Consider the following 57,671-nt stretch of genomic DNA (forward strand, 5'->3'; position numbering starts at 1 on the left):
TATTTGATTCTGGTGCAAAAATCGTAATATAGCAACGCTATTTAGTTCCCTAATCACGACAGTAGCCATTTATTGGTAAGTAACGGTGTATTTGTCCTCAAAATGGGCTATTCTCACCTTGCAATGGCCCGTATTCTCAGCCCTAGGTTCGATTTTCATGTTTTAGGGCAGAGCAACCCCTCTGTAGGGTTCATTCAGCTTTTTAGCGGTTTGCAATAAATACGTGCACAACCTCCTGAAGTTTTGAGCAGTCACCTTTAGTCCGACTTCAACTTGAGACTTGGCTAATCCGCGAACCCTGAGTTTGCTCATTCCATGCCTTCGCTTTAGGGCTGAATTGGTACCCTCAATACCAGCCCTCATACTACAATTGCTTTTATAGTTTTCAGCTATCATTTTGCGCTGCTTGGATGCAGTAAGTACCTTCTGGCTGAAACGGACAACATAGCTCTTCTTTTGTTTTTTGACAGGGCACTGATCTAACAGCTCGCAGTTATCACAGGCTTCTAATCCAAAGTGGGCCACAATCTGACCATCCTTTTCTGCGCTGCGTATGGGGTTGATCCCATTGGGACAACTTTCGATGAATTTCTCATCATCAAGTTTAAATTCACAGGCTCCTATTTTATCTTTTGGTGTTTTTCCAGTCATATCARTGAAGTTGATCTTAACGCCATGCTCTTCATCGCTGCCTGCAGCTTCTTGAGAATAATAACCTCCGTCGACATAAAGCTCTTCACAGTCGGTGTTGTTTTTGAGTTCCGGAAGCCTTTTCTTAATAAGTTCGACGTCACTGGTGATGTTGGCGGCCACTTTGTAGTCGGTGATGAGCTGGAATGGATTTTCTTTTGAGCAGGTTTCCGAAAGGTTAGCTACGTACCCGCTTTGACTTTTCCCAGCTTTATTACGAAATGTTGCATCTTCATCATAGGCTGATTGCAAAGATGATGCTGAAATATTCTTCTTATCCTTTGCTGTCAGTCGGTCAGTTTCTTGGTCATATTCTGCTTGTTCGGAAAGAAATCGGTTGATAATTCTAAACGCGTCAATTTCTTTCTCTTGGTTTAGGCCTTTTAAGGTTTCACTGGCCTCGCGGCTTAGATTTAAGATGTTTTCGAATTTACTCTCTGTTTCATTTATTTTGACACGGTATAGAGTATTGGTTTTAAATTCAGACGTCAGAACTTCTTTTAAAGACGAAGAACAAAGTTCTTCTGGTATAGCCTTCACAGCATTTACAAGTACGTCATAGGCCAATGCCAAGCGCCCGCTCTTTTTAATGTTCGACATGAACATCGTTGAATCCATTCGCTGCAACTTGTCAGATATTCCGGCTACTGCAGCAAATTCATCTAATAATTTGAGAAACTGACCGAATATTAGATCGTCTTCTCCTAAGTGCTCTCGAGTGTATTTGTAAATTCGGCTTCTGAATTCATAGAGAGTTCTTTCCGCCAGGTTTGTTTCTCCGAGAGTTCTGATACCAACAGCGTAGTTTAGCAGGTAATTAAAATTGAAGTTTTCTACTAGCTCATCATCAGTGTAGTTTTGAAAATGCTTAATGTACTCGAGGGAGAGCAATATGTTGACGGGAAAATTCGGGCGACCGGTATCGCTGTACATCACAGCAAAAGGCTTTTCGTCTATTTTGCTGAAAATATGATCATAGAAAATGGGCGCCCATGATTTTTCCAACTTCTTCTTAACGCCTTCACTCATCAAGCCAGTCGAATTGAACAACGATGTCTGATTATGAACGATATTTTCCTTAAACAAGGTGCATACCCCCATCTAACGCAATTACAGCAACAATAATCTGAATATCTTCCTTATACTTCATATTATACCATATTTAGCGTCTGAAGGGGGGTATTCGGTTTTAGGCACTAATTATTAGGGGTTTTTGCACTAGAATCATATTTGCATATACTGTATTGAAGAATTCAGGCTATCTTAATTTGGCTGATCATAAAAGACCCCAGTTCGCTCGACCGGCGATACCATTGAATAATCGTCAGAACGTTAGCTCATCTTACTGCGGATTTTTCGCTATGATCGAGGAGTTATTTTTCAATTTTAATTATTAAATAAAAATAACCTAAACCCATATATTCCGTATGACTACTATCCCCCATAACATTTTATGCCAAATAAGTCCGTATATTTGCATCGGGATTGTCATAAATTTCATGGTTCACCTCGTTGTAGAATAAACTATCTCACTTAGGTTAATGCAAAATAGAAAACGCCGACAGTATCGGTCTAGCCGAAAAGGAGAGATTTTATGATATTAAATAATAATCGTGGAATCTTATTCCAACAACTACTCGAAGGGGTAGAGGAGCTCATTAGCGCAAATGGAATTGACATTAATGTTGATATTGAATCATTTGCCGCAGGGTTTCAAGGAGTAGTATCTTATACACTGGCCTTCATTAAATCCATGGAAGAAAATAATTTGAAACCGGAAGAGATAATTACTAAAATTAAAACCACGTTCGATGACGGTTCGTACTCAGTAATAAATTGATTTTAGCAACTGCCTCAGTTCCTCTTTACCAAGCCGCCGGTACACCCTTCCTCATGTCAATAAGTCCACAACTCTACCAAATACACCCCCTCCGCCAGCTTCCACATTTAATTCACCGCGACGGTCTTTGATAATCCAAACTGCCACCTTTTCTCCGGCAACACGCTGCAGCGCTTCTGCGGGAACGTGATGAAGTACGGCCATTTCCGTCCCGAATTCCTTCAATAATCTTTCATACATTTTAGGCCCAATACCGGGAAGTTGTCGGAGTGGAACCTGATGGACATACGTTGAATCGTTGTATATGCCCATCGGACGGTCCGCAATACTCACCAGACGATCCAAGACACCCATCACAACATGCTTACTCCCACAATCCAGGCACGTCAGTTGTGGCGCGGCGGCCTTTATGATTTGCTCACAACTTAGGCAATACGAACGATGATACTTTCCTATCTTTGGGGGCAAACCATAATTTCGAACAGCTTGTTTATTTTTATGTTCAATTAAATTCAACAGCCCTCCGAAAGAGGGGTCTACTTGTTCAAAGGTATTATACTCCCGGGCAATATTAGACAAAGAGTGGGCATCTGAATTGCTGAACATCACACAAGTCTCCAGTTCTCCGATACTCTCTGCCATACCTCGATCAGCACTGAGCCCAATTTCTATGGCTTTAGGCGCTACCGCTAATACGTCACTTAAACGACTGCAGCAATTCCCATAAATTCCCTTATGGGGGGTAAAAACATGCGCCGGAAACCAGATCCCCTCGGCTTTCCTTACCGCCTCAAGCCATAAGTCGAAAGGAAGAAACCCTTTCTGGGTACTCAGCTGCCAATTTCTAATTGTTGGTTTTAAGGCCTTAACGTACTTTTGAACCTGCTCTATGGATGGAAAATAAGCCAAAAAGTGGGCATTCCCCTCTCCGACCTGTAATTCTATTTCATGTCCGGGAATCAGAGTTAATCCGTGGGCAGCATACCCTCCTGCCGATAAAAGACGTAGATCACCAGTGGTGAGCAACGTCTTGAAGTCTTCTTGAACTCCGGTTGAATGCGAATCGATAACCCCGATGAGGGAAAGACCTTTCACATTCCTGGCAACTTTGAGGATATTAGGTAATGTTAATGTTTTTGCTCCGGTTATTTTAACGTATTTTCCATCTAAACTCTGCCCTATATGTACATGCAAATCTGCGAAAAGCATTTGAGTCCTCCCTGAACGAAGTTTTCTTTATCCTGTCGAGCCGAAACCACCGTCTGATCTATCTGATTCGGTTAAATCAGTAGCTTCTACTACCGAAACTTTTAATAATGGTTTGACCACCATTTGCGCTATTTTCATCTGTCTCTCAACTACAAACTCATTTTTGCCGTGATTTATGAGAATAATACGGATTTCACCCCTGTAACCTTGGTCAATGGTTCCAGGGGTATTTAACACAGTTATAGAATTTTTTAATGCCAAGCCGCTTCTCGGTCTAATTTGTGCTTCTGTATAAGGTGGTAATTCAACTTTAATTCCCGTTCGTATCAAAGCCGAATCACCTGGCATGATAACCTTTTCCTCTATAGAAAATAGGTCCATTCCAGCGTCTTCCTCATGGGCGAATTGTGGTAATTTTGCTGAGCTGTCCAATTTAACGACTTTAATGATTACATCTTGTGTTTGCATCTGCTCAATCCTTCCTTTATCACGTGTATCACGTGGCAATAATAGCTCGACTACCTGGTTATAAAAATCTGAACAAATCGCTACATACCAGAAAAAAGTAACTTCCGTGGAGACTCGCACTCCATTCCATCAGAGGAGCATGCTCAAAAGAACAAGCTCTGTCATTGACCTACAGAATTAAACAGCCCTATGTTAGCTATGTTAGAAGCATCATTGTAATTACCCATATTATTATGATAGCATTAAGATTATGAATCGCACAGCCTGAATACTGAGATTATGAATCGTACAGCCTAAATACTGATGTAATTTAATTATAGAATTTTAACCGGATCTAACTATCTTGCCGTAATGAAAGGATGTAAGCTATGGGATCAGATGTTGAACTTAAGCTTCGGATTAAGCAATTTTGCCTGGATGCGGGTGCAGATATTATTGGCTTTGCTCCGGTTGCACGCTGGAATGAATATAACGAGGTTCCTTCCTACTTTAGACCTCAGTCTTTATGGGAACCAGCTCATTCCGTAATTGTAATCGGGGTTTCGATGCCCTTGCCGATCGTGGAAACAACTCCATCTTTCTTGCATAAGGAGACCTACGTTGCCGCGAACCGAACACTGGATGACCTGGCCTTTAATCTGGTTCGTTTTCTGAATCGACAAGGTCAAGCAGCTTACTTCTTTACTCGAGATGGATTTGCCAGCCTGCGCTTATTGAAGGATAGACCCCAGGCGGCTTTTAGCCATGTTATGGCTGCCAAATACGCGGGACTGGGAACAATTGGTCTCAGTAATTGTCTCCTTACCCCTGAATTCGGACCCCGGGTACGTTTCGTGTCCGTATTCACTGCTGCCATCCTGGAACCTGACCCAGTAATAGAGGAGGATTTATGCATTAATTGTGAGGCCTGTGCCAAATGTTGCCCGGTAAATGCCCTGCCTTTACGCGAAGATCAAGTTATGCAGAACTATGATATAATGGCCTGCATAGACAGGCATATCGAACTAGATACCGATAAAGTGTCCCCCTGTGGGATTTGCACCAAGGTTTGTCCCGTAGGAAAAGATCGCCTCTTATACAAACAGAAGGGCATCCTGAAAAAGTACCTGCAAGAGGATGAAGCCTTATCCCGCAATCCTGATGATCCGGCATACAAAGCATGGACCCATGTTCGCAGCTACGGGAGTTGGAACAAGGATTACCCCCGCAACAGTAAACCTCCAACAGATAATAAGTAGCTATGGGAGAGGGCGTGATTTAAACTTGACTATTCATAATCCTGAACAATTTTGTCAGCAAAAGAAGTATTGATCACTGCCCTACACTCATCAGAACCAGATCATATTGTTATAAAAATTCTAAATCTTATATTGACAAGCAGTTCCATTAAAAGATATATTAAAAGTATATATTAGGTAAAACTATATAAAAAGGTAAAACTTATCACTAGGAGGAGGATGGAAGTATGTACAAAAAAATTTTAGTCCCTCTAGATGGATCAGCTCCCTCTTTAGATGCAGCCAAGCAAGCTGTGGGAATTGCCGCAGCCTTAGGCTCGCAGGTGACATTTATACATGTTCTCCCCACTCTGGGTAGCTATATTAACCTGCCTCGTTTATATGCCTCTGAAAGCTATAACCAGCTAATTAAAGAATTCAATGCTCAAGGTGAGGCTATCTTGGCTGAGGCAATGAAGAAAATTGATTTACAGGGTATAACCGTAGATACAAAACTGGAATCAGGCGATCCAGCCATGAAGATTATTGAAGTGAGCAGAGAAGAACAGTATGACCTAATTGTGATAGGCAACCGCGGGCTTAGTGGCGCTAAGGAAGTACTGCTGGGCAGCGTAAGCAGCCGGGTTGCCGATCATGCCCCGTGCCCGGTATTAATAACCAGGTAGCAAATACCAGCATCACCAAGCTCCAGTTTATTGTTTAAGTAATCTTCCAAGCAGGCAAAGCGAATGTTTTACAGCATGCGCTTTGTCTGCTTGTTTTTCTGGTTGATGCCGCCCAAGTAGGGGATTAACTAAACCTGAAAATAATCGGAAATATGAAGGCTACAATTGCTGTCCAGCTGAAATAAACATAGAGATAATCTGTCTGCCATTTTATTAGCTTAGTGAAATCAAATTTCCTCTTGAAATATCCGATATATAACCAGGCAAGACCGGCCAGGTTGCCCAGCAAAGCTAAATTCTCCCCCAGCGCGGCCAGTTTATTGGGGGTAATGCCAAAGGCGGACAAGCGGAAAAGTATGGCCGATAAAGCAATCCCGTCGATAACCAGTGCCGTTAGGATCAGGGTTAGATTCAAGTAATCAAACAGGTTGGCCGGCTGACGAATATCTCGCGCCGAAATAACGTACAATACCAACCCCAGCACTAAAGCCAGCATTAAATCGAATCCAATTAGGAAATCTCTTTCCATAAATGGACTATTACCGGTAATAATCATAACTATTAAGAAAGCAACCATAGTTATCAGGAAGAGCGGGCTGAATATTTTGGCCAAAATGGGTGCAAAGTTCTCCACCACACTTTTTTTGGCCTCTACTAAATAAACGGTAATCATGGCTGCCGCACAACCTCCATAAATCAGTAAATATTCTGAAAGAAAATTTTCGACGTCAATTTGGATGGCTTCGAAAATAACTGCAGTAAATGCGCATAACACCATTACACCTGCCATGACTAATACACCATAGATAAAGGCTTCACCTGTGAAGCGTATAAAATTCATTCTGCCCTGACTGCCTCGCCACTCCCTGCCTATATAAGCTGCTCCGACGACCAACCACAAAAACAAAGGAAGATGAAAGATGGTAAGATATTCTGTATGATGGGGATCAAATGATGGGTACGCGTTGATAATCAGCGCCGCCAGGATAAAAATCCCCAGTATCGTAGACCATGTTTTTAACTCCGCTTTCCTCTTGATCAAGAAAAATGCCGCTATAAAAGGTAAAATAAAGAAACTCAAGTTTTTAATGAAGAATATTTTAAGTTCACCGTCTTGATCGAGTAATCCGAAACCAAAAAGTTCAGGAATTTTGAATAGTGTTCCTGCAAGTAGTGCAAATATGACCACCAGGGCAATATCGCGCCGATTTTGCTGCTTAGCCGGTGAATCTATCGGCTCTACTAATAGATGTTTCCACAGATTCTCGGTATTTACTTTRGCAAACTCATGTGAGATCGCCTCCACATTTCCTAAACGTTTGACACTAATTAATAATGATTCATCCGGCGTGAGTCCGGCTGCAATTAAGTCCTCGATTTCATCCCGCAAATGATTTTCCAATTCATAAATATCGCTATCGCTCAAATTACCATAGGCTCTTAAATGATCGCTCCACGAATGAATCTGTGTCTCCAAATCAAACATCATAATCCTCCTTACGAATTATTTTCTTCATTCCAGGTCCTGGCAAGAACATTATGAACTATTTCCCACTGCTTTTTTTGCTGTTCCAGCTCGGTTAACCCAATCTCTTTAATCCGGTAATATTTACGCTGCCGTCCTGCTTCCGATTTATTCCAGTAAGATTCAATTAACTGCTGTTCTTCCAGACGATGTAATACTGGATACAGCATACCTTCCGTCCAAATGAGTTGATTTTCAGACATTTCTTTCACGCGCTTGATAATCGCATAGCCATAACTGTCGCAATCCTTAAGAATCGCCAGAATAAGAGGGGTCGCAGAGGCGGCTATTAAGTCTTTAGATACATTCATTCTATCCCCCCACCATACCTAATACTTCTATGTATATTTCCTATTATACCTAGATATTCTATGTATGTCAATTATTCACCTCATCTCCCCTCCCGCAAAAAAATAGAGCCTTATGATCGGCTCAAAGTGAATAAGAACTATATCCCGCCTATTTTTTGGATTCTTTCAAAACTAGTTTCACCCAACTCCTTTTATTACATTTAGGACATTTAATATATCTTATTCCCATTAATTGAAGAGAAAAAATTGATCCCCAAGCTCTCGGATTAAATATTCTATCGCATTTTCCACACTGGTAATCAAAATACCGCCTTTTCAAAAATTGTATTGCATAGGCAAAAACAAGTACTATAAAAGTTAAAGTAATAAGCTTCGGAACATATTCCTGCATAAAACCATCCTCTTTCTAAAGCTCTCATGAGAAAACTCACTGCATCTTAATATTGTTACTTACATTATACAGTCCTATCCATATCTTAACAACGAAAGGAGCCTCAACTGAGGCCCCTAATTCTATAACAGTTGCTGAGAGACGCATGACTACCTACATCATTAAACGAACCGTATGCAGCTGACCGTCATCCTTTAACAAAATTTCAGGTTCCGGCAATACTTCGTCATCCAAGGTGAGCTTTTCACATCCGGTCATTCTGCTCCTTGGATTCTCAACAATAATCTCATATTTTGTCGTTTGATACTGATATGTTAAGCGATAGCCCGGCCAGCGGCTGGGAATGCAAGGCTTCAAGACCAATTTATCTCCTTGACGTTTAAAGCCTAAGATTCCCTCTAACCCAGCCTGATACAGCCACCCGGCCGCTCCGGTGTACCACGTCCATCCGCCCCGGCCTATATGGGGATGCGAGGCATAAACATCAGCCGCAACAACATAAGGCTCAGCTTTGTAGCGATTCACCTCATGTTCCGTACGAGCATGATTAATGGGGCTTAACATCTGAAAGAGTTCCGCAGCCTTATCCCCTTCACCCAAACTTGTATATGCCAAAATTGCCCATGATGCTGCGTGCGTATACTGTCCGGCATTTTCCCGGACACCGGGAACATAACCTTTAATATAGCCAGGATCGGGCAGGAACTTGTCAAAGGGTGGAGTAAGCAATAAAAGAACCCCGTCTTCTTTGCGCCATAAATAGTGTTCTAAGGCTAACATAGCATCCTGGGCCCGAGTTGGCTTGGCTGCCCCAGAAATTACTGCCCAGGACTGGGCGAGAGCATCAATTTGACATTCCCTGTTTTGCGAAGATCCTAAGGGCGTACCATCATCAAAATAGGCACGCCGGTACCAACCGCCATCCCAGCCATGAAGCTCCATATTTTGTTGAAGTTCCTCCGCTATCCGGCGATAGCGCGCTCCCCTCTCCAAATCCTGGCGGCCATCACATATGCTYGCAAAACGAGTTAGCGTTWGATACAAAAACCACCCGAGCCAGACACTYTCTCCTTTTCCCCTRATGCCAATRCGACTAAAGCCATCRTTCCAGTCTCCGGAGCCRATYAGKGGYAARCCGTGWTCGCCAAAACTTAAMCCMCGCTCGATGGCTCGAATACARTGTTCRTACACMGTTCCCTGCTCCTCRGMAATCCTYGGAATCGAATAKCRTTCATCTTCATCTTCTTTCAAAGGTTGAGCCTCAAGAAAGACGTTCGTTTCATCCAATAGGGATGCGTCCCCCGTTCGTTCCAGATAATGGGCAGTTACGAAAGGCAGCCATAACAAATCGTCTGAGAATTTTGTGCGGATCCCTTTTCCCGTTTCAGCGTGCCACCAATGCTGCACATCCCCTTCGACAAACTGATGACCACAATGGAGAATGATTTGTTTGCGAGTGACCTCGGGGGTCGTGTAGACGAGGGCCATCACATCTTGCAGTTGATCCCTAAAACCATATGCTCCCCCTGACTGATAAAACCCCGATCGGGCCCAGACGCGGCAGACTACTGTCTGATAGAGTAACCAGCGATTGAGAAGCAAATTCATCGATGAGTCTGGTGTGTATACTTGAACGTTGCCCAGTAACTCATCCCAATATCTCTTGACTTCCTCAAACGCCGCAATAATTTTTTCAGGCTGTTCATAAGCGGATATTAGTCTCTCCGCCTCTTGACGGTTTTCTGTTTCACCAAGTAAGAAAGTGATGGTCTTGGTCTCACCGGGAGATACGGAAAATATGAGTTGCAGCGCAGCACAAGGATCAAGCCCGGCGCCAACTGTTTTGGAGAATTGATCCAGCTTTAACCCCCTGGGATCTTCCAATGTCCTGTTACGCCCGATAAATTCAGCACGATCCCCGGTATAACTTGACACGGGAGCTCCATAAGCGGTTATAAATCCTAGCCTTCCTGCGAATTCTTCTTGATACGTGTTTCGAGTATAAAAAATACCCCGTTCTCGATCATAGTCTGTCACCAGATAGGGAGCAGTTGACTGACGATCCACCCCCAGCACCCATTCCGCATAGTAGACCGCACTTAAGCGTGAATCATGATTTGTATTGTTCGTAATCTTTAGTTCAATGACCTTTACTGACTCGTCCAGCGGGACAAAGAAACGTAAAGATTGCTTCAGACCATGACTGCTATGCTCGAAAATTGAATACCCTTGACCATGGCGGATGGTATATGAACCCTTTTCACGTTTAGGGCTGGCTGTAACTGACCAGGATTCACCGCTTTGTTCATCACACAGGTACAGGGCTTCCCCGGCAGGATCCAGAATTGGATCATTTGACCAAGGAGTTAGCTTATACTCCCGACTATTGAGAGACCAGGTATATCCGGCGCCCACTTCTGATACCTGAAAACCAAACCTGGGATTGGCAATGACATTAATCCAGGGCAAAGGCGTGTTCATACCTTCCAGCAGGTCAATGATATACTCTTTGCCATCTTCGCTGAATCCACCGTATCCATTCGCAAACTGCAGATGAGTAATCGTTCGCTCCAGAGCTTCTTTACGAAGTGCGATCCTCGATGCAGGCTGCTCGCTWTTCGGGCTGCCGGTTCGTACCTCGCGCCTCATACTTCGCACTTCGTCTAACGCCTTTTCCGGGGTGTCTGCCTCGCAATGCTCAACATATCCAGTCTTCAACTTCTTTTTTTTGCGTACTTGAATAGAACACGATCCCCCATCTCCATTAAAAATTATTCGGGCCACGGTACAGAGGAGATGGATATCTTCCTGAAGAACATGACCTTTTTGCAAGAGAAAGACTCCGCCTGACTGATTTAAGAGATCCCGGGCATGCCCCATGGAAATCAAATCCCGTAGGTTATCCTGGAAGGTCTGAAAATAACCGCTCTCATCTTCATTAAGAATGACCAGATCAGCAAACAAGCCTTTGAGTCTCCAGTATTCATGGATTATTAAAAGTCTGCGTACTAAATCCAAACTTTCGGCATTATTTACTCGTACAAGAACGATGGGCAGGTCTCCGGAAATAGCATAAGGCCATAATGAAGACTGTCCTTTTCGATTATCCTTAATGCATTCCGACACCTCACTCCGGCTGGGACTCAGATATAGCAAATGACCACCGAGGCTTAACCCCTCGTTTGCCTGTGCTGCCGTCAAATTTAAATGACGAAGCTCCATTTTGCTATGAATCCAGGCCAGTTCAAAAGCCCTATTCACAGAAAGCGGATCTCTGTATTTTTCAGCAATACGAAGTATTTCCTCACGATTCTCCGCGTAGCCGACAGAGAAGGAGACCCGAACTGTTTGCCCAGGCGGAATCTTAACCCGTTGACGTAAACTCATCATCGGATCCAGGACCGCTCCAACGGTATTGGATAAGGGGTGATTGGCATCTATCGCTTGCGGCCTGGCCAGGCTTCTCCCCCGTCCAATGAAACGTGAACGGTCTGTTTCATATTGCAGCGAACCTACCTTTTCTCCCTCTGTCGCAACTGTGTGCATGAGCCATAACCGAGTCTGCTTATTACTGCGTGGTCTTCGGGAGGCCAATAAAGCCTCATGCTTAAATTCGGTTTGAATAAAGAGATTACCAAACGCCGGATGTGCTAAATCATCGCTAAACCTAGCCAAAACCACTTCAAAATAGCTTGTGACTTCCACTGTTCGGTAGTATTTGCTGGTATTAGTCAAGGAAATACGGCGTATTTCCGCTTGGTCTTCTGGGGATATGACGACTTCAGTACGGGTTGTTATGTTCCCATCTTTGCGAGAGAACTCTACCCTATCAGGAGCATAGGTCACCTTATAATCCTCGCCGGAATCACGACAAGGGTGGTGCGTTGCGGACCAGACGTCACCGGAATTCAGGTTTTGAATATAAAAGTACATCCCCCAGGCATCTTGGGTCACGTCTTCGCGCCAACGAGAGAGACTAATCTCCTGGAAACGGCTGAACCCTGACCCGGCATTTGTCAACATAACTGAATATTGCCCATTGGAAATACAGTGCGTGACAGGAATCGGACTCTTGGCCGTCTCCATAATAATCAACTGGTTTTTTTCCAAATCAGCGCTCTTAACTTGACGTTCTGTCACAACATGCTCCCCTTCTAATTGAGGGGTATCAGGGGTGGTTTCMGGTAAGCGTATTTGGAGAAGAAGCTCTGTGGTCTGAATCAAGGCATCGCTGTGGAAACGCTTGGGCATGATATTTTCATTTAACACATTGTCAAGTGCTAAGAAACTCATTCCTTGATGATGAGTCATAAAACTCTGGATCAGCATAAATGGGCGTCCACAAGGTATACGTTCAGGGGTAAAGTCCGCCGCTTCATAGAGGCCATACCGTCCCGCAAAACCCATTTGTTCCATTGCTAAAATATTTTCCAATGCTTCTCGCGGAGAAACCATTAAGGCCAAAAAACTCGCGTAAGGGGCAATCACAAGATCCTGAAGTAACCCYCTTTTAAGACCCAGTCCTGGAACACCAAAGGCTTTATACTGATAATTGAGCTGTGGATCAAAGGCGTAGAACCCGGACTCTGATACCCCCCAGGGTACTTTGTGTTCTTCTCCGTATTTCCTTTGCACCTCGACTACAGAACGATAAGTTTCATCGAGAAGAGTTCCCTCATAATTTCGCATGACCAGGAGCGGCATTAAAAATTCAAACATTGTGCCACTCCAGGAGACTAAACTCCGTTTTCCTTTCGCCAGGGTTAATGAACGTCCGAGCTTGAACCAATGATTATGGGGCACATCTCCTTTGGCAATGGCTATGAAACTTGCCTGACGCGCCTCTGAAGCCAACAAGTCATAATAGGACTTATCAAGCATGCATCCAGTAACACGATAGCCTATCGAAAAGAGCTGGCGTGTTTCATTAAACAGCGGGCGGAAATCTGTAGCCAAAGCCATCTTCTCAAGCTGTTGCTGTAGATCGGCGGACGTTTGCTGATAACTTTCGATCTTCAGGAGCGCTCGCTGAATCATCTCCCTCATTTCGTTCGAAAAAGCAATTTCCTCCAGTCCTTCCCGATAGCACTTGGAGAGTTCATCGAGACTTGATGTTTTAAAAATGCGCGCGTTAAAAAGCGCCTGGGCTTCCATCCGGGAGTGGCCGACGGTCCATGGGTAAATATCTTGTGTCTCCTGACGAAACATAAGAATCATCATTTCCAGACGACTTGCCCAATAAACCCCCTCTTGGGTCAATTTGTGTTCGCGGGAAAGTKTCGGCCAAAGGGACAATAGATTCGTCCAGTTCTCAAAATTCCAGGCCTCATCTGAAGCCAGCGCTTGATCCAGCGCTTGCCCAAAATGTTCAAGCTCCTCAAATGTATCCTTACCAACTGCCTCAATTAGTAAGTCAAACGTATCCTTAAGCCCACGTGCAAACTCCTGATCCAGCAGAGGTTTATTTAAGGTCTCATAAAGACCGGATTTTAACGTCAACAAATAAAGAACAAAATTTCCACTGTCCACAGTTGATACATAGCGGGGCGCTAAGGGCACAAGGTTCTTGGTATCGTACCAATTGTAAAGATGCCCCTTCCAATGTTCGAGCCCCTCTAAAATTTGGAGCGTATGCTTAATTCGTTCATGCATCTTTGCTAACGTAATGTACCCAAAATCGCGAGCCGCCAAATTTGCCAGTAAAGCGAGTCCTATATTTGTAGGGGAAGTTCGATGGGCTATCCCGCTAGGGGGATCAATTTGGACATTATCCGGAGGAAGCCAGTGATCCTCGCTACCGACAAACTCTTCAAAAAAGGCCCAGATTTTTCTTGCCCAACGTCGCACGGCCTGCTGTTCTGAAAATGAGAGTACGGCCTTCTTAGGTTGGATGGGCAAACTTACTTTATAGGCAGCCCAAGGCGACACTAACCAGACGATTGCCAAGGGAAAAAATCGCCCAAACTTCGTTGGTAACGAGTAACGAGTTGTTAATAACGCCACCAAGGCAAATAAAATAACTGACCACATCTTAATCGCCATTGTCTTGTAACTGACATCTAAGCGTTTCTCCGTATCTGCGGCAGTTTCCCATTCTAACAAGTAGCGGTGTGATAGAAACTGTCGATAAAGACTTCGGATAATAGCATCAAGCATGACAAAGGCTTGATACGGAAGAAACAGAAACTGAAGTGAGAACTGGATAAACATGGTCAACATATCTTCACCCAAGTTATCCTGCTCTGCTCCTTTACTAAAGAGTCTGCAGCTCATATTTAAAACCATAGGCCAGATTATACTTAGAGAAATTAACCCCACCCATATCCAGGGCTCWCCRGAAAGGACCGTGAAAGCTAAGATGAGTAACAATAAGAGAGCAGGTGCTTCTAAACTCCTCCTCAAGTTATCAAAAATCTTCCAGCGCGAAACAAACGGGATAGATTTRAAYARCCAAGGTAGAAGCTGCCAATCTCCCCTGACCCAGCGATGCTGCCGACGCATATATGCAAGATAATTAGCTGGATACCCATCGATCAGTTCGATATCCGTTACAAGTCCTGCTCTGGCATACAACCCTTCGATCAAATCATGACTTAGGATAGTGTTTTCCGGAAAAGCCTTACCAGTGACCTGATGAAAGACAGCAACATCATAGATTCCCTTACCTGTAAAAATCCCTTCGCCAAATAAGTCTTGATAAACATCCGATACTGCCACTGTATAAGGATCGACCCCGACTTTACCTGAAAAGATCCGTGCAAATTTAGACGCCCTTGCGCTTGGAACTGAAACACCAATACGCGGTTGAAGTATCCCATACCCTTGTACTACCCGCTCTCCATCCTTACTTAGCTTCGGAGCATGAAGAGGGTGGGCAAGAGTTCCTATTAGTTGTTTAGCCGTCCCCTGTGGTAATATGGTATCTGCATCAAGCGTAATTACATAACGAAAAGTTGACAGGATTGATAAGTCACCAATTTGAACGTCATAACTAGTTGCTCCCTCTTGAAGTAAAAGGGAGTTAAATTCCACCAGTTTGCCACGTTTTCTCTCCCACCCCATCCAGACTCCTTCGTGAGCATTAAAGAACCGTTTGCGATGAAATAAGTAAAACCTACTTTGACCATACTTGTTATTTAGGGTTTTGATTGCCTCAGTTGCCGCCGCAATGATCTCCTCATCKCCTTTAACTTTTTCAGACGAGGCATCAGCAAAATCTCCCAGGATGGCAAAATGCAAATTAACATCTTTGTTAGCCAGATAACAAACTTCAATTTGACCAATTAACTCATTTACTCTGCCAATACTCGTTAATAACGTTGGCACAGTAACCATGGTCCGCAATTCCTGAGGAATCCCTTCCCTTAAATCCAGTTTAGGTAAGAAAGCGGTGTGAAACAGGAGCGAAGAGACCCAATTCACTAAGGGAATGATCAAACTACTCGCCCAGAACAAAAGTCCTGCAACTATAAGAACATAATTCAGGGAGAGGGGAGCAAAGTGAAGGACGTACGATAACGCCCATACACATAGACCTCCTACGCCGATAAGCAAACTTCCAAAATAATATAAACTAGGTCTATGTTGAAGCGCTTGACAAATCTTACTTCCAAGGTCAATGGACTCGCCATAGTCATGTTTCAATTCCTGTTCAAGCTCAACCCGTCCTGGCCCAAGCAAATCATAACCCACATGCGACGCTACAGACTCCCCTTGCTGATACGCCTTTTCAGCTCTTGATAGCACTTTCCGAGCAACGACCAGTTCTGAAACTTTGAAGTGTCGAGCGATCTTCTCGACCTGATGGCGGTATGCGTCTCGTGACTGAAAGTCCATTTTGCAATAAACACCACTTGGATCCTTTCTGAATTCACTTTCCACCAAACTAACTTCTTCAAAAAAACGAGGCCAATCTTCAGCTGTGACAAAGCGAATGCTCGAAATCGCATAACCCATGGAAACTTGATACATAGACTGACGCTGGCGCTCGAGTTTTGCCAATTCTTCAATTGTTGTATCTTGTTTAGCGACAACTCGATCGACCCAGTGTAACAGCGGTGCAGAGTCGACGCCTAGATCTCTCAGCCTCTTGAGGATCTGTTCTGCATACGCCGATGAGTATTCCTCTTGGGCAGTGAGTGTTTTGATTATCTCCTCCCATTCGTCCGGTCCATGCTCAACTTCCAATAAGGGCATCACCCAATGATCCGCAGCTTCTCTTTCCGCTTGAGTATAAAGGATTTGTTCAGTTAACMTCCGAATATTTTCCAGAAGGACAATTCTCAACATAATGGGAATTGCCCATATTTCCCCGCTGGATAAGGGCACTTGAACCTGATAAACGTTAATAAACGCTTTGAGCGTTTCACTTAGCAATTGACTATCCGTATGTTCGATGAGTTCAACTAATAAGCCGTAAATTCTGGGATATCCTTGAAAATCCCCACTGGCGTTACGTGGCAATTGACGTTCAAATTTATCAGGAAAGCTTTTTAGGATGTCCTCTCTTAAGTCTTTCAAACTATAAAAATTGTCTAAAAACCATTCCGTAGCCGGCACAATATCCTGGGTTCTCGCTGAATATTCCGTAATTTCGCGGTAAGCATAGGTTAAGAACTCCATATTTTGCTTAACCCTAGGTAACAAGGATCGTTTTGGATGGCTTATTTCCAAGTGCACATGTAAACGAGCAATTTCTTCGGCATGACTAAGCAAATCTTCCAGGTTCAAGACAATATCTTTATATGGTTTATCTTTCGTAATTGACTGTGTAAATACCTTCATTCTTCGTCTCCATTAATTTTAACTCTATTTTTTTTACATTCATTAATGCATTATTCCCATTCTCCTCCACTTCATTCATCAAATCGAGGCACGAAACACGATGTTCGAGGCGCGAAGGTTATTGCGAGTCAAGAAGCACGATATTCGAGACGCAAAGGTCATTACGAGGCGCGAAGGACTGAATGTAAAAAAGCCCTAGCCTTATCGAGGTGCGAGGTTCGAGATTCGAGGTTCGAAAGGTAGAATATTAAATAAGAAAACACTCTAACCAATGGTTAGAGTGTTTTTGGGGCCCAAAGACAATGTTCGAAGGTTACTCACGAGGCTCGAAGTTCGAGGCGCGAGGTTCGAAAGTAACCTCATGCTTCGTACCTCGCACCTCGAGCTTCGCACCTTTCGCCTCGCACCTCGCGCTTCTCACCTCGCACTTATCCGAATCGTTCATTAAATTCTTCGATAGTTAAAAGTACCTGACGCGGCTTACTTCCTTCATAAGATCCGACTACACCTTGTTCCTGGAGCATATCCATTAACCGTGCTGCTCTGGTATATCCTAATTTCAACTTGCGTTGCAAAAAGGATACAGAAGCAATACCTGTCTTGATAAAAAGCTGTCCTGCGTCAATGAATAAAATATCATCCGGTCCGTTGCTTTCTTCATTTTTATCCGTTGTTTCTACGAAAAGGTGCTCGGGATCGAGATATTCCGGCCTACCTAATTGTTTCCAGTGTGCAATTACCCGTTGTACCTCGTCATCCGTGACCAAACAGCCTTGGACACGCAGCGCTTTATTCACACCCAGAGGAGAATAAAGCATGTCCCCTCGTCCAAGTAGTTTCTCCGCACCCGTTGCATCGAGAATGGTGCGGGAATCAATCTGAGACGAAACGGCAAAGGAAATTCGGCTGGGTATATTGGCCTTGATTACCCCGGTGATGACATCTACTGATGGGCGTTGGGTCGCAATCACCAAATGAATCCCCGCTGCCCGAGCCATTTGAGCTAAACGACAGATAGCTTCTTCGACTTCCCCAGCTGCAACCATCATCAGATCGGCCAACTCATCAATAATCACGACAATGAAGGGCAAGGCCGGTTTACAATTTGTCGTTTCCCCAGCTTTTCTTTTATTATAGCGTTCGATATCCCGAACCCCCGCAGCTGCAAAGAGCTCATACCGGTTTTCCATTTCTTGGACAATCCATTTTAAAGCACCGGCTGCTTTCTTCGGATCGACCACAACTGGAGCTAAAAGATGGGGAATGCCGTTATACTGACTGAGCTCCACCATTTTTGGATCCACAAGCAAAAACTTTACTTCTTCTGGGGTTGCATTGTAGAGTATGGAATTAATGATTGATGTAATACAGACACTCTTCCCTGAGCCTGTAGCTCCTGCTACAAGGAGGTGAGGCATTTTTATCAAATCACCTATGATAGGTTGATCTGCAATATCTTTCCCAAAGGCTACTTTTAGTATTGAAGAGTATTTTTCATAAGTTTTTGTTTCAAGGACTTCTCTAAACGGGACCGGGTGCGCTTCTTTATTCGGAACTTCAATCCCAATAGCCGCTTTTCCAGGGATCGGAGCTTCAATACGCACATCCCGAGCTGCCAGTCCTAATGCAATATCATCCGCTAAATTGACGATCTTACTAATTTTAACGCCTGGCGCCGGGGCTAACTCATAACGAGTAATCACTGGACCTCTTGTTGCTCGGATGACCTTAGCTTTAACTCCAAAATCGAGAAGCACTTTCTCCAGCTGTATTGAGGTTTCCGTATCCTGTAAAAATACACGTTTTAGGACTGGATCCAGTAAATCTAATTCAGGAAGCTTCCAATGATCTGTCTCTTCTACGGTACTCAAAACCTGAGCCTCTTCCACTCCCTCCAATTGATCTTGCATTTTATCAACTAATTGAATCACTTGCTCTGCAGAATTTGGTTTCAATTCTAAGACAGCCGCTACCTGAGCTTCATACTCTAACATTCCCGGGGATGTACTCGCGGTCTTTGAAACAGAATACTCAACGACTTGAGCAATTTTCTCCGCCTCATCGATCGTTATACTATCTTCCCTCAAATTTCCTGCAAAATCAAGTGTTTCCGCCTCAAGGGGATTTCCATCTGCTTTATATTGAGCTAAGAATTCTTCTTGATCCGCTCGGGACTTAAACACCGAAGAAAACAGCGCTGGTTTCTCTGAAGGTGTTTTAGGGATCTCTCTTGGTATATTACCTTGCCCAGGGATCTCTTTTATATATCTTTCTTCTTCGTCTACTTCCTCAATATATTCTTCAAGCCCTTTTAGAGTTGTCATTTTAACAAGCTTCCTGTGGTAAAACGCCTCCCCTAACCCAAAATAAGAAGGAAAATCTCTCCCCATTTCTTTCATCTCTTCTGCCTTTTGGACATCGGATTCCTTAATTTCCACCATATCAGGCGAAGAAAAATATTGATCAAATCCCTGCAAACTAACAAGTTTCCCCGCAGGAAGAGGGATACCCATAGAGAAAATGTTCTGTTGAGACTTTGATTTTTGCAATTGATTAGGAATCTGATTATCGGGCAATATTTTTTGGCGATTTCCCATCAAATTCGGAGAATAAATCCAGAGCAAGACAGCTGCTGATAAACATAAGAAGGGTCCAGCCCATGCCAGACTGCCCATAACCACAGTAAACACGCTATAAACCAGTTTTCCGATAGAAAGTCCTAAAGAACCCAATAGCCCTGCAAAAGCGAACAACATTAATAATACGCTTACTAATTTCAGCCAATAAGAACTTGCTTCTTTTTCCCTTTTCGACACACCTTCCACCTCCACACTTCCTATACATTATGGTAGTTGAGCTAGGAAAATGTCAATGCGTCCCACCCGGCTTCCTCTTTTTAATACCACCGTTATAATATAAATCGTGTTAAATGTTTGCCGCTATATCTTCTAAACGATGCAATTGATCTCTCAAGCCTAAAACAATTAAAAGATCACCCTGAAAATTTCTTCTTCAGCCCCTGGATTACTGATAACCTCTTTATTCCGTAAGATTGCAAGAACCATGGCGCCTGTTTGCTGTTTTATCCCGCTGGTTGACAATGTCTTCCCAACTAGGCAAGAGCCATGGTCAATCCTCAATTCCACCATTTCCATCTCAATATTATGATCATGAATCACGGTCTCGATGTAATCCACACTAATAGGTTTTAAGATAGACATTGCCATTCGCCAACCTCCTAAAATGGCTGGAGAAATCACTTTGTCCGCTCCGGCGCGTACTAATTTTTTTTCAGACTCTAATTGATCCATCCGAGCAACAACATGAATAGCTGGGTTTATCCCCTTGGCTGATAATGTTACATAGACATTTAAAGAGTCCTCCGGTAAGGCGGTGAAAAGTCCTCTAGCCTTATCAATACCAGCCTTTTTAAGGATTTCATCATGTGTCGCATCACTTTGGATCACTAAAAATCCTTCTTCGACTAACTGAATTGCAAGATCTTCTTGCAGTTCAATAGCTACACATAAGGCTCCTTCTTTGCGAAGGCGGTAAAGAACTTGCCTGCCCACACGTCCTGCTCCGCAGACAATGATATGATCTTGAAGTTGCCCGATCTTTTTGTTCATTTTACTTCTCCCATACACCCCAGCCAACTGACCTTCAACCAGAAAGGTCATCATCAGTCCCGCAAAATAGAGCATTACACCTACTCCAACAAGCATTAGGAGAATAACAAAAACATGCCCGGAAGTTGAATGTACTTCAATATCTCCATAGCCCACCGTCGTTACCGTTTGGACAGTTAAATAAATGGCTCGAGCCAAACTGAGGTGTTCCGTAAGTATTAATCCAACTGTACCAACAAATAGTGTTACAAGTAAGGCTAAAAATGCAAGCCTGATCCGCTTTTCCAAGAATTCTATCCTCTCTTTCAGGTTGCACGTCAAACCAGGAACAATATATGATTAATGAAAAGCCCCATGAATTGCCCTTATCTTTAATTCCTTAATTTCATCTTTTTATCGGATACTATCATTATGGCTTTAGATTCATCCAAGCCTTGGATTGTCGTGTCAAATAGTTAGATAGGACAGTAATTTCTGCACTCCTTCAAGCGGGACATCCATCTGACCCAGCTTAATCCGCCCAAAAGAGCCATGATAGTCACTGCCACCAGTTGCCAAGATTGCCAATCTCTCGGCGATTCCCGCATAGTACGGGATTAGTGTTTCTTGGTGTTCCCAATAACCGTAATACACTTCAAGCCCAATTCGCCGATAAGCCAAAAGCTCGAATATTAATTTTGGATTGTGCAATAGTCCTGGATGGGCTATTACTGGAAGTCCCCCACAAGCAAAAATAAGATCGACTGCATCTTCAAACGTATGCAGCAGATACGGTAAATAAGCGACTCCCCCTGGCCGGAAATATTCTGCAATTTCACGCCAGTCCTGAATACGTCCACACTCCCGATGATATATAGCCCTCATGATATGTCCCTTACTAATTGCTCCCTCTGCTCTAACTTCACGCTCAACATCCTGCCATTCCAACGCAAAACCGCTGTTTTTCAGGCGTTCAACCATATCATAGGCCAAAGCGGTTCGTTGTTGACGTATTTCTCTCAAACGAGCCTGTAAGACAGGATGATTGACATCCTTGAAATACCCCAAGAGATGAACCTCTTTGCCCTGATGATTGGTTAGTAATTCCACACCAGGAATAATTTTAATGTTAAAACGTTCTGCCAGACTTTGAGCTTTGGCGATTCCTTCAGTACTCTCATGATCAGTAATACCCAAGATATGAACATTATTAGCATGGGCGAGGTCAACGACCTCTTCAACCGATAATAAACCGTCTGACTCTTGAGTATGGACGTGCAGATCGACCTTCAAGCACACCCCTCCCTTCGATTTTCCTTTATTATGCCTATTCTTTCTTTTCATTAAAAATCCTGCATGCTTGTTCTTTTGCAATCAATTATTCTAGAACTCTTGATATTTAGGATTGACACTTTTTCATTTTTGCGATATAATTCGCCTCGTCGTTAAAAATTCTAGGGGATTAGTTTAATGGTAGAACAGCGGTCTCCAAAACCGTCGATGCGGGTTCAACTCCTGCATCCCCTGCCAAACAAAAAAATAGACACCGCATGGGTTTGCGGTGTTTTTGTTTTATGCATGTTGAATTTGAAATTAGCTATACTATTTTTAGGATAACTAGAAGTTCATTTTCTTTAGACACTTGACTGGACCTTAACATATTCCAACCAACTCACATATCGGCACCCCGAGCCCCGCAGCTAATCGTGCAAGCAAACATATTTGAGGGTATTTCCGGCCAACCTTAATGCATAGCCAAAAAGTTTGGGGACAAAATGGGGACAGTGGGGACAAGCTTTACCCAATTAAAACTGCTTCTAATCGTGCTTTGACTTATTCATCTGCTGGGAAAGCTATTTAATGTCACCATCTTAGAACTATACTTATGAATAACTTTAGAATTCGTTATACTTTTTTTGCTAGTTCCGAACGCTTTATCGATGGGATACTTTTCTCCATTCTTTTTTATCTTGTCAATAATTGCTTGTTCGGGATTAATATCTAATTCATTTGAAAGTAATAAAGCGTAAATTAGCACATCTGCCAATTCGTCTTCAATTCGTTGGAAATTAACTTTTATGCTATCCTCACTAGTTTTCCATTGGAAGTTTTCTAGTAACTCACTAGCCTCTAAGGTTAAGGATATTGCTAGATCCTTAGGATTGTGGAACTGCTTCCAATTTCGAGAATCCCTAAACTCAACAATTTTCTGAATCAACTGCTTCATTAACTGTCACCCCCATAGGATCATTTCCCCAAATAATTACAATTATTTAAACAGTGCTCTCAGCTTTTCTTGATCCTCTTTCGTTGCCCAATTACTAATTTCATGGCTTTCTATACACATTTAGACCGATTTTTATATTCTCTTTCTCAGGTATAGACACATTTCCTTCAGTCGAACTAATAATAATACTTTTTCCGGAAGATGATTTGCCAAATTCCTTTGAAATATCGACCGTTATTGTTAATATATTGCCGTCCAATTTCATTTCACAATTCTTCATTGCAATTCCTCCTTATTCTACTCCTTCATAACCAATAATCATGGCTCTGTCAAAACCAATACGCTTTTTAACTCAGCCATATAATCGTGAATTGGGAATATCGTTTAAGTCAGTGCCTTTAGGAGTGTTCGATGGCTTTTTAGGCTTTTTAGGTTTTTTGGCCTTATAGTACTGATTGAGTTGATACTTTAGTTCGCGACCACCCCTTGCTGGTCTGGCAACTGCAAGCTTTCGCAGTGGGAGAATGCGACTAATTGATTCTATTTCTCGTTCATCCATGCATTTCACCTCATGATATTTCGCACAACTTCAATCAACACTCCAAGGCTCACGGCTATTTGTGCATATCCCCTTTCATTTTCGGGATACCACCTGCCCCTGGGCATCATAAAGTGCGCCAGGATCGCCGTCATTATTCCATATATTCGACTGCGTCCATACCAGAGTACCTGCACTTGCCACCGCTTTCGAGCCACTCACAACTTTCAAGGTTCCTCCCGAGGGGATAGTTGTGCTGCCAGGAAAACTATACGTTTGATTTCCCTGTTCGCTGATTAGTTTCCACCCCGTCAAATTCACTTCCGAACTGCTATTATTCAGTAAAGTCGCTACTTCCCCAGCCAAATCAATACTGGAGATAGAAACGGAACCAGACGAAGTAGAAGGCTGCGTAGCTGGGACTTCTGTACTTGGAGTCGAAGCAGGCATTGACTTATCAAAAGTTACTGATTCTCTGTCACAGGTGGCCACAATAGTACCATCCTGGTCCGCCCTAAACACCGGAACCCCGTCCCCAGAAAGCCTGGATAAGGTAGATGCTGCAGGGTGACCATAGTCATTGCCTGTTCCTACGGAAATAATCGCATATTTTGGTGACACTGCCTTGAGAAAAGCACTGCTGGTCGACGTTGAACTGCCGTGATGACCAACTTTAAGTACATCTGCTTTTACGTTCTGCCCACTCTTGAGCATCTCGCTCTCTGAAAATTCCCCAGCATCGCCCGTGAATAAAAATGCTATTTTCCCAAATTTTAATCTTAGGACTGCACTATAGTTATTTAGGTCTTCGTACCCGCTCTCATTTGGGGCCAGGAATTGTCCAGTTAATCCAGGGACATCAAGGCTAACACCCGCTTTAGCCTGGATTCGTTTGGCCCCACTCGCGTTGACGGCAGAGATGAAGTCTTCAAATGTTTTTGTTGTAGTCCAGGCGTTCGGCATATACACTGCTTTGACGGAAAAACTCTTTATCACTGTATCCAGTCCACCAATATGATCCTCATGGGGGTGGGTGGCTATTACTGCGGTTAGTTCTTTTACCTGTTGAGACTTCAGATAGTTTACCACGTTAGACCCGTCTGGATTATTACCTCCATCGATAAGTACCGCCGTACCATCCGAAGTTTTGATCAGAATGCTATCTGCCTGACCGACATTGATATAATGCACTTGCAGGGTTCCGTTTACCTGGGTGGATGTGAGATTTGACTGGGTGGGCGAAGGTGTGGTCTTAGTTGTTGAGGTGTTTGCGCAACCAGCGGCTAATAAGGTTATACACACTAATAAGACGACCCAGAACAATTTGGCTTTCTGTAAGCTCAAAATGATACCTCCTACCTGTCAAAGAAGCCCTTCATCATTTCCTCGCCTTTTTGCCGACGCTCTTTTGTAATCGTTCGGTCAACTGAAATACTCATAAGAATAACATCGCCCTCTTTAACGTCCGGAATTAACAATGATCGCGGGAGATTAAAGGTAGTCCCCTCGTATTCAATGACTGCCCAATCTCCCTCAAAGCGGTCCACAATAAGCATAGAAAAAATCACCCCTACCTTGTTGACTTTAAACGACTGATTTTCTTCAGGTCCCCGATGACCTTAGCTAAGGTATCCACGACACGACTGATTTCTTCCATTGTATTATAACGGCCCAACGTAAAACGAAGGTGTGCTCTTTCGTGATCACCGCCTATAGCCATGATCACATGACTGGCTTCCATTGACCGGTTAAAGCAGACAGAACCAGTACTTACAACAATTCCGTGCATATTCAGGTGCAGGGTAAGCGATTCTCCTTCGATAAAATGAAAGGTAATGTTGGCATTTTGAGGCGTCCTCTTTTCCGGGTGTCCATTTAAAGTAACATGTGGGATCTTTTCCAATACCAAGTTGATGATCTGATCACGCATAACTTTCAGCCGGTTATTTTCTTCATTCGTAACTAACTCCACAGCTCTGGCAAAACCTACCGCTCCCGGAATATTTTCGATTCCTGCCCTGAGATTAAATTCCTGATAACCGCCATCCATAATTTTTACTATCGGAGTGCCTTTGCGTACAAAAAGCCCGCCAATACCCTTAGGCCCATGAATTGTATGAGCAGAGACGGTGATTAAATCAACATGGATTCTCTTAACATCAAGGGGGACCCTGGTAAATGTATGAGTAGCGTCTGTGTGGAAAAGAACATTCCTGGCTTTGCACAGAATGCCTATCTTAGCGATATCCTGGATTGTGCCTATTTCCTGATTTCCGTGCTGAATCGAAACCAAAATCGTGTTAGGGCGCATTAAGGCTTTCATCTGATCAATCTTCACGAAGCCATATTCATCAACATCGAGATAATCCACATCAAAGCCCTGTTTCTCTAAAGCTTGAGCACTTTGCAAAACCGGATAATCTTCAATTTTCGAAACGATTATATGGTTGCCTTTTCTAAGGCTTAACGTCTTAGCTACGCCTTTCAAGGCCAAATTACTTGATTCCGTATTTCCTGAAGTGAAAATAAATTCCTCCGGTTCCGCCCCTAAAGAGGCGGCGATCTTGGCCCTTGCTGATGCCAAAGTTACTCGTGCTTTAAGACTTGCTAAATAACCTGATTCCGAGTTAGCAACGCCATAGTTATCAAAATAGCAAGGCTTCATCGCTTCAAAGACTTCTCCGTCTAATTTTGTTGCAGCCGCGTTATCCAGATAAATCATTTGTTCCATATTTTTCACCTCTTAAAAATATGTTAGCCTGATCAATAATGTTAGCCTGATCAATAATGTTAGCCTGATCAATAATGTTATCGTGGATTATTCTGACAACATTATATCATTCGTGTGAACTTTTCTATATTCATATTGGTTTTGGCAAGAATGTTACTTTCCTATTCTTGGAACAACAAAAAAGCCCCTCCAACAAGGAGCTGGCTTTTACAATCGGCGGTTGGCGCCGCTTTTATATTATGCTGCTGTTTTCTACCGTTACTCGCACATCAATTAAGACCAAACCGTTGGGTCCGACAATAACTGGGTTAAGATCAATTTCCTGTATTTCCGCGTGCTCGTTAATCAGATTACCCAAGTTAACCAAGAGGCCTGCTAGTTCTGGGCGATTGACTGCCGGCCATCCTCTGTACCCATCCAAAAGTCGGCGGCGCGGCCAGCGTTCCAGCATAGCCAATGCGGCCTGAACGTCTAAGGGCGCCATCGCAAACACAACTTCATTTAAGACTTCGACTAATGTACCTCCTAAGCCAAACATTAAGACAGGCCCAAAGGTTTGGTCCCGGCGGGCCCCCAATACTAATTCGATTCCCTGTGGAGCCGTAGGCTGTAAAACAATCTCGTTTTGACCCGGCCACCCTTTCATTAGAGCAGCTAACTCCGCATAAGCTTCGCTAAGTTCTTCCGCATTGTTTATACCCAAGCGGACAAGCCCGTGTTCCTTTTTATGAGCAATAAAGGCGGAATATCCTTTCAAGACATGAGGGAAAGCATATTTTTTGGTTAATTTGGTCAAATCAGCTTTGACAATTGTCTCACCGTTCATAGCAACACCATATAATTCCAGCAGTGCCTGAGCCTCAGACCAACTTAATAACCTCGTATTATCTGTCACTGTTCATCCCCTCCCACAATAGAATTTGAGAGCCCCAAATCCTTTAGCAGCGGCCGCTATCGAGTGGTATAATGGAATTCCCGCTTCATGCAGACGGAGACGTTCCTTGGCCACAACTTGGCTTTCACCAATATAACAAACAACTAATGGCTTCCGGCATGCTGCTTGAAACTTAATCAATTCCGATGTTGGAAAAGACCAGTTCCGATGCTGGCAGTAAATAGCCAACAAAGCATCCACTTTAGGATCTGCAGCTAAAGCTGCCGCGCATTGTCCATAAACAGAAGCCTCAAAGCCTGAAGCTGCTAAATCAAGGGGATTGCGCAGAATTATCGGCGGATTATTTGACCCGATCGCCTCCTCAACCCTGCGTAGTGTAGCCGCTGATAATTCTGGTATCTTGCACCCGCCCATTTCCAAAATATCGGTCACAACAATCGCCGGACCTCCGGTAATGGTAATCAGGCCAACTCCATTTATTGCCTTAACTGAGTACCCCCCTGCCCCCTGTCCAACTACGGATAGGGCCTTGAGCATATCGACCAATTCCTCTATACTGTCGACGGTCAGCAAACGGTGTTGCGCAAAAATGTCCTGGTAGAGGCGGTTGGATCCTGTCAGAGCACCGGTATGGGTACGCGCCGCCTGTGCGGCAGCCTCGCCCCGCCCAGCTTTGAAGATAACCACCGGTTTACGACCGGCAACAGCCGCCGCTGCTTCGATAAATTCCCGTCCCTTATCCGTCCCCTCGATAAAAATACCGATAACTTTAGTTGCCGGATCTTCCGCGAAATAATTCAAATAGTCGGCATATTCTAAAACTCCCCGGTTGCCCACCCCACACCATTTGCCCACTCCAACCCCTTCATCCTGCATAGTAGTCAGCAGGGATAAACCAACTCCGCCACTTTGGCTAAGCACGGACACCGAACCCTTGTTTATGGACATCGGCCAAAAGGTAGCATAAAGGGAAGCCGCTGTATTTATTAAACCTAAGGTGTTGGGGCCAACCAAGGCAATCCCTGCCTCCTCCGCCACGGCGATTATCCGTTTTTCTAAGAGCTGACCTTCCGGTCCCATCTCTTTAAAACCACCGGCCGAGCAAATTACGCTTTTGACTCCCAGGCGGGCACATAATTCGACCAGTTCAACCGTCACATATTGATTGACCGCCAGAACTACCAGCTCCGGCACAACGGGCAGCTCAGTTAACCCGGGATAACAAGGCAAGCCCATGATTTGCTCGTATTTACCGTTAATCGGATACACCTGGCCCTGAAAGCCCCCCTCAACAAGACTTTGCATCAGGTTATAGCCAATCCTCCAAACATCAGGACTGGCGCCGACAACAGCTACGCTGTGTGGATTAAATAACACATCAATATTTTTCACTATTAACCACCTGCTGCCGCTGGAATAATATTCAGTTCATCTCCATCTTGTAAGGCAGTCTGCATACCCTGCAAATATGTTATGTTTTCACCGTTCAGAAAAATAAAGAAAATATCTGATACGTTACCATCCAAATCACACAGGATATCTTTGAGCCCCGTAAACCTTGCGTCTAAGTCCTGTACACATTCGGCAATACTCGACGCCGCACATTCGACCACTTTGTTATCACCCGTCAGGTGGGCGATTGAAGCTGGCAGTCGCACGGTGATCTTGTTCACTTTTCATCTCTCCTTTTTCCAACTCATTCCCGGCACAAAATATTTACAATGGTATCCATAGACCTTTAGCGATCACAATCTCAATTTACCAATTCCATCCGTAACATGAGGGCTATTGGATGACTCCCGTGAAAATAGCATCATCCTCTTCAAAGGTTTGGGCAAAGTAAAGGCGTGCGTCCTCTCTCACCCGCTCTGCATCAGCACCCGTTAGCCCTTTTGCAGTAATCCAGCGCTCAAGTAGACGACCACCGGGGAGTCAGGCATCCAAGGTATTTTTTTCATATTGCCAGGCTTTGGTTTTTACGCCTTCTTGTGCGAGTATTTCCCAAACGTCCTCCCGTTCCCGCTCATCACAGTAAATGCACATCACGCATTCTCTTAAAAGCATTTCCTCAAAATCCTTCTGGACCTCTCGGTTAAACTTGATGCAAGGAATTTGCTCCCGTTCAACATAAGGATCAAGCCTATCAGCGAGTTCCTCTAATTCTTTCCTTGTCCCCAAGAGAAACCATTTACCCCAATGCTGCAAATATTCTCGATTGGTTAATGGTTTATTTTGGTATTTAATATAATCCGATCCTCCGTATACATATTTCCTGGAAAATAAAAATATATAATGGGAGCCTGGTTGATCAACAATCACGGTTTATACCTCCCGCCGTTTCAATATCGCCAATTGTTAGACGGAGGATCAATTTTAATACGTAAAACTGAACCTCCAGGGCATATTTTTCATAAACTTTTTCTATTTGAGGAGGTGACGTGGTTCCTGGACAAATAATAGCAGAATCCCTATGATTAGACTTTAAACTGATTGAATTGTTCTTTCAGTTCGGCCGTGAGGGAATTCATGGATACTGACATAACCGAGCAAAATCTGGAATAAAAACCATGTGAGCATTGGCGCTAAAAAACTGCCATAAATTCCAAAATAAATAGAGCTATTATAATTCTTCAAAGTTTCTCCTCCTAAATCAGTACAGTTTTATTGTTCTGTTATATGGCCTATTTACTTTTGAAGCTACTTAATGAATCATCTTTATTCCGGTTGCATGCAGCGGATAGATATCCTCTTCTTCACTAACCCGCCCGCAAACCGAAGGCTATTGGATGACTCCCGTGAAAATAGCGTCATCATCTTCAAAGGTTTGGGCAAAGTAAAGGCGCGCGTCCTCTCTCACCCGCTCAGCATCAGCACCCGTTAGCCCTTTTGCAGTAATCCAGCGCTCAAGTAGACGACCACCGGGGAGCCAGGCCTCCAAGGTATTTTTTTCAAATTGCCATGCTTTGCTTGTTACGCCTTCTTGTTCGAGGATTTTCCAAATGTCCTCCCGCTCCCTTTCATCACAGTAAATGCACATCACGCATTCTCTGAGAAGCATTTGCTCGAACTCCTTCTGTACCGCCCGATCAAACTTAATGCAAGGAATCTGCTCCCGCTCAACATAAGGATCAAGCTTTTTCGCGAGTTCCTCTAATTTTTCCCTTGTCCCTAAGACTAACCATTTACCCCAATGCTGCAAATATTCTTTGTTGGTTAATAGTCTTTTTTTGTATTTTATATAGTTCAAACCGCCGTACACATATTGCTTGGAAAATACAAATATATAATGGGATTCTGGCTGATCAACTATCATGGTGTTCCCTCCAATTGCTTTATTTCATCGTATGTGATGATAACCAAAGTACTAGAGACGACACAAAGCTCACAATAATCTAAGATGTTTATTTCAAGCCTTTTGACATGCAGTTCACAGTTGTCGTATGAATTATTGTTTACAATTTTGTTGTGAGAACTTATACCTGTTGGTAATTTCGTGATAAAATGCATTTGGATTTTCCAGATATAAGTGTGCAATTGAACACGTCAACTAATCCACGTAAACTAATCATAAAATAATTATATTATGATTTCATTCTATTATGTAACAACCAGTTTTGTGTTTGAAACACATTGAAAAAAAATATTAAACCGGGACCATATTTTTAAGTTTCCCCTCCCTTTTACAGGAGGGGAAATTTCTATACCCTTATACTGTTTCAATTGGGATTTATTCAATCCCATCATCGATGCTCAAACGCAAGATGGCATAAACGAATAGTTAGAAGCAACTTTACAGTCCTCGTCGCGATCCCTTACTTGAAAACACCATCCTTCTGCAAATCCTCGAATGTAGCCTCATCCATATTGAGTAAATCCTGCATGACCTGTTTGGTGTGTTCACCAAGTATTGGGGCCGCTTGATTCAGCACAGCAGGCGTTTTGGACATATGAACCGGAGAATTGTTGTAAACATGATAACCCATTACAGAATGGTCGAGGTAAACAAAATGTTTACGGTAATTAAGTTGGGGATCATTCAAAACTTCCCGGGCATCTTTAACCAGGCCTGCTCTCACTTTGGCCTTTACCAATCGTTTCAATAGCTCATCACCATCAAAATTAACCGTCCAACTCTCAATGAGTTCGTTCAACTCAGCCTGGTTGGCCATCCGCTCAGCATTCGCGGCAAACTTGGCCTGTTCAGCCCATTCAGGCATGCCCATCGCAGCTTTCAAGGCTTGCCATTCATCCTCACTTTGCACGGATATGGCAATCCAACGGTTATTACCAAAAAGATTTTTACCTAAAACCTGATAGATGCCGTGGGGTGCAAAATCAAAATGCTGGTTGCCCATGCGGTTTTCCACCCGTCCGTTCATCATGTAGTCCATCACCGAAGTGGGCAGTACACACAGGGGAGCTTCTATTTGACATAACTCAATGTACTGACCTTCCCCGGTTTTCCTCTTATGCCGCAGAGCGGCAAAGATAGCGAAAGCAGTTTGCATGGGGTTGGCTACATGATCGGGATAGTTGGTTCCCATGCCGAATGGTCCTTTATCCGGGAACCCGGCGAGATGAAGAATTCCAATTATCGAGTTGACTTGAATGCCAAAGCCCCGATAATGGACATGGGGTCCGTCCGTTCCCATCAGGGGCATGCAGGCGTAGATAATATCAGGTTTGATCTTTCGAACATCCTCATACCCCAGTCCCCATCCGTCCATCGTAAACGCCATAAAATTCTCACAAATTATATCACTCTTTTTGATTAATTCTGAAACAATCTCCATAGCACGGGGATTTTTCATGTCCAAAGCTATGCCCTTTTTATTGGGATTCCGGTTACTAAAATAGCCGCTTCTTTCCGAACCAGCTATGCCGTCCTTATAAGGTGGCAAGAGCCTCAAGGTATCCAGTTTTTTTGCTGATTCGACTTTAATAACCTCAGCCCCATATTCCACTAGAAGTGCTGTGGTGATCGGACCCGCCCCTACCCAGGTGAAGTCCAGAACTCTGATACCGCTAAGTGGAAGCTTATGCGCCAAAGCAGACACCCCCTTGCTTAAATTCCTCGATCTGTTGCGTATTATACCCAATCTCCTGGAGGATTTCCGCCGTATGTTGTCCTAATTTAGGGGGCTCAGCACCAAGTTTCCAAGGTGTTTGCGACATCCTGAAAGGAGCCCCGGGCATAAACACTTGCCCGCCAAGACTCTCGCTGAAATAATCAACTATGAACTTCCTGTACTGGACATGGGAATCTTCACAAATGTCTTTCGCGTTGTTCACGGGAGCAATACATACTCGCTGATCCTGACCATTCTCAAAGAGATAGGCCTTACTATGCTTCATTGTAAAGGGAACAAATATTTCAATAAAACGTTGCTTAGCCTCAGCTGTCTTCCGAAATTGCGGTGTTTTCCATTCATCACGGGCTAAGATATCCGCCCCTTCCACTTTGTGTTCAATAAGCCAATCGACTAAAGAGTTCCAAAGATTAACATTATTACCCATCCCAGCACAAAGGTAAATATCACCGTCCTGGCAGGGATAATATCCGAACCCGGCTTCTTGTGACCCAATCGCGCGCCGGATAACCCCTTCCAGGTCATAGAACTGGATGGAATTTTCGAGAGAGCCGGCAACACATTCCTGAAGAGATATATCCAGATACTGCCCCTGGCCGCTTTCTTCGGCTTCAAGCAAGGCCATCATGCTCCCCGCCGCCGCATGCAGMGACCCCATCATGTACGACTGATTGTCCGGAGCACGGACCGGTAAATCGACACCCTCAGCAGCCAGGTAGAGCAACCCCCCCATGGCTAAAGCTGTAATATCCGACCAGGGATAATCCCGGTACGGACCATCCTGCCCATAACCGGTCACGGATGTATAGACGAGTCGGGGATTAAGCGCACTCAGTTGATCATAATCCAGGTTCAACTTCTTCAAATACCCTGGCGGAAAGCTTTCCAGAAGCAAATCCGCAGTCTTTACCAAATTAAGAAAAACTTCTCTTCCCTGCTCTTTTTCAATATCGAGCACAATACTCTTCTTATTTGTATTTTGATAGATGAATTGCAGACTCCCTTCCTTATCCGGAACATCCTTATAAAAAGGAGCGGCTTTTCTGACCGGATTGCCTTCAATTGGCTCAATCTGAATAACTTCCGCGCCGAGGCTGGCAAATAATTTTCCGCAATAACCCAAACCCATTCCACCTGCAAATTCCAGGACTCGAAGACCACTCAAAGCGCCTTGACTATTGCTCATTCTCCATCCCTTACCTTCGTACAGTTTTACCTAATTAGCCAATATTAGCAAAAAGGCTCTTTCCTCCGCACACATACATGGTTTGTCCGGTTATATAGCCGGCCTCGTCACTGGCAAAAAACATTACGGCCCGGGCAATATCACGCGGCGCTCCGATCTTTCCAGTGGGCTGAGCTTGATTTAATCGTTCCTTGGTTGCTTCAGGCAAAGCTTGCCACATGGCAGTCTCGATAATGCCCGGCGGGATGCAGTTCACAGTGATCCCCTTTTTGCCCATTTCCAGGGCCAATGTGCGGGTTAAACCCACTACTCCGGCCTTGGCCGCCGAGTAATTGGCTTGCCCGGGTCCTCCCAACCAGGCCCGAGACGATATGTTCACGATTCGCCCGTAGTTCTGTTCTCTCATAAACTTAATCGCTGCCTGACAACAGAGGAAGACACCTTTGAGGTCAACTGCCAAGACACTGTCCCAGTCTGCTTCCGACATTTTCAATATGCCCTTGTCCTTGGAAATTCCAGCATTATTGACCAAGATATCAATCCGGCCAAAGGTATCTACGACTTTCTGGAACATCGCTTCCACTTGATCTTTTTTGGTAATATCCGCGGCGATGCCAATGGCTTCCCCGCCGGCTTCCTTGATGCCCTTAACCACTTCATCAACCTGTTCCTGGTTAATGTCGTTGATAACAATTTTAACGCCATGTTGGGCCATTATCTCGGCAGTGCCCCTGCCCATCCCGCTGGCAGATCCGGTCACCAAGGCTACTCTTCCCTTAATCTGCATGATTCGCATACCTCCTTGAATTTTTCCTATTCTTCCACTATACCGACAAGGAACTTAGCACACTCTTCCCTCCGCAGATAAAGATCGTCTGTCCCGTAACATAGTCAGCATCATCATCAGCGAAGAACAGCACTCCATAACCAATATCCTCAGGCTTGCCAATTGTACCCGTTGGCTGAGATTTTACAAGGTTCTCTTTAATGTTCTCCGGCAAAGCATCATACAATGGCGTCCGGATCAAGCCCGGAGCTATACAGTTAACTGTGATCTGGGACTTCGCTAGTTCCAAAGCCATTGATCTGCTGAAACTCACCAGTCCGCCTTTCGAGGACGCATAATTGGCTTGCGTTGGCCAGCCAAGATAAGCTCGGGAGGCAATATTCACGATACGTCCAAATTTCTGTTCCTTCATATAAGGAACTACCGCCTGGGTCAACAGGAACGGTCCTTTTAAATTAACATTTAGCACAATGTCCCAATCTTCTTCCGTGAGCTTCAGCAAGCCCTTGTCCCGAGATATGCCTGCGTTATTAACCAGAATGTCGATCCTGCCAAAGCGTTCCACAACTTGTTTCGCCATGGCTTGAGCCTGATCTTTCTTCGAAATATCAGCTACCACTCCCATGACTTCAATATGCCAAGAAGACGACCTGCCGAGCTTCGATCGTAATAATTTCTGCCCCTATTTGTCGTCCTCTCAGCTTACTCCAATTCCCTATTAACTTATCTGCTTAAGATATGAACCGTACACACAGCGTTATCCAAACCGTAGATTCCACCGCCGGTGACATGGGTCATTGCTGTTTTAGCATTCGGCACCTGCATAGCTCCGGCTTGTCCGCGTAATTGCCAAGTCATTTCGGCGATCTGCGCCGCTCCGCTGCATCCCGTCGGGTGTCCACACGACATTAAGCCACCGCGCGGGCTAAACACGACTTTACCACCGTAATCGTTTTGGCCGCTGCGGATAAACTCGACAGCTTCGCCGTGCCCACAGAAACCCATGGCTTCCGTATATAAATGCTCATTAATCGCGAAGGCGTCATGGCACTCAACCATATCGATATCTTCCGGTCCAATGCCGGCTCTCTCATAAGCTTCTTTAGAGCCCCGGACTGTGATTTCCATCGAAGTCATATCTCTGAATCCATTGGTGAAAATCCCCGAAGTTACTTCGCTCACCAATATTTTGATCAGTGGTTTGCCCAACTGCATAGCTTTCTCTTTTGTAGTAAAGATCACGGCCGCCCCGGCGTCCGCATTAGGGCAACTCATCAACAAGGTCAGTGGATCAGATATTAATCGCGCGCTAACAACTTGCTCTACCGTAATTGGATCATGGAATTGCGAACGCGGGTTATTCATGGCATGCCGCCTGTTTTTGACAGCAGTCAGAGCGAGGTCCTCCGGTGTGGCGCCAAATTCGTGCATATAACGTTTCGCTCTCATAGCATAGATCCCCGGCATAGTTATCCCTTGAACCCCTTCCGGGTCATTGGCGTCAGGCGAAAAAGCCGTACCGGCTGTTCTGGACCAAGAAATATTCTGAATGCCTGCAGCCAGTGAAATATCCGTAACTCCGTTGGCCACGTCTCTGATTGCCAGGCTTGACGCTAAAGCGCCGCTGGAACAGGCGCTCTCCACGTTCATCATCGGTACCCCGCCCATACCCAGCGTACAAGCTACCCGTTGTCCAAAACAGATACTGCCTGAGAGTCCTGGCATTTCCCCTACAAAGATGCTCTGGATCGCTTTGGCCTCAAGGCCGGCGTCTTTCAGTGCATCTACTATTGCCAAACGCCCGAGATCTGCCCCGGGGACCGGTGATTTTCGATAATAAGTTGTACATCCTACTCCAACAATATAAACGTCTCTCATTCTTATTTACCCTCCTTTGCTTTATTCCGCTGGCCTAAATACGTAGCTTATCGTTTGTTTGCCGGTTTTATCTTCCCTGATTACAGCAGAGTCGACCTGTAGAGACATTCCAATCCTAATATTCTCCGGCGGGACATCAATCTGCGCCCCTACCCTGAGCCCATTGGCGAAATCCACATAGCCTATCGCCAAAGGAGCTTTGAGTCCCGGCTGCGGAATATACATGACCGTATAAGAATACAGTGTGCCTACCCGATCCATGGGTGAGTCCTCAAAGGTTTCGTTCAAACAACTCGGGCAGATCGGCAACTTTGGAAACCATAATTGTCCGCATTTGGTGCATTTCGCCTCGGTTAAATACGGCTTGCCATCTTCTGGAATTTTAAAGAAATTAGGGTGAAAAATAACTTGCTCTTGATCAGCCATTCTAAATACCTCCAAATCCAATATATTTTACATTACAACAAATTTTATACTTTTTACAAATACGCATTAGAAATTATCCTTCTTCTTTCTGTGCCCCACCACCCTTTATGGCAACAAATTCTCGCTCCTATTCTTCCTTCCATGTCTCACCACCTTTCATAGCTGCGATACATTCTTCGGCATAAGATTCATTTTCCACCACCAGCCGAAGCGATTTATTTCGCGGATCATGCCGAAAAACTCACTATAACTCGAAAAAGTCAAACTCCTCTTGATCATCCGGCCTCTTAATATTATTTTTTTCTTCCCAAACCTCTTCTATTAAGGGATTACAAGGTGATACTTCCTGGCACTCGGGACATTGCCGCAAATGAGTCCCCGTCGAACAGTACCCCCTGCATCTCACCCGGGTAAACTCCGTCATGCACGCTTCATAACCGCATTTTGTGCACTTCATGTTAAACCCTCCTGCGTGAATACCATAACATCCGTAATATCCCCTCTTACGACGATCCTATACTTTATTTGCCGGAAGCGGACCCCATAGTATTGACGCCGATTAAGCCTCCCACAGTAAGACTTACCCCGGGAATAAAGCCAACCTCTGTCAGCATGTCCACCAAGGGTTTAATTGGCTTAAAAGTCATACTATGCACATTGCGATATTCATAGTCATCTCTTCCTAATAACTGATACTTCTTCTCGCCGTAACTATGGAAGGTTAGAATATCCGCGCTTTCTATTTTATCGCGTATCTGATCAAGGTAGTTTACCATAGCCTCATAGTCGCCAAAGCTATCGTTAAAACCTGGAATAATCGGCAGCCGCACTCTGACCGACGCTTTTGTTTCCAGCAAATTCTCCAAATTTTTTAAAATAACATCCAAATCGCCGTGAATATGTTTTTTATATTTCAGGGCATCCATGGTTTTGAGATCAATCAAGAAAAGATCAACATGTTCTACCAGCTGTTCCAAATCCGTCCACCGGCAGAAAGCTGCGGTTTCAATCGCTAAATGGGCCATTTCGTTTTTAATTCTTTTAGCTAATTCAAGCGTGAACTGCGGAAATAAAAGCGGTTCCCCGCCGCTGATCGTAACCCCCCCGCCGGAGTTCATAAAAAAAAGACGGTCAGCCATCGCTTCCTTGACAATTTCATCCATGGTTAAACTCTGCCCGGTTATTTCTCTTGCTCCCGCCAGGCAAACCTTGACGCACTTACCGCACCCTATACATTTCGAGCGATCAAATCTCAGAAAGGAATCTGTTCCCTCTCCTTCAATATAAGTTGCCCCGGTGGGACATACTTCTGCACACTTGGCGCACCCAATACACTTTTCCACGTTATAGTTAATCTCCGGCAACGTTTTTTGTGTTTCAGGATTATGACACCAGGGGCACCTCAAGGGACAACCTTTCACAAAAACTGTTGTTCTGATCCCAGGTCCATCCTGCAGAGAATAACGCTGAATATTCGTTATCAGGGGTATCTTTATTTTGTTACTGGTATCACAAGTATCGTCGCCAGGAACTGTACCCAAATTTTCTCCCCCCAATCCCTTCCCTTATGTCACTTATGTTTACCGCAGTCAGTCAGCGATGTTACGCCAGCTTAGTTCCCCGTAAATCCATAATCTCGTTTATTTTAACTTGAACAACCGCTACAGGTTTCGGTTTCCCCATTCCGGCAAAAAAGTCCGCAAACTTGTCAAACAACGGCCCGCTATTAAGCAGCTCGCCCTTTCCCGAAAAACGGTATCCCGTCGTTGTGTTGAGATTGGCCACAACCATCATGACCTGTGGATTTCCCAGAATATTCTGGTATGTTTTCCCCCCATATAATTCGCCAAAAGCCAGGGTCTCTTCATCTATAACCATTGTCGATCCTTTGACAGCAAGATTAGGCCGACCTTCCTGGTCAGCAGTCACCACCAAGCAGCGTTCTTGCTTAAGGAATTCTCTCATTTYCGGAGTTATCTTAGCCATGACCCGTATCCTCCTSTCAATAACTCTYCTACATATAAGCGACGTGAGACAGCAATTTTACCAGTTTCCTCGGTAATTCCTGCAGAGTATCGACAAATTCAACCTGCTCGCCATACTCCTTCTTGAGCGCTGTTTTGTTGTCCTTAGCACAGCCAAAACCTACAGTCATTAATTTAATTTTCTTTTTCTTGCAAAAATCAGTGGCATATTTGACCTCACTACCCCAATTAGAAGCCCCGTCTGTAAGGTGAATAATAAAAGGAACCTTCATTCTTCGCTTGAGCAGCAGGGCAGTGGCAATGATCGCTTCACCCGAAGCGGTTCTTCCCTGTGGCATTACCGTATAGATCTCATCTTTTTTGAGGGTAAGATCCGTTAAATAACAGGTATTCCTGGTCTCATTATAGGCAAATACCCGGGTATTTTTACTGAAACCCTTGACAACCTGAAAAAAGGCACTGAAAATTTGTTGGATTGTTTTCCATTTCAGGCCACCCATTGAACCGGAAGCATCCACCAGCAGAATAAGATCATTCTCCATTTCGTATTTGCTTTTTTTATAGCAAAAAACTTCACCGGTCGTCATCGCCCGGTAGAGGCGTCGAGCATCAATCCTGCCGCTTTTCATCCCCCGGCTGTAGATGTTCCTTTTTTTGCAGTGGGTCTGCAACGCGATACGCAATTTTTGAACCAGATCTCTGTTCACCGGTTCCTGCAGAGGAATGACAACCTCCCCGATTTCAATGGGAACCAGTTCATCATCATTTTTGGCAATCAAACGAACTTCTTCCGTTAAGTTCCTATTCGACTGCATAAGGGCTTCGATTTCATTGGCAACCACCGCCAAAATGGGTTTCAAAGCTTCCCCGAGCTCACCGTCGTCAAGAATATCTCCCACATCCAAGGCCTTGGGCATATAGGTGGTATCCCCTAAATCAGTTATCCAGAAGTTGGTCGCATTCAAATATTCTTCCCAAATTCTTAGATAGAGACCGACCCGATACTCACACCGGTCAACAATACTCTGGATTTTGGGACATTCTTCCTTTAATTCCCCAACAATTGAGTTTAAGAGACGAAGTGGTTCCTGATAATATTTTTCGAGGTTATACCCGTAATTTCCAAACACATACATCGTATCTTTAAATTCCTGCTGATAGAGACAGCCACTCAGATCAGCCGCCATCAGCCACCAAATATGGAGCAATTCATCAACTGTTGGGGGCTGAATGAAATTACCCCTAGCCTCCTTAATCTTAACCTGACGGTATTTTTCGGCGTACAAACCCAATACCGAGCGGTTGGCAACCAAATCCAGGTAGATCTGTTCCGCCATCTCCACAAACTTTTTCAGTCTATAGGTTTTATCGGCGGACATTTTGGTTAATTTTCGACCAACCAGGTTAATTGCCCGCTCACTCCACTCGATTTGCTTGTACGCTTCCCGAACCACCACTCCGATGGCATAATCTGTTTTGACACCGGGAATGGGATAACTGCCCACAACCAAAGAGGGGTTCAGGCTAATTTCACTGGATTCATTAAATGACTTCATCCCAGCCCAAATAATACTCCCGACATTGGGCCCAAGAAACCCGGCAATCTTCCGGATTGCCAGCAACAAATTGGCCAGTTCCCTAGCTTCAACGGGTGATTTATTACGGCGCCAGAATTCAGAAATCCCTTCCCCGCCAGGAATATAAAATCTGTTAATCACTTCCCGGTTTTCACTCTTCACATTCAACCTGCTGCCCCCCGTCTGAAAAAACTTGTGGTTACAAACTTTAGAGCCGCACACGCGTATTAATCATGGGGTTCGACAAACCGGACATATTCGTTGGCATTCTGAACTTCCGCAATCCCTCTTTCCAAGTGAAGGGTTAAAAGTATCGATTCCAGGTGTTCCCTGTTAATTTGTAAACTATATATAATCGCTTCCCGGACGGTGGCTCCAATGGCTACCATTTCGGCAATCATTAAGCTCGTTCTGGTGGAGACATCAATCGGCGAATCGGAATGGTCACGCAGTCTATTCACAATCCTGACTATTTCCTGGGCAGTTTCTTTGCTGATACCCGTTTTTTGTGCCAAAACCTCAACTTCGACGTCCGACGGGATATAATCCATCAAGACGGTATAAAATCTATCTCTTAATGCCGGATCCAGGGTTTCCGTACCGATATATTCTTCTCCTTCATTCATCGTCGCAAAAAAGACTACTCCATCGGCGACATTGAGCAAGCCCAGTTCATCCATCCAAACCTGCCTGTCTTCCGCCAACAGCGAGAAAAGCATATTAAGCGCTTTGGGGTGCTCCGGACGGTTGATTTCCTCCAAATGCACAACACAGTTCGGGGTCTGGATTGCATCCGGGAACAGATAGGAGCGATATTTTGTCTCCCCATTTTCTAAAACATGCTCGCCGTAAAGCTGACCCGGTTCGGACAAGATTCCTATTTGAAAAGTTGCTAACGGACGGTTAAACACTGCGGCATATTGCCGGACAATCGAAGATTTACCGCAACCCTGCCTGCCACTGATTAATACATTGACAGGATGTTTTTTTGAGATTTCTTCCACTCTCCGAAGCACTCTCAGGGTATCGCTTTCTACATAAAAGAACGGATCTTTCTCCGGAATGATAATTTTTTTCTCTACCATCTGTTTACCCTCCGTTCGTACTCGTTCTCATACTCATTTGGTTTAACTTCCCACCAGCCATTATAGCACATTATAGCAGAAGAGCGCTATTTTGTCATGTTCATCGAAACATATTCTGCCGATCTCCCACACCTGCCACGTGGCTTAATCCTGGTTTAATTCTAAAAACATGCACCTTGTTTTCACAAGGTGCATGTAAACTCATTTAAACATGATCCCTGAAGTCGAGTTCCCCTTCTTCAAATTTGTCACAAGTCGTATTGAAATAATCATGGACCATTCTTTTCCATATTCCGCCCTGTTTTGTTTTGCTGCCGATGCACTGACCCTTTGAAGGGTCAGTGGGATCCTCGATCCCCCATTTGCAGATCCGGCAAGGTCTCGTGGTTCCCTTTTCCAGCCTGATATCGTAAGCTCTCGTCTTTATTTCAGTCATGCCCAAAGCAACCTCCTAACTATATTAATCTCTATTAATTAGAAATCTACAGGTTGACTCCCAGGTATTCCAAGTCCTCAGCTCCAAATGACTGCTCCGTCCTGGCCATAATGGTATTCTGCCCATACGTGGAAATATCCACAAAGCGAGCGCTGAATCCCGAGACCCGAACAATCAAGTCCCCGTGTTTTTCCGGTTCCTTTTGCGCTGCTTTCATTTCTTCCGTGCTGACCACGTTGAACTGGACATGGTCAATGTCTAAGTCGAACCAGGTTTTCATGTAGGCCAGCCAAATATTGAAGCCGTGTTTGCTGCGCATAATTGAAGTTGAAAGCCGCTGATTAAGCAGATTGGCTTTCTGGGTAGAAGAGTTAACCTTGGACACCGACCGGAGGACAGCCGTAGGCCCTTTCTTGTCGGTACCCATATATGGTGAAATCCCGCCGTCATCCGCAGCTTCGCCGCCGAATCTGCCATCAGGAGTCGGGCCGGTCCTGGAACCAACTTCCATGTACAGCCCCACCGCTTGACCGGTCGGCATAACCGGGCCGCCAGAATAATTGGTCAGTTTTCTCATTTCACCGGCGATAATATCTTCATAGAAAAGTTTAATTGTCTGATCAGCTTCGTCATCGTCATTTCCCCACTTGGGAGCATTTAAGAAGTCGCGCTGCATTTCTTCGAAACCTTCCCAATTGCTATGGAGAGCGTCCACTAACTGTTGCATGGTATATTTTTTCTCATCAAAAATCAGTTTTTTCATYGCGACCATGGAATTCGCGGCGACTACGGTGGTGATTGGATTATGCCAGCCATTAGGCTGCTCGGATAATTCCATTGCATCTCTCCCCAGCTCCATGCAACCATCGTCAATGCTGGCAACAAAGGGCATTTGTAGGAATTTTCCTTCGAAGTGACGCGAAACGTCTTTGGCCCGGATGACCAAGCTTATGCAATATTGATATTGCGTCCGGTAGGCTTCCCATAAATCCTCAAAGGTTTTGAAATCCGTAGCGTCACCGGTCTTCGGGCCCAACTGCATGTTGGAATAACTCCAGTCGAACCCATTAGCCAGTGTGATTTCCATGATTTTAGCCGGGAATAGCGAACCGCCGCCTTCGGACCTGGTCTTCTGCGCTTTTCTCCGCCCCACAAGTCCGGGAGACATGCAGAGAACATTGGCCCAATCGTGGGCTTCTTCCGGCGTCGCCCCGTTATTATTCTGGCTGAAACGGCCATAATACATCATTTGGGCTGTACCGATCGTATCATGTTTGATCGAAGGATAACCTAAGCCGTCCCGGATACATTCGAAGACTAACCTCTTAGTTTTGAGCCGTCCTTTGGAATGCCAACGGAAGACAATGGAAGGCTCGGTGGTTCTGATATTCCGGGCTGCTTCCAGGATCGCATCGGTCATATCATTGCAGCCGTCCGTGCCGTCCTGGTTTAAGCCGCCGACGGTCAGAATAAACAGGTCGTTTGAGCCGGGGAATATTTCCCGGTAACCCCGCGACTTGCCGGCGCCGTGTTCGGAGATTTTTAATCTCTCGCACTCAATCAGTTCCACCGCATCCGTATGCGTCATCGGCTGAAAGCTTTTTTCTAGGACACTGATCTGATAGTAAGGCCAGAGGACTTTATCCTCTTTATGCGCGTAACCGCTGGCATAACGGTCAACGGCGTGGCACAAAAGGAAAGTAAACCACTTGGCCTGTACCGCGTCCCGTAAGCCTTTGCATGGTTCGGCCGGTATTCGCTGGCAAATATCGGCGATCATCAGCAATTCTTCTTTACGCGCAGGATCAGTTTCAAAATTTTCCGCGACAATTTTGCACAGGCGGGCATGCCGCCTGGCCCAAGCGATAACCGCTTTATCCGCAATAATCATTGCTTCCCAGTTATCAATTTTAGCGATTAATGGAAGCCGTTCCGGAGCATTCCAATGCGGCGCAGCCAACTCAGCCCTCGCTTCGGCGATATGCTGCTCGGCCAGTTCAATTCTCTTCAGTAAGCCGTCTTCCTGCACAGTCTCGTACGGAGGTACAATACTGTTATAACCGGAAGCAAAAGACGGTGCCTCCATAGTGCTTACCTGGTACATCTGGGAAAGTTCTTCTTGGGTAAAATACGGCTGGCAGTGCGACTGCAGGGAGTGCTTAAACCAATAATCGTTAATTTCCTGAGCCTCTTCCACCGGCTGAGGAGCGTATTTGCTTTGAATATAATCCTGCACCGCCATATACGAAAGCTCGGGGTACAACGGGATCCAGTTGGGATGTTCAGCATGGTAGCCAACGATCAGTTCGTCTTCCTGCAGAACAACCGTGCCCGAGAGAATACTGGCCAGTCCCATTGCTCTTCGGATCACCTCAGGCTTACCTTCGGTCAGCTTGTGAGTGGCGGTTATATTCCGCATCCGTTCCATTCCGGCCCTTGTCGTATCCTCAACAAATTCGCCGGCTGCAGTATGTTTCCAGCGACAGCGTGCTTTAAGCCTTTTTGTCCTTTCTGTGGTTGGGCGCGCTAGATTCTCGTGCAGCACCTCATCAGGAACATTCTCCTCCGCCGGGTTTTCAAATGGAAATTCAACGACCTTGCCCCGGTACTCAAAACTCTTAGCTCTAGTTGCCATTTAACAAAAACCCCCCTTATATTTCTAGAAATATAATAATCGCCTTATGATCACGCTTTAGGCTTGAAGTCTTTGCATCCACCGGTTTCCATTGTTGTCTTGGACAGCCAAAACTTCCCTTTTTCATCCTTTTCTTCAATCACGCAGTCCCCTTTGCCCGGCTCAAAATCATCGGCATTTTCTGGTATAGAAAAAAAAGATTTACACTCCGCACAAGTTGCCAACAGTAATCATCCTCTCTTTTCTTTTTACCTTTTTCACTTTTTCAATTTCAATCCTGAACTTCAATCCCGAACCCTTTGGTTTTTATTTCTAAATTTCTAAATCACCTTCAATCAACCACCCCCTCCAAGGTAATATCCTTCAAACCTTTACGTATGCAACAAACGTGCCATAAATGGAGCAATTGAGCCAGCAAATGTAATTCTTCCCACACTCGCAGCGGATAAGGGWTACACTACTGATATTACAAGCATTAACATTCAAAGCAACGGCCTTTGTAATACCTTTTCAGCCATTATAGCCATTATATTAATACAATAAATATGCGACGAACATGCCATCAACTAAACAATTTCTGAAATAATAAATTCTATATAATATAATCTAAATATAAATTAGCAGTTATCAAGTTTTAATGATGATATATGTCATCGAGCAATAAACTATATTACCAAAACAATTGAATCAACCGCCTCAAAACCATACGATTACAGATGTCATCGCGATGATAATAATCATCAATTAGGTGGCTTATATTTTTTTAGTTTTTTTACAATAGTTGATTGATCGATCCCCAATATTTTGGCTGCTTTACGAGTACTTTTACAGTCATTGTATACTTGCGTTAGAAGTCTTTTTTCCGTTTTATTCATAACTTCCCAATAATTTAAAGAGGCCCATTTTTCAATTATATTCTGATCTGAGTTAAACCATAAGGAATCAAGATCAATTATGCTGCCAGTACTTAAAACCAGCATTCTTTCGATAGTATTTTCAATTTCCCGAACGTTACCAGGCCAATTATACTCAACCATTTTAGCAATAACCGCATTTGTTATCGTTTTATTGGTATTATGTTTTTGGTTAAAATTCTGCATAAAATGATAAATAAGAGCAGGTATATCTTCTCTCCTTTTTCTTAAAGGGGGAATATGAATGGATACGACGTTAAGACGCCAATATAAGTCTTCTCTAAACTGCCCTTTCTTCACCATATCTTCTAAATTCCGGTTGGTTGCCGCAATGATCCGGATATCCAGTTTGATCTGCTTTCGACCGCCAACACGGAGAATTTCCCGCTCCTGCAACACACGGAGTAGCTTTACTTGCAAATCCAAGGGCATTTCCCCTATCTCATCCAAAAAAGCTGTACCGTTGTTAGCCAGTTCCAGGAGCCCAATGCGACCTTCTTTACTGCCCCCGGTAAAAGTACCCCTTTCGTAGCCAAAAAGTTCGGATTCAAAAAGGTTATAGGGGATAGTTGAACAGTTTATGTTAACGAAGGGTCCTTTACTGCGCTTACTGGAACTGTGAATTAATTTTGCCAACACCTCTTTCCCTACACCTGATTCCCCTAAAATCATCACCGTGGAATCGAACCTGGCAACCTTGATTGCTTTTTCCACATTTCTTGCCATCTCAGTGCTGCGGTAAATAATATTCTCAGATAAATTCCCCATTCTGTATGTTTCCAGTTCCAACTTTGCCTTGTTTAACTCGAAGCTTAATTTATTTAGTTCAGTTAAGTCTCGTAAATTGGAAACGACACGATATATATTTCCGTTTTCATCAAAAATAGGAGTACCGGTACTTAAAACTTCTTTTCCATTTTTTAATTTTTTAGTAAGACTTACTTGTTTTTTACTTTTTAAAACTTTCGTAATAACCGATATATTATATCCTTCTTCCTCCAGCCAATTCACAGGCGTCCCAATGATATTGCTCTTTGAGATACCCATAATTTCATAACTGGACCGATTGGCTTTGATAATATTTCCATTTTCATCCGCAACAACAAAACCATCCGCCGAAGACTCAATTACTGTATTTAGTTCTTCATTAATTTTTTTAACATTTTTAAACTCGGAAGTCAAATTTTCCAGTTCAGATATCTCCTGATAAACTCCTACGGCACCAATTATTATTCCGTTCTTCATGATCGGAGTTCTATTCGCCAACATAACTTTATCCCGAATGCTAACTTTATGATCAAGTTGACAGGTACTGCCTTGGCTCACTTCTCTTAACCCCGAATTTACGATAATACTATCTATTTCCTTTCCTAAAACCTCAGACACAGCAATCCCCATCATTTTTTCGGCAGCCTTATTCATTAAAACAATTCGACCATTCCGATCAATGGCAATTATGCTGTTATGGGTGGAATTGATTATACCTTTAAATTCCTCCAAAGCGTATTCCAGCATGCGCTGAAAAGCAGGAACCAGGTCTGTTCTGGTGATTATGCCCACCATTTGACCGGAACTATTTACCACAACCAATCTCCCAACTTTTGGGGTTTGCCAGGCCTCCTCGGGCGAAGCTTCATCGCTGATCGTGATCACATTTCTTTGCATAATATCGGCAACCGTTATCTTCGTATCCAGCCCTAACGCCTTAAGGGCATGGGTTTTAGTGAAAATACCCACTAAAGTTTCCTGATCATCCACGACCGGCAAACCGTCAATACGATATTTAAGCATCAGGGAAACTGCCTCTTGAACAGTTACATGCCGCTTAACTACAATGGGATTAGCAGTCATGATGTCCCTAACTTTTAATTCTTCCATGTTCCCTCACCATCCCGATGAATATATTTGGCTACGCTATCGTAAATTTTTCATGGCTACGGAAAGCATAAGTTTKATGCGATTTAATTGATTAACTTCACTCGCCCCAGGATCATAATCAATGGGAGCGATATTTACCTGGGGATAAGATCGTCTGATCTCACGGAACATGCCTTTGCCCGTGATATGATTAGGTAAGCAAGCAAAAGGTTGTAAGCAGACGATGTTATTGACCCCGCTTCGAATCAGCTCGATCATCTCTCCTGTAAGGAACCAACCCTCTCCGGACTGATTAGCCAGAGAAAGGTGTTTTCTAGCATATTTAGCGATTTCTTCGATGGATTTTGGCGGATGAAAGCGCTTGCTGGCTTGCAAAGCCCTCTTCATCTCCTTGCGATAGGATTCAATTCGATTGACTGAAAGATAACCGGACACCATACTCCAAAAACTACCCGATAGTTTTTCATATTTAATGCGATTATCATAAGCGCCATATAAGAGGAAATCAGCAAGATCAGGAACAACTGCCTCAGCCCCTTCAGCTTCCAACAGTTCTACAATGTTGTTATTGGCGGTAGGGTGGAATTTGACCAGAATTTCCCCGACAACTCCAACCTTCGGTTTAACCAAATCCTCATATATTGTCAACTTATCAAAATCCTTAACAATTTGGCGAATATTTTCTACGTGTTCCCTTCTATTTCCTTTCTTTAAGGATTCCTGGCACCGATTAACCCAATAGTCATATAAGAGATTGGCGGAACCCGGAAATTTTTCATATGGGCGAACTCTATAAAGGACCCGCATTAAAAGATCCCCGTAGATAAGACCCCTCATTGTTTTTCTAAACAGAGGCATTGTGAATTTGAAACCGGGATTAGTCTCCAAGTTAGACGAATTCCCCGTATTTAGGGCAATCACTGGAACATGTTCCAAATTGGCATCCTGGAGTGCCTTTCTGATCAAGGCGATATAGTTCGTCGCTCGACATCCTCCGCCGGTTTGAGTAATGATGATCGAGGTATTGTTTATATCATACTTACCGGATCTCAACGCTTCCATTAACTGGCCAATAACAATAATAGCCGGATAACAGGCATCGTTATGCACATACCTTAACCCTTCTTCAATTGCCAACTTATCGACAGAGGGTAAGAATTCAATAGTATACCCCGCATCCTCAAATCCAGTCTTTAGAAACTGAAAATGAATCGGTGACATTTGGGGCGCCAAAATTGTATGTGTTTTTTTCATTTCCTTTGTAAATAAAACTTTGGGTGGCTTATCATAGAGTTTCCTGGGTATAAAATTTTTCTTGTTTCGCTCGTTAATTGCCGCGATCAAGGAACGCACCCGTATTCTTACAGCACCCAAATTACTAATCTCATCGATTTTCAAGACGGTATAAATTTTTCCATAAGCCTCAAGTATTTCTTTAACTTGATCTGTGGTCACTGCATCGAGACCACAGCCGAACGAATTCAGTTGAATTAATTCTAAGTCCCTTTGCTCCGAAACATAGCCGGCAGCACAATACTCTCGAGACGGATATACCCATTGATTGACTACACGCAAGGGCCTTTCAACCTTGCCCAGATGTTGGATAGAGTCTTCGGATAATACAGCGAACCCATAAGACCCGATCATCTCAGGTATACCGTGGTTAATTTCCGGATCAATATGATAGGGTCTGCCTACGAGTACAATTCCCCTGATCTTTTTTTCACGGATATAGTCCAGGGTTTCTTCTCCTTTTAGTCTCACATCTTCCTTATATCTATCACGTTCCGCATAGGCCTTATCCAAAGCACCGGCTATCTCGCACTTCGGTATCCCTTCAGGTTCTAACTCTTCAACCAATCGTTTTACCATTCTTCTTGGCATATCTATTGGCAAGAAAGGGTGATAAAAAATAATATCAGACTCTCTGAGAATATCCATGTTCGCATTAATGGTCTCTGGGTAAGAAGTAACGATCGGACAGTTGTAATGGTTGTCTGCCTCTGGATCTTCCTGTTGGGCATAAGGAATGCAAGGATAAAATATTTTATTTATTCCTTTTTCTACTAAATTAGTAATATGTCCGTGAACCAGTTTGGCTGGGTAACAGGCAGACTCTGAAGGGATTGTATCCATTCCAAGCTCATAAATTTCTTTTGACGATCGACTGGAAATAATAACCCGGTAACCTAGTTCTGTAAAGAATGTAAACCAGAAAGGATAGTCCTCATAAATATTTAAGACCCGAGGAATTCCGATGGTCCCTCTCGATGCCTTATCTTTTGATAAGGGTTTGTAGTGAAATACTCTCTTGTACTTATATTCGTAAAGATTAGGGATTTCATTTTTGACGATGTCTTTCCCTGTGCCTCTTTCACATCGGTTTCCTGAAATATAGTCACTTCCGCTGGAAAAATGTTTAACACTAATTAAGCAATTGTTCCCGCATAACCCACACCGTTTCATTGACGTTTCTGTTTTAAAATTTAATAAATCTTTTTCATGCATGAGACTTGTTTGATACCCATTTTCATAACGTTCTTGAGCAATCAAAGCGGCGCCAAAAGCCCCCATGATGCCTGCAATATCTGGACGCACCACGTTTTGTTTCGTTAATTTTTCAAGTGCCCGCAGGACGGCGTCGTTATGGAAGGTCCCACCCTGAGCAACAATTTTATTACCGAGCTCCTCGGCGTTTCGCAAGCGTATCACTTTATAAAGAGCATTCTTGATAACTGAAATCGCTATCCCCGCCGAAATATCGCTAATTTCAGAACCCTCTTTCTGCGCTTGTTTAACCCTAGAGTTCATAAATACCGTACACCGCGTCCCGAGATCAACCGGATGTCTTGACTCCCGGCTCAATCTGGCAAACTCTCTGACATCCATGTTTAGAGAATTTGCATAGGTTTCAACAAAGGAACCACATCCTGAAGAACAAGCTTCATTTAATGTGATGGATTCAATAACTCCATCCCGAATTACTAAACTTTTCATGTCCTGCCCGCCAATATCCAAAACAGAATCAACGCCTGGCCGGAAATAATTGGCTGCCGTGTAATGGGCTACTGTTTCAATTTCTCCGATATCTACTCGCAGGGCAGCTTTAATGAGATGCTCTCCATATCCGGTAACTGCTGAGTTAATAATTTTTGTATCTTTATTTAGTTTTCCATACAAACTTTTCAAGGCTTCTATTGTAGACTCTAACGGGTTGCCCATATTACTGCCATAGTGCGAGTACAATAAGCCTCCCTCTTCATCAACAAGCGCAATCTTGGTGGTTGTCGATCCGGTATCAATACCTAAATAGGCATTTCCTGCATAGCTATCAAGATCCACTCGCCTGACCTTATGCATGGCATGCCTCTCTTTAAATTCCACATATTCCTCTTCGTTGGCAAATAGAATTTCTAATTTTTCACCCTCAGCATTATTGATGCTATGAATCATCGGCGCTCTTTCATATAGACACTCGAGCGTAAAAGGCACTTTATCACGTGAGGACATCGCTGCTCCAATGGCCACAAAAAATTGTGAATCCTCGGGAAAGATCACATTTGTGTTCTTTAATTTTAGTGTTTCAATAAAGCGTTGTCTTAGCTCGGACATAAAATGCAGCGGCCCTCCCAAAAAGGCCACGTTCCCTTTGATAGGGCGACCTTGAGCCAGACCGCTAATCGTTTGATTCACAACAGCTTGTAAAACAGACACAGCAATGTCCTCTTTGGCTGCTCCTTCATTCAACAAGGGTTGTACATCGGTCTTTGCAAACACACCACACCTGGAAGCGATAGGATATATATTTCGATATTCCTTGGCGAGTTCATTTAGACCGGGTGCATCCGTTTGTAACAATGAAGCCATCTGATCAATAAATGCGCCCGTACCTCCGGCACACGTTCCATTCATTCTTTGTTCGATTGCTTCCCCAAAGAAGGTTATCTTAGCGTCCTCTCCACCAAGTTCGATCGCCGCATCTGTGTTTGGAATAACTATTTTAATGGCGTTAGTACAAGCAATTACTTCCTGAATAAAAGGAACCTCTAACTTTTGGGAAATATTGTATCCTCCGGATCCGGTAACCATCAAGGTCAATAAGTGTCCTTGCATGGCCGTTTTGGCGCCTTCAAGCATCATAACAACAGTATCTTTTATATTAGAGAAATGTCTCAGATATTTCTTATAAACAATATTTTCATCATGATCTAAAATAACTATTTTTACCGTTGTCGAACCAACGTCCAAACCAATATTATAAACTCTAGCCATATTCTTCACAATGTCCATTTGATAACCCTCCTGTCATCCATTGGAACAGGTGAGAACAATTGAAGCATTTAATACTTTGTCTTCAGTATTTACAGTACACATATTCGTCTTCAATTAAAACATGCCTGAACGTACCAGCATGTTAATGAATACTAACATAATTCTACCATTTCTATGGAATAACTTCAATCCAAGAATAAGAAACGAAAAAGAGCTGGTTTTGATTTAAATCTAACCAGCTCTTTAAGTTAATGACTTTGCGCAGATTTTAACTGACTTACCAAAGTTTCGCAGAGTCTATCCGGCACTTCTTCGTATTGGATAAATTCCATGGTAAACGACCCTCTCCCTTGAGTGAGAGATCTCAAATCAATAGTATAGCGCATCATTTCAGCTTGAGGAACATGGGCGCGGATTACTTGAAATTTTCCGCTGCCGGCAGACATGCCCAATAATCTTCCGCGTTTTCCATTAATATCCCCTATCACATCTCCCATAAAGGCCTCGGGAACTGTTATTTCCACCTCAACAATCGGCTCCAGTAAGATGGGTTTTGCTAATTCTACCCCCTTACGAAAAGCAATGATAGCTGCAAGTTTAAAAGCCATTTCTGATGAATCGACGGCATGATAAGAACCGTCGACTAGCGTGACCTTAATATCGGTCACGGGATACCCCGCCAAAATTCCTTCACCCATAGCCTCGCGAACGCCCTTTTCCACAGCCGGAATATATTGCTTCGGTACTGATCCACCAAAAATCGCCTCGGTAAACTCAAATTCTTTGTCCCCTGAGGGTTCTAAATTAATCCACACATGGCCATATTGACCATGTCCACCTGTTTGCTTTTTATGTTTCCCTTCCACTTTAACTGCTTTGCGGATTGTCTCACGATAAGGAACACGAGGAACTTTCATGGATACAGCAACTCCAAACTTACGTGTCAGCTTTTCCAGATATATTTCAAGGTGCATTTCCCCTAGTCCCGTTAAAAGCAATTCCTTGGTTTCAGTATTTTTACTGATTTTGATCGTTGGATCTTCATCCGCCAAACGTGCCAACGCACTGCCTAGTTTATCCTCATCCCCTTTRGTCTTTGCCCCTATCGCCACAGATAAAGTCGGGACGGGAAAATCAATACCCTGAAGTTCGACCGGATGATCCTTTCCACTCAAGGTATCTCCCGTTCTCACCTCTTGTAATTTGGCGACGACGGCAATATCTCCAGCGGAAACTGACGCAATCGGTTCTTGTGTTTTACCGCGCAGATAAAACGGCTGCCCAATTTTCTCCTCTGACCCACGACTTGAGTTATAGACCATCGTTTCGGCATTAAACTGTCCCCCATAAACCCGGAAGAACGACATTCTACCGACGTAGGGATCAGCGAGGGTTTTAAACACTAGAGCCGCTTTCTCCGGGACTACTTCAGGCGCAGGAACGTACTTGGCCAAAAAATCCATAATATTTGTAATCCCAATGTTTTTGTATGCTGAGCCGCAAAGCACCGGGATAACAAGATTTTGTTCTAACGCCTGCTGTAAAGTGGTTTGCAGATCTTCCTCAGTAAGACTTTCCCCGTCTAGATATTTCATTAGGATTTCATCATCCGCTTCGGCGACAGCCTCAGCTAATTGATCTCTTAATTGATCAACCTCTGCCTTGTACGAAGCCGGAACCTCTTTAACCGAAAACTTACCGCTCCCATCGGCTTCGTAGGTAAATTCTTTATTCTCGATAATATCAATGACACCCTGAAAACTTTCTTCTTGACCAACCGGAATCTGCAAAGGAATAAACCTTGCCTGGGGATATGCATTTTTCAGTTGTTCCATAACCTTACCAAAATTAGCATTCTTCCGATCCAGTTTATTGACAAAGATCACTTTGGGTAACTTCTGGTGTTCTATAGCATCCAACGCGATTTCTGCTTGAACTTCCAGACCTGCCACGCCACAAAGCACTAAAACACCGCACTCAGCGACGCGCAAAGCACTCTTGACTTCCCCAAAAAAGTCTAAATATCCGGGAGTATCGAGAACATTGACCTTAACCCCTTGCCACTCAATCGGAATAAGACTCATACTGATCGACACTTTGTGTTTCACTTCTTCAGGTAAATAATCCGAGACGGTGTTTCCCTCCGAAATTTTCCCAATACGATTAATTACACCTGAATTGAAAAGAAAGGTCTCCGCAAGGGAAGTCTTTCCTGCTCCACCATGCCCTACCAAACAGACGTTGCGAAGATGTTTTGTGTCATAGGTCTTCAAGACGATTTCCTCCTTGATTATGTTATTTAAGTAAAAGGACTTATTCCTTTTTCCCTCTCAAAGCTCATATAAAGTCTTTCGCTATTGCATGTCAAAATCCTTTAAACTTAGAGGGTCACCTATACCATTTTATAAGCATTTCTTATTTTCCACAAGCATAAGGTTAAATGGGACACTCGGCTATCCCGGTGCCTTGCCGTCCTTGACGGCGGTCTAACCTCGAGCTTCCTGTTCGAGTCCTGGCCAGCGTCTGCAAGAAGGGTTAATACGTGCGAAGACAGTGTCTTCGCGTGTGGGCGCAAGTCAATTTTCTTCATGGAGGGTTACATGCCCAAAAGAACCTTTGTCTACGGAGCAGCCATACTCTTGGGAGCCAATTTAGTAAACCGAGTTCTGGGCTTTGCATATCAATATTTAATTATGAACCATATCGGTGGTGAAGCTTATGGTCTATTTAACATGGTTTTCCCCATCTACATGCTGGCCCTTGTCATAACAACTGCCGGTATTCCACTCGCCATTGCGAAAATGGTCTCCGAAGAAATTTCACTTGGACGTACAGCTCAAGCACATGCCATCTTCCGTCTTGCATTTTGGCTTTTATTTTTTTCTGGTACCGTCGTATCGACGGTCTTGTATTTCATAACTCCTTTCTTGGCACATCGAATATTCCCTGACCCCAGGGTCCTTAATATATTTCTAATTTGTACACCGGCTATTTTCATTGTCTCTATATCTTCAGTTTTTCGCGGATATTTTCAAGGCTTGCAGAATATGGTCCCTACTGCTCTAAGTCAGATATGTGAACAACTTGTCCGTGTCGCTGTAGGCTATACGGCAGCGCTTCGACTTCTCAATGCAGGTATCGAATGGGCTGCAGCTGGGTTGGCCTTAGGCATGTTGGCAGGAGAATTGATCGGTTTATTGGTGATTGCCTTTCAGTATCAGTATGTATTGCCTAAATTCAAAACAGAGAGTCGTGAACCAGGTTATTCATCCCGCCTAATCTTAACCAAGTTATGGTGCCTTGCATCTCCCGTAACAGTCGGCAGGCTGCTTTTTACAGGGTTATCTGCCTTGGACGCTCTACTTATCCCCCTGCGCCTTCAAGTGGCCGGATACGGGGCACGGGAAGCGACAACCTTATTCGGACAACTTGGGGGTTCGGCATTTACTTTACTCACCTTTCCCAGTATTTTTACCTTTGCCTTGGCAACTTCACTGGTTCCTGCTATTTCAGAAGCAACCGCCCGACGCCAATTACATATCGTCCGAGCCCGTAGTACTGAAGCTATTCGTTTAACAATCCTAATTGGAATTCCATGCCTTATTATCTTATTTTATTTTTCCCTACCACTCACATCTTTTTTCAATAGTTCACAAATTGCCCCAATTCTACGTGTGTTAGCTTTGGGAGGTATCTTTTCGTATTTACAACAAACCACAACGGGAATTCTTCAAGGACTTGGAAAAGTTCATCTTCCTGTCCTCCATTCAATCATTGCGGCAATCATACGAATTCCAATATTAGTATATCTAACAGGCCTCCCCCAATGGGGTCTTCGTGGAACGGCTTTGGCTTATACCGTCGGTTATATTATTATGGCGGTTCTAAATCTCATTGCTATTTCACGCTATACAGGAATGCCCTTAGACCTTCAAAGATTCCTCCTCCAACCAGTCAGTGGGGGAATCGGCATGCTTCTAATTTTTCACTTATTAAACCCCCTCTTTAGCGGACATATTGCAGGTTATCTCACTGAATTTTCTGTTGGAATTGCAATTTACTGTCTGATCCTATGTTTCAATGGCGGGATCACCTTAACGGATTTAAAACGGCTTCCCTGGCTCGGTAAATACCTTCCGCGTTAAGTCATATTTAAAGAAAACTTGGCTGGTGCCCACAYGMAGACACTGTCTTCGCACGTATTATTCGTTCTGTCAGCCTTAGCGAAGGCGACCGCCTAGTTGCACTTATGCTTACCCGAAACTTATACTTTCTGAATAGTACAAGAAAATACAAGTTCGCTTAATTCCACCAACGATGAATTTGTTCCCCCCATTGCCAATATGATAAGAGACCCGTTACAAGAACAGCTGCCAGAGCCAATAACTTATAAACAAAGTATACCTTGATCACGGATAAAAAGGCCATACCTACGCCAAAAAGAGCAGGGATTACCAAAAATTTAAATAGCGAATTTGATTTTTCTACGTTTCTTCCGCCTGAAAAAGAAAAGATAATAATAAAAAGTACAAAATAAAATATAAAAGTTGCAATTATCATCAAGAATATCCTCCGTTAACAAAAACACATTGCTAATCCAGAATTTGAGTACTATAAACGATCGAAAATATGTGAATACTACAACTGTCCCGAAATAAATAAAATAAAATGGGAGGGGATGTATCAGATGAGTCGAAGAAACAATAATGGTATTCTACCCCACTCTGTATTGGAAGAATTCAAATGGGAAGTTGCAGATGAATTAGGTTTGAGTTCAAAAATAAAAAGCGAGGGATGGGGCAACATGACTTCCCGCGAATGTGGCCATGTGGGGGGACGAATCGGTGGCAGCATGGTCAAAGCAATGATCCGTCGCGCGAAGGATTCTCTAAATAGCACTTCCGTATAAATCCAAGATCAAGGAGTACAGACATTCAGTACTCCTTGATTTATTTACTTGCAATAATTTGTCGCCACGTTTCAACGCGCGCAAAATCTGTCAAATCACTATGCATGGGTGTTATAGAAATAAAGTCCTCCTGTATCGCTCTTAAATCCGTATCGATCTCGAGGTCTTGCGCTAAATTTCCGCCCTGCCAAAAATACGTTCTTCCATGCGGGTCGACACGCCGTTCGAAAACATTTTCATAAACAGTTTTACCCAAGCGGGTCACTTTCACACCACGCCACTCGGCCTGAGGCTTTCCCGGGATATTTATATTCAACATGCCGTTATGATTATGTTGAATAATAAAATCTAATTGCTCAGCCAAATAAGTTGCAGCCGGTTCAAAATTCCTGAACTCATAACTCGCCAGAGACACCGCCAGTGCAGGAACTCCGAGCAGTACCCCTTCCATCGCCGCAGAAACCGTCCCTGAATAAAAAATATCCGTTCCTAAGTTGGAACCGAGGTTAATCCCGGCAATTATTAGATCAGGCTTGGAAACAAGCGCACCTTGTATAGCTAACTTTACACAATCTGAGGGGGTACCACTAATGGCATACCCTTTATGCTGTCCGACAAGATTGTATTCTGTGAGTAACAAGGGCTGAAACAAAGTTATCGAATGGCCTGTGGCTGAACGCTGTCTTTCGGGGGCAACAATAATAATGTCATGTTTTGTTTGCGATCTAAGGGTGCGGCATAATGTTTGGATTCCAGGTGCATGATAGCCATCATCATTGGTCAGTAAAATACGCATACCCTTCCTCCAATCACTAAACTTCGTAAACAGAGATAACCATTTTATCATCTCTTTTCGTCAAACCGAACATTAGTCGATAATCTTTTAGATTCTTATTGAGAAAATCAACAACCTTATATAGTTCGCCATTCGCCCCAACCTGTTGTGTCGCAATAAGTTCTAATTTTCCGTGTCGATCGGATGGATTTGTTGGTTGATCATCCACCGTGATTACCTCTTTCTTAGCTTTTATGTCCTTGAATCAGTGAAAAAGCTTCTGATCTTGTAACAGGATTAGTTCTAAATACCCCCCTTACTGCTGAGGTTATTGTTTGTGATCCCGCTTTCTTAACCCCTCGCATGGTCATACACATATGCTCTGCTTCAATAACAACCAAAACCCCCAGTGGAACAAGTTCGTCTATAATAGCATCGGCGATTTGTGCCGTCAAGCGTTCTTGAAGCTGTGGTCTGCGCGCGAAACCTTCAACGACACGCGCTAATTTTGACAAACCCGTTATTTTTCCTTTGCGCGGAATATAGGCGACATGCGCCTTGCCAAAAAATGGAACCAGATGATGCTCGCACATAGAATAGATTGGTATATCCTTAACAATTACCATTTCTTCATGTACTTCGGAAAATTGTACCTTCAAATGGCGACCAGGGTCTTCATTTATCCCAGTAAAAACTTCTGCATACATTCTGGCTACTC

At 43.8% G+C, this 57,671-nt stretch carries 46 protein-coding genes and 1 tRNA gene (1 of these 47 running past the window's edge); 6 read left to right on the plus strand and 41 right to left on the minus strand.

Annotated elements, in window-relative coordinates:
* Positions 1-162: 162 nt before the first annotated feature.
* Positions 163-1,776 carry a DDE transposase gene (locus AC6I5A_RS07040; RefSeq protein WP_034613491.1) on the minus strand — a complete coding sequence of 538 codons (1,614 nt, stop codon included), beginning with the start codon at positions 1,774-1,776 and terminating at the stop codon, positions 163-165.
* A gap of 508 nt (positions 1,777-2,284) precedes the next feature.
* Here AC6I5A_RS07040 and AC6I5A_RS07045 point away from each other — a divergent pair.
* Positions 2,285-2,530, plus strand: coding sequence for a hypothetical protein (locus AC6I5A_RS07045; RefSeq protein WP_034613494.1), 246 nt, complete (start codon positions 2,285-2,287; stop codon positions 2,528-2,530).
* Positions 2,531-2,581: 51 nt separating this feature from the next.
* On the opposite strand, the gene AC6I5A_RS07050 is transcribed toward AC6I5A_RS07045, so the two are convergent.
* On the minus strand, positions 2,582-3,739 hold the full coding sequence (locus AC6I5A_RS07050) for an endonuclease Q family protein (RefSeq protein WP_034613496.1): 1,158 nt from the start codon (positions 3,737-3,739) through the stop codon (positions 2,582-2,584).
* A gap of 27 nt (positions 3,740-3,766) precedes the next feature.
* Complete coding sequence (dut, locus tag AC6I5A_RS07055; RefSeq protein ID WP_034613500.1) at positions 3,767-4,207, minus strand: dUTP diphosphatase; 441 nt, start codon at positions 4,205-4,207, stop codon at positions 3,767-3,769.
* Between the two features lie 368 nt (positions 4,208-4,575).
* Here dut and AC6I5A_RS07060 point away from each other — a divergent pair, with 368 nt between their 5' ends.
* Entirely contained in the window at positions 4,576-5,445 is an 870-nt protein-coding gene (locus AC6I5A_RS07060; RefSeq protein WP_034613502.1) for a 4Fe-4S dicluster domain-containing protein, read from the plus strand.
* 227 nt (positions 5,446-5,672) lie between these two features.
* Positions 5,673-6,110, plus strand: a complete 438-nt coding sequence (locus AC6I5A_RS07065; protein WP_034613505.1) for a universal stress protein — start codon at positions 5,673-5,675, stop codon at positions 6,108-6,110.
* A 124-nt stretch (positions 6,111-6,234) separates the two neighbouring features.
* Here the strand turns inward: AC6I5A_RS07065 and AC6I5A_RS07070 are convergent, their stop codons facing one another.
* The 6 genes from AC6I5A_RS07070 to AC6I5A_RS07095 form a co-directional block, all read right to left on the minus strand.
* Positions 6,235-7,599, minus strand: a complete 1,365-nt coding sequence (locus tag AC6I5A_RS07070) for a permease prefix domain 1-containing protein (RefSeq protein WP_497900569.1) — start codon at positions 7,597-7,599, stop codon at positions 6,235-6,237.
* Positions 7,600-7,607: 8 nt separating this feature from the next.
* Positions 7,608-7,946 carry a PadR family transcriptional regulator gene (locus tag AC6I5A_RS07075; RefSeq protein WP_034613510.1) on the minus strand — a complete coding sequence of 113 codons (339 nt, stop codon included), beginning with the start codon at positions 7,944-7,946 and terminating at the stop codon, positions 7,608-7,610.
* 544 nt (positions 7,947-8,490) lie between these two features.
* Positions 8,491-17,121 carry a GH36-type glycosyl hydrolase domain-containing protein gene (locus AC6I5A_RS07080; RefSeq protein WP_034613514.1) on the minus strand — a complete coding sequence of 2,877 codons (8,631 nt, stop codon included), beginning with the start codon at positions 17,119-17,121 and terminating at the stop codon, positions 8,491-8,493.
* Between the two features lie 428 nt (positions 17,122-17,549).
* Positions 17,550-19,937: a DNA translocase FtsK gene (locus AC6I5A_RS07085; RefSeq protein ID WP_034613635.1), complete on the minus strand. Its 2,388-nt coding sequence runs from the start codon at positions 19,935-19,937 to the stop codon at positions 17,550-17,552.
* Between the two features lie 168 nt (positions 19,938-20,105).
* Positions 20,106-21,038 (minus strand): potassium channel family protein, encoded by a 933-nt coding sequence (locus AC6I5A_RS07090; protein WP_497900570.1) that lies wholly within the window; start codon positions 21,036-21,038, stop codon positions 20,106-20,108.
* A gap of 159 nt (positions 21,039-21,197) precedes the next feature.
* A complete protein-coding gene (locus AC6I5A_RS07095) occupies positions 21,198-22,022 on the minus strand; it encodes a PHP domain-containing protein (protein ID WP_034613517.1) in 825 nt (274 codons plus the stop codon).
* Between the two features lie 163 nt (positions 22,023-22,185).
* On the opposite strand from AC6I5A_RS07095, the gene AC6I5A_RS07100 reads away from it, so the two are divergent.
* Positions 22,186-22,259, plus strand: a tRNA-Trp gene (locus AC6I5A_RS07100).
* 307 nt (positions 22,260-22,566) lie between these two features.
* Here AC6I5A_RS07100 and AC6I5A_RS07105 read toward each other — a convergent pair.
* The 28 genes from AC6I5A_RS07105 to fusA all read right to left on the minus strand — a co-directional run bounded on the left by AC6I5A_RS07105 (position 22,567) and on the right by fusA (position 53,542).
* Positions 22,567-22,956, minus strand: a complete 390-nt coding sequence (locus AC6I5A_RS07105) for a nucleotide pyrophosphohydrolase (RefSeq protein WP_497900571.1) — start codon at positions 22,954-22,956, stop codon at positions 22,567-22,569.
* 100 nt (positions 22,957-23,056) lie between these two features.
* A complete protein-coding gene (locus AC6I5A_RS07110; RefSeq protein WP_034613520.1) occupies positions 23,057-23,236 on the minus strand; it encodes a hypothetical protein in 180 nt (59 codons plus the stop codon).
* A 72-nt stretch (positions 23,237-23,308) separates the two neighbouring features.
* Complete coding sequence (locus AC6I5A_RS07115; RefSeq protein ID WP_034613522.1) at positions 23,309-23,515, minus strand: hypothetical protein; 207 nt, start codon at positions 23,513-23,515, stop codon at positions 23,309-23,311.
* Positions 23,516-23,590: 75 nt separating this feature from the next.
* Positions 23,591-24,838 (minus strand): MBL fold metallo-hydrolase, encoded by a 1,248-nt coding sequence (locus tag AC6I5A_RS07120; protein WP_034613525.1) that lies wholly within the window; start codon positions 24,836-24,838, stop codon positions 23,591-23,593.
* An 11-nt stretch (positions 24,839-24,849) separates the two neighbouring features.
* Entirely contained in the window at positions 24,850-25,050 is a 201-nt protein-coding gene (locus tag AC6I5A_RS07125; protein WP_034613527.1) for a DUF3006 domain-containing protein, read from the minus strand.
* Positions 25,051-25,064: 14 nt separating this feature from the next.
* Positions 25,065-26,225, minus strand: a complete 1,161-nt coding sequence (locus AC6I5A_RS07130; RefSeq protein ID WP_052167947.1) for an aminotransferase class V-fold PLP-dependent enzyme — start codon at positions 26,223-26,225, stop codon at positions 25,065-25,067.
* A 232-nt stretch (positions 26,226-26,457) separates the two neighbouring features.
* Positions 26,458-27,120 (minus strand): acetate--CoA ligase family protein, encoded by a 663-nt coding sequence (locus AC6I5A_RS07135; protein ID WP_034613530.1) that lies wholly within the window; start codon positions 27,118-27,120, stop codon positions 26,458-26,460.
* Positions 27,121-27,123: 3 nt separating this feature from the next.
* Positions 27,124-28,512: an acetate--CoA ligase family protein gene (locus AC6I5A_RS07140; RefSeq protein ID WP_034613532.1), complete on the minus strand. Its 1,389-nt coding sequence runs from the start codon at positions 28,510-28,512 to the stop codon at positions 27,124-27,126.
* A 2-nt stretch (positions 28,513-28,514) separates the two neighbouring features.
* Positions 28,515-28,793, minus strand: coding sequence for a MoaD/ThiS family protein (locus tag AC6I5A_RS07145; RefSeq protein WP_052167948.1), 279 nt, complete (start codon positions 28,791-28,793; stop codon positions 28,515-28,517).
* Between the two features lie 259 nt (positions 28,794-29,052).
* A complete protein-coding gene (locus tag AC6I5A_RS07150) occupies positions 29,053-29,439 on the minus strand; it encodes a hypothetical protein (protein WP_034613535.1) in 387 nt (128 codons plus the stop codon).
* 460 nt (positions 29,440-29,899) lie between these two features.
* Positions 29,900-30,433, minus strand: coding sequence for a hypothetical protein (locus tag AC6I5A_RS07155; RefSeq protein ID WP_034613540.1), 534 nt, complete (start codon positions 30,431-30,433; stop codon positions 29,900-29,902).
* Positions 30,434-30,932: 499 nt separating this feature from the next.
* Positions 30,933-32,168, minus strand: coding sequence for a CaiB/BaiF CoA transferase family protein (locus AC6I5A_RS07160; protein ID WP_034613541.1), 1,236 nt, complete (start codon positions 32,166-32,168; stop codon positions 30,933-30,935).
* Complete coding sequence (locus AC6I5A_RS07165) at positions 32,158-33,396, minus strand: CaiB/BaiF CoA transferase family protein (protein WP_034613543.1); 1,239 nt, start codon at positions 33,394-33,396, stop codon at positions 32,158-32,160. Before AC6I5A_RS07165 ends, AC6I5A_RS07160 begins: the two co-directional genes overlap by 11 nt.
* A gap of 34 nt (positions 33,397-33,430) precedes the next feature.
* On the minus strand, positions 33,431-34,183 hold the full coding sequence (locus AC6I5A_RS07170) for an SDR family NAD(P)-dependent oxidoreductase (protein ID WP_034613547.1): 753 nt from the start codon (positions 34,181-34,183) through the stop codon (positions 33,431-33,433).
* A 37-nt stretch (positions 34,184-34,220) separates the two neighbouring features.
* Positions 34,221-34,808 carry an SDR family NAD(P)-dependent oxidoreductase gene (locus AC6I5A_RS07175; RefSeq protein ID WP_497900572.1) on the minus strand — a complete coding sequence of 196 codons (588 nt, stop codon included), beginning with the start codon at positions 34,806-34,808 and terminating at the stop codon, positions 34,221-34,223.
* Positions 34,809-34,906: 98 nt separating this feature from the next.
* Complete coding sequence (locus AC6I5A_RS07180) at positions 34,907-36,061, minus strand: thiolase C-terminal domain-containing protein (protein WP_052167950.1); 1,155 nt, start codon at positions 36,059-36,061, stop codon at positions 34,907-34,909.
* A gap of 21 nt (positions 36,062-36,082) precedes the next feature.
* Complete coding sequence (locus tag AC6I5A_RS07185; protein WP_034613552.1) at positions 36,083-36,487, minus strand: Zn-ribbon domain-containing OB-fold protein; 405 nt, start codon at positions 36,485-36,487, stop codon at positions 36,083-36,085.
* Between the two features lie 244 nt (positions 36,488-36,731).
* Positions 36,732-36,944, minus strand: coding sequence for a hypothetical protein (locus AC6I5A_RS07190; RefSeq protein WP_034613555.1), 213 nt, complete (start codon positions 36,942-36,944; stop codon positions 36,732-36,734).
* A gap of 64 nt (positions 36,945-37,008) precedes the next feature.
* The gene (locus AC6I5A_RS07195) at positions 37,009-38,028 is read right to left on the minus strand and encodes a glycyl-radical enzyme activating protein (RefSeq protein ID WP_497900573.1); all 1,020 of its coding nucleotides are present in this window, start codon (positions 38,026-38,028) and stop codon (positions 37,009-37,011) included.
* A 61-nt stretch (positions 38,029-38,089) separates the two neighbouring features.
* Complete coding sequence (locus AC6I5A_RS07200) at positions 38,090-38,473, minus strand: pyridoxamine 5'-phosphate oxidase family protein (RefSeq protein ID WP_034613558.1); 384 nt, start codon at positions 38,471-38,473, stop codon at positions 38,090-38,092.
* A 28-nt stretch (positions 38,474-38,501) separates the two neighbouring features.
* A complete protein-coding gene (locus AC6I5A_RS07205) occupies positions 38,502-40,211 on the minus strand; it encodes a vWA domain-containing protein (protein ID WP_497900579.1) in 1,710 nt (569 codons plus the stop codon).
* Positions 40,212-40,276: 65 nt separating this feature from the next.
* Positions 40,277-41,134 (minus strand): AAA family ATPase, encoded by an 858-nt coding sequence (locus AC6I5A_RS07210; protein ID WP_034613563.1) that lies wholly within the window; start codon positions 41,132-41,134, stop codon positions 40,277-40,279.
* A gap of 205 nt (positions 41,135-41,339) precedes the next feature.
* Positions 41,340-41,570, minus strand: coding sequence for a benzylsuccinate synthase beta subunit family protein (locus AC6I5A_RS07215; RefSeq protein WP_034613567.1), 231 nt, complete (start codon positions 41,568-41,570; stop codon positions 41,340-41,342).
* A 46-nt stretch (positions 41,571-41,616) separates the two neighbouring features.
* The gene (locus AC6I5A_RS07220; RefSeq protein WP_034613572.1) at positions 41,617-44,205 is read right to left on the minus strand and encodes a glycyl radical protein; all 2,589 of its coding nucleotides are present in this window, start codon (positions 44,203-44,205) and stop codon (positions 41,617-41,619) included.
* A 50-nt stretch (positions 44,206-44,255) separates the two neighbouring features.
* A complete protein-coding gene (locus tag AC6I5A_RS07225) occupies positions 44,256-44,429 on the minus strand; it encodes a benzylsuccinate synthase gamma subunit family protein (protein ID WP_034613574.1) in 174 nt (57 codons plus the stop codon).
* A 516-nt stretch (positions 44,430-44,945) separates the two neighbouring features.
* Positions 44,946-46,997, minus strand: a complete 2,052-nt coding sequence (locus AC6I5A_RS07230; protein ID WP_034613577.1) for a sigma 54-interacting transcriptional regulator — start codon at positions 46,995-46,997, stop codon at positions 44,946-44,948.
* A gap of 36 nt (positions 46,998-47,033) precedes the next feature.
* Complete coding sequence (locus AC6I5A_RS07235) at positions 47,034-51,269, minus strand: 2-hydroxyacyl-CoA dehydratase (protein WP_034613647.1); 4,236 nt, start codon at positions 51,267-51,269, stop codon at positions 47,034-47,036.
* A 248-nt stretch (positions 51,270-51,517) separates the two neighbouring features.
* Complete coding sequence (gene fusA, locus AC6I5A_RS07240; RefSeq protein WP_034613580.1) at positions 51,518-53,542, minus strand: elongation factor G; 2,025 nt, start codon at positions 53,540-53,542, stop codon at positions 51,518-51,520.
* Between the two features lie 327 nt (positions 53,543-53,869).
* On the opposite strand from fusA, the gene AC6I5A_RS07245 reads away from it, so the two are divergent.
* Positions 53,870-55,414 carry a putative polysaccharide biosynthesis protein gene (locus AC6I5A_RS07245; RefSeq protein ID WP_034613583.1) on the plus strand — a complete coding sequence of 515 codons (1,545 nt, stop codon included), beginning with the start codon at positions 53,870-53,872 and terminating at the stop codon, positions 55,412-55,414.
* Between the two features lie 157 nt (positions 55,415-55,571).
* On the opposite strand, the gene AC6I5A_RS07250 is transcribed toward AC6I5A_RS07245, so the two are convergent.
* Positions 55,572-55,829: a hypothetical protein gene (locus AC6I5A_RS07250; protein ID WP_034613585.1), complete on the minus strand. Its 258-nt coding sequence runs from the start codon at positions 55,827-55,829 to the stop codon at positions 55,572-55,574.
* 127 nt (positions 55,830-55,956) lie between these two features.
* Between AC6I5A_RS07250 and AC6I5A_RS07255 the strand changes: the two genes are divergently transcribed.
* The gene (locus AC6I5A_RS07255) at positions 55,957-56,178 is read left to right on the plus strand and encodes an alpha/beta-type small acid-soluble spore protein (RefSeq protein WP_034613587.1); all 222 of its coding nucleotides are present in this window, start codon (positions 55,957-55,959) and stop codon (positions 56,176-56,178) included.
* A gap of 40 nt (positions 56,179-56,218) precedes the next feature.
* On the opposite strand, the gene surE is transcribed toward AC6I5A_RS07255, so the two are convergent.
* The 3 genes in view from surE to folE are tightly spaced (at most 16 nt apart) and all read right to left on the minus strand, a layout consistent with a single transcriptional unit that may run on beyond the window.
* A complete protein-coding gene (gene surE / locus AC6I5A_RS07260; protein ID WP_034613590.1) occupies positions 56,219-56,974 on the minus strand; it encodes a 5'/3'-nucleotidase SurE in 756 nt (251 codons plus the stop codon).
* Between the two features lie 16 nt (positions 56,975-56,990).
* On the minus strand, positions 56,991-57,182 hold the full coding sequence (locus tag AC6I5A_RS07265) for a YpmA family protein (RefSeq protein ID WP_034613593.1): 192 nt from the start codon (positions 57,180-57,182) through the stop codon (positions 56,991-56,993).
* Between the two features lie 16 nt (positions 57,183-57,198).
* Positions 57,199-57,671 carry the 3' portion of a GTP cyclohydrolase I FolE gene (folE, locus tag AC6I5A_RS07270; RefSeq protein WP_497900574.1) on the minus strand. The gene runs 100 nt beyond the window's last position, so only the last 473 of its 573 coding nucleotides appear in the window; the start codon falls outside the window, past its right edge; its stop codon occupies positions 57,199-57,201.

It is taken from the genome of Desulfosporosinus sp. Tol-M2 (genome assembly GCF_059735615.1).

What these genes read in the sequence shown, in the direction of transcription:
- AC6I5A_RS07050 (WP_034613496.1), bottom strand. Translation starts at nt 3,739, where the DNA reads ATGCTTTTCGCAGATTTGCATGTACATATAGGGCAGAGTTTAGATGGA.
- AC6I5A_RS07230 (WP_034613577.1), bottom strand. Translation starts at nt 46,997, where the DNA reads ATGGAAGAATTAAAAGTTAGGGACATCATGACTGCTAATCCCATTGTA.
- AC6I5A_RS07180 (WP_052167950.1), bottom strand. Translation starts at nt 36,061, where the DNA reads ATGAGAGACGTTTATATTGTTGGAGTAGGATGTACAACTTATTATCGA.
- AC6I5A_RS07210 (WP_034613563.1), bottom strand. Translation starts at nt 41,134, where the DNA reads ATGGTAGAGAAAAAAATTATCATTCCGGAGAAAGATCCGTTCTTTTAT.
- surE (WP_034613590.1), bottom strand. Translation starts at nt 56,974, where the DNA reads ATGCGTATTTTACTGACCAATGATGATGGCTATCATGCACCTGGAATC.
- AC6I5A_RS07255 (WP_034613587.1), top strand. Translation starts at nt 55,957, where the DNA reads ATGAGTCGAAGAAACAATAATGGTATTCTACCCCACTCTGTATTGGAA.
- dut (WP_034613500.1), bottom strand. Translation starts at nt 4,207, where the DNA reads ATGCAAACACAAGATGTAATCATTAAAGTCGTTAAATTGGACAGCTCA.
- AC6I5A_RS07190 (WP_034613555.1), bottom strand. Translation starts at nt 36,944, where the DNA reads ATGAAGTGCACAAAATGCGGTTATGAAGCGTGCATGACGGAGTTTACC.
- AC6I5A_RS07245 (WP_034613583.1), top strand. Translation starts at nt 53,870, where the DNA reads ATGCCCAAAAGAACCTTTGTCTACGGAGCAGCCATACTCTTGGGAGCC.
- AC6I5A_RS07045 (WP_034613494.1), top strand. Translation starts at nt 2,285, where the DNA reads ATGATATTAAATAATAATCGTGGAATCTTATTCCAACAACTACTCGAA.
- AC6I5A_RS07250 (WP_034613585.1), bottom strand. Translation starts at nt 55,829, where the DNA reads ATGATAATTGCAACTTTTATATTTTATTTTGTACTTTTTATTATTATC.
- AC6I5A_RS07105 (WP_497900571.1), bottom strand. Translation starts at nt 22,956, where the DNA reads ATGAAGCAGTTGATTCAGAAAATTGTTGAGTTTAGGGATTCTCGAAAT.
- AC6I5A_RS07060 (WP_034613502.1), top strand. Translation starts at nt 4,576, where the DNA reads ATGGGATCAGATGTTGAACTTAAGCTTCGGATTAAGCAATTTTGCCTG.
- AC6I5A_RS07075 (WP_034613510.1), bottom strand. Translation starts at nt 7,946, where the DNA reads ATGAATGTATCTAAAGACTTAATAGCCGCCTCTGCGACCCCTCTTATT.
- AC6I5A_RS07215 (WP_034613567.1), bottom strand. Translation starts at nt 41,570, where the DNA reads ATGACTGAAATAAAGACGAGAGCTTACGATATCAGGCTGGAAAAGGGA.
- AC6I5A_RS07175 (WP_497900572.1), bottom strand. Translation starts at nt 34,808, where the DNA reads ATGGGAGTGGTAGCTGATATTTCGAAGAAAGATCAGGCTCAAGCCATG.
- AC6I5A_RS07170 (WP_034613547.1), bottom strand. Translation starts at nt 34,183, where the DNA reads ATGCAGATTAAGGGAAGAGTAGCCTTGGTGACCGGATCTGCCAGCGGG.
- AC6I5A_RS07115 (WP_034613522.1), bottom strand. Translation starts at nt 23,515, where the DNA reads ATGGATGAACGAGAAATAGAATCAATTAGTCGCATTCTCCCACTGCGA.
- AC6I5A_RS07130 (WP_052167947.1), bottom strand. Translation starts at nt 26,225, where the DNA reads ATGGAACAAATGATTTATCTGGATAACGCGGCTGCAACAAAATTAGAC.
- AC6I5A_RS07185 (WP_034613552.1), bottom strand. Translation starts at nt 36,487, where the DNA reads ATGGCTGATCAAGAGCAAGTTATTTTTCACCCTAATTTCTTTAAAATT.
- AC6I5A_RS07155 (WP_034613540.1), bottom strand. Translation starts at nt 30,433, where the DNA reads ATGATAGTTGATCAGCCAGAATCCCATTATATATTTGTATTTTCCAAG.
- AC6I5A_RS07125 (WP_034613527.1), bottom strand. Translation starts at nt 25,050, where the DNA reads ATGCTTATTGTGGACCGCTTTGAGGGAGATTGGGCAGTCATTGAATAC.
- AC6I5A_RS07065 (WP_034613505.1), top strand. Translation starts at nt 5,673, where the DNA reads ATGTACAAAAAAATTTTAGTCCCTCTAGATGGATCAGCTCCCTCTTTA.
- AC6I5A_RS07110 (WP_034613520.1), bottom strand. Translation starts at nt 23,236, where the DNA reads ATGAAGAATTGTGAAATGAAATTGGACGGCAATATATTAACAATAACG.